This window comes from Streptomyces sp. NPDC012466 (genome assembly GCF_042955215.1).
In the GTDB taxonomy this organism is placed as follows: Bacteria; Actinomycetota; Actinomycetes; order Streptomycetales; family Streptomycetaceae; genus Streptomyces.
Genome location: NZ_JBIBEQ010000016.1, coordinates 57,672 through 111,953, shown reverse-complemented (window position 1 = coordinate 111,953; position 54,282 = coordinate 57,672). Strand labels below are relative to the sequence as shown.

The window sequence follows — 54,282 nt, the reverse complement described above, 5'->3', positions numbered from 1 at the left end:
CGAACCAACATGGGTATTGAGGGATCGTTGAACAATCCCCTACGGTGTTACGCACGGCGTCGCTTCCCCCACCGCCGCGCCGACCGCTTTCGCACGACACGGCTCACCCCAAGCACTCTCCTCCTCCCTCTGCGAGGTGCCCATGAGCACGACTCCTCCACCGCAGGCAAAGATCGACGACACCCGCGCCACGACCGCGGAACGCGCCCCGGACGACGGGGCGCTGGGCTGGCTGCGCGCCCTGGGCCCGCGCGGGCGCCGCGCGTTCGCCGGCGCCTTCGGCGGCTATGCCCTGGACTCGTACGACTACTTCACGCTGCCGCTGAGCATGGTCGCGCTGTCCGCGTACTTCGGCCTGACCAGCGGCCAGACCGGCCTCTTCACGACGGTCACGCTGGTGGTCTCCGCGATCGGCGGCGCCCTCGCGGGTGTGCTCGCGGACCGCGTCGGCCGGGTGAAGGCGCTGATGGTCACCGTGATCACGTACGCGGTGTTCACGGTCGCCTGTGGCTTCGCGCCCAACTACGAGACCCTTCTGGTCTTCCGCGCGCTCCAGGGCCTCGGTTTCGGCGGTGAGTGGGCGGTCGGCGCGATCCTGGTGGCCGAGTACGCGAGCGCCAAGCACCGGGGTCGCACGCTCGGCGCGATCCAGAGCTCGTGGGCCGTGGGCTGGGGCCTGGCCGTGATCGTCTACACCCTGGTCTTCTCGGTGGCCGGCGACGACCTGGCCTGGCGCATCATGTTCTGGACCGGGGCACTGCCCGCGCTGCTCGTCGTCTGGCTGCGGCGCAGTGTGCACGACGCGCCCGAGGCGGCCGCGGCGCGCGAACAGAGCGCGCACAAGGGCTCGTTCACGGCGATCTTCAAGCCGGGCCTGCTGCGGGTCACGATCTTCGCGGGGCTGCTGTCGACCGGTGTCCAGGGCGGCTACTACACGCTGGCCACCTGGGTGCCGACGTATCTGAAGACCGAGCGCGACCTCTCGGTCGTCGGCACCGGCGGCTATCTGACGTTCCTCATCTCGGGCGCCTTCATCGGCTACCTGACCGGCGGCTACCTCACCGACAAGCTGGGCCGGCGGCGCAACATCTGGCTGTTCGCCCTGCTGTCGGCGCTCTGCATCCTGGCGTACGCGAACATCCCGAGCGGCGCCAACACCCTGCTCCTGGTGCTCGGTTTCCCGCTCGGGTTCTGCATGTCGGCGATCTTCAGCGGCTTCGGGTCCTACCTGAGCGAGCTGTACCCGACGGCGGTGCGCGGCACGGGGCAGGGCTTCACGTACAACACCGGCCGCGCGGTGGGCGCCGTGTTCCCGACCATGGTCGGGTTCCTGGCCGACAGCTGGGGCGTCGGCGGCGCGCTGGTCTTCGGCGCGATCGGCTACGGCATCGCGGCCTTGGCGCTGCTCGGGCTGCCGGAGACGCGTGGGAAGGAGCTCGCGTGAACCGCACGAGCACAGAGGACCGCCCCCTGCTCCTCGTCGACGAGCACGCGCGCGCGTGGAGCCCCGCGACGGCCCGGGCCCGCTTCCGTGAAGGCCTGACGGGCCCCACGGCGGGGGTCGCGGCGGGCCACACCCAGGTCAACCTGATCTCGGTGCCCGCCGACTGGGCCTACGACATGCTGCTGTTCTGCCAGCGCAACCCCAAGCCCTGCCCGGTCCTGGACGTCACCGACGCCGGGTCCTGGACGACCGTGCTCGCCGACGGCGCGGACCTGCGCACGGACCTGCCGCGCTACCGGGTGTGGCGGGACGGCGAGCTCGTGGACGAGCCGACCGACGTGCGCGCGTACTGGCGGGACGACCTGGTGTCGTTCCTGATCGGGTGCAGCTTCACCTTCGAGTGGGCGCTGGGCGAGGCGGGCGTGCCCATCCGCCACGTCGAGCAGGGCCGCAACGTCCCGATGTACGTGACGAGCCGGCAGTGCCGTCCGGCGGGGCGGCTGCACGGGCCGCTGGTGGTGTCGATGCGGCCGGTGCCGCCCCCGCATCTGGCGGCGGCGATCCGGGAGAGCAGTCTGCTGCCGGCGGTGCACGGCAGCCCCGTGCACTGCGGTGACCCCGCCGGGCTCGGCATCGGCGATCTCGGCCGACCCGACTTCGGCGACCCGGTGGACGCCGAACCGGACGACATCCCGGTGTTCTGGGCGTGCGGGGTGACCCCGCAGGCGGCGGTCATGGCCTCGCGCCCGCCGTTCGCCCTCACGCACGCCCCGGGACAGATGTTCCTCACCGACGCCCGCGACGAGCAGTACCGCGTGGCCTGACAGGAGACACTGGATACATGGCCTGCATCGACCTGAACGCCGACCTCGGCGAGGGCTTCGGCCGCTGGCGGCTCACCGACGACGAACAGCTGCTGTCCGTCGTCACCAGCGCCAACGTGGCCTGCGGCTTCCACGCCGGGGACGCGGTCACCATGCGCCGGGTGTGCGAGCTGGCGGCCGAGCGCGGGGTCCGGATCGGCGCGCAGGTCTCCTACCGGGACCTGGCCGGCTTCGGGCGGCGCGCGATGGACGTGCCGCCCGCCGAGCTGGCGGCCGAGGTCGCCTACCAGATCGGCGCCCTGGAGGTGTTCGCACGCGCGGCGGGCGCCCGCGTGGCCTACGTCAAGCCGCACGGCGCGCTCTACAACCGGGTCGTGCGCGACACGGAGCAGGCCGCCGCGGTCGTCGACGGCGTGCTCCTCGCGGACGCCGCCCTGCCCGTCCTCGGCCTGCCCGGCTCGCGCCTGCTGGAGCTGGCCGGGAAGGCCGGACTGCCCGTCGTCACCGAGGCCTTCGCGGACCGGGCGTACACCGATGAGGGCACCCTGGTGCCGCGCGCCCGGGAAGGTGCCGTGATCACCGACCCGGACGCCGTGGTGGAACGCTCCCTGGGCCTGGCCCGCTCCGGCGAGGTCGTCTCCCGCTCGGGGACGCGCATCGAGGTACGCGCGCGTTCCCTGTGCCTGCACGGCGACACCCCGGGCGCGGTGGAGCTGGCGCGCCGGGTACGGGAACGGCTGGAGGCCTCGGGCGTCCGGGTGGAGGCCTTCGTATGAGGGTCCTGCCCGTCGGCGACGACGCCCTGCTCGTCGAGGTCTCCTCGGGCGACGAGGCCGAGGCCCTGCACGCGGAGCTGCTGCGACGCCGCGCGGAGGGCTCGCTCCCGGCCCGCGAGATCGTGCCCGCGGCCCGCACGGTCCTCATCGACGGCCTCGACGCCCCCGCCCGGCTGGCCGCCGAACTGACCGCCGCCGAGCTGCCGCCCCCTCCGTCACGCGCCCACGCGGTCGTCGAGATCCCGGTGCGCTACGACGGCCCGGACCTGGCCGACGTCGCCGCGCACTGGGGCGTGCCGGTGCCGGAGGTCGCCCGCATCCACGCGGACACCGAGTTCCGGGTCGCCTTCTGCGGCTTCGCACCCGGCTTCGGCTACCTCACCGGGCTGCCGCCGCGCTACGACGTCCCGCGCCGGGCCACCCCGCGGACGGCCGTCCCGGCGGGGTCGGTCGCCCTGGCGGGCCCGTACACGGGCGTGTACCCGCGAGCGTCGCCCGGCGGCTGGCAGCTGATCGGCGGCACGGACGTCGTGCTGTGGGACCACACGCGCGTGCCGGCGGCGCTGCTGTCGCCGGGTACGCGGGTGCGGTTCGTCCCCGAGGCGGGGTCATGACGGACCGTGCGCTCGCCGTGGTCCGGGCCGGGGCCCTGACCACCGTGCAGGACGCGGGCCGCCCGGGCCACGCCCACCTGGGTGTGCCTCGCTCCGGGGCGCTGGACCGGCCCGCCGCCGACCTCGTCAACCGGCTCGTCGGCAATCCGCCCGGTGCGGCCGTGCTGGAGACGACACTCGACGGCTGTGCCGTCCGCCCCCGTTCGACCGTCACCGTGGCGGTCGCGGGCGCGCCGTGCCGGGTCACCGTGGACGGGCGGCCCGCCGCCTGGTGCGCGCCGGTGCGCGTACCCGCCGGGGCGCTGCTGGACGTCGGACCCGCTGTCTCGGGCGTGCGCGCCTACGTAGGGGTCTCCGGTGGCATCGCGGTCGAGCCGGTGCTCGGCAGCCGGTCGACGGACCTGCTGTCGGGACTCGGCCCGCCCCCGCTCGCGGACGGCGCGGTGCTGCCCCTGGGCCGGCCGACGGGCGTCCACGCGGGCGTGGACGTCGCTCCGCAGCCGGCGCCGCCGGCCGAGCTGGTGCTGCGGGTGACACTCGGCCCGCGCGACGGCTGGTTCACGCCGGAAGCCGTACGCACCTTCGGCTCTCGCGCCTACCGGGTGTCCTCCGCGAGCAACCGCATCGGGCTGCGCACCGAGGGGCCGGCCCTGGAACGGGCCCGGCCGGGCGAACTCCCCAGCGAGGGCATGGTGCTGGGTGCCGTACAGGTCCCGCCGGACGGCCGGCCGGTGGTGTTCCTGGCCGACCACCCGACGACCGGGGGCTACCCGGTGATCGCCGTGGTCCGTGCCACCGACCTCCCTGCCGCCGCTCAGGCGTCCCCGGGGACGCCGGTCCGCTTCGTGGCCGTGCGCCGCCGCTGAAGCCGGTACACGCGCTCCCGGGACAGCCCGTCAGGCCACGTCCGCCTGCTCCGCGACCGGCAGGGCGGCGAGGGCGGCGGACACCGCGGCCGAGGCCCGCAGATCGAGCCGGGTGCTCGTGCCCCGGACGCGGTGCCGGAGCTCGACGGCGGCCAGGGTCAGGAGCTGGGGCCACAGGTCGGTGCACCTGCGGGCCACCCAGGTGGCGGGCAGCTGCCGCTCCGGCACGTCCCGGTCTGCGACCCGCTCACCGCGAGGCGGGTGCAGTCGACCGGCTCTTCGGTGAGTCCGTGCGCGAGCAGCGCGGCCCAGCCGCACCCCACCCGGTCACCGACGGGATCGCCCACGCCCTCGGTGAGCGAGTCGCCGAAGGCCGCGAACCGCAAGGGCCCCTCGAACCGCGGGGGTCTCATGCCACGCCACCGGGTGTGTGCGGCAGCGCCGGGCGCACTGGGACGGCCGCGTCGTGCGCGGCGAGGAACGCGTCGACCGCCGCGTTCCACCCGAAGCACTCCGCACGCGCGCGTGCCGCCTCGCGCCGGTCCGCCTCCAGGCGTTCCAGCAGGAGGTCCACGGCGTCCGCGAAGGCCTCGCCGTGGTCCGCCGCGACGGCTCCGGCGGAGCCGATCACCTCCGTCAGCGCGGACGACGCGCTCGCCACCACGGGCGTGCCGCAGGCCATGGCCTCCAGTGCGGCGAGCCCGAAGGTCTCGGCGGGCCCGGGTGCCAGGGCGAGGTCGGCGGACGCCTGGAGCGCCGCCAGCAGCCCGCGGTCGGAGACGTGCCCGAGGAAGGTGACCGGCAGGCCGCTCTCGCGCACCCGCTGTGCGAGCCGGGTGCGCAAGGGGCCGTCCCCGGCCACCACCAGCACGGCCCGGCGACCACGCCGCCGCAGCGCCTCCAAGGTGTCCAGCGCCGTGCCGGGCCGCTTCTCCACGGACAGCCGCGAGCACATCACGAGCAGCGTCTCGTCCTCGCGCGCGTGCCGGGCCCGTACCCCGGGGTCGCGCAGCGCCGGGTGCCGCTGCACCAGATCGACGCCGAGCGGGGCCCGGACGATGTTGCGGGCACCGATCCGCACGAACTCCCGCTCGGCGAACTCGGTGGTGCACACCACGCGCGAGTAGGTGTGGGCCGTACGGACGTTGAGGGCGTCGGCGGCACGCCGGGCGGCTCCCTCGGGCAGGCCCCAGGTGCGCAGCACCCCGTCGGCCGTCTCGTGCGAGACCATCACGGCCGGGACCCGGGCGCGCCGCGCCCATGCGCCGGTCCACCGCAGGGTCGTCCGGTCGGACACCTCCAGCCGGTCCGGCGCGATTTCCTCCAGGAGCCGGGCCACCCTCCGTTTGTCGGTGAGGACGCGGTAGCCGCCGGTGCCGGGCAGCAGCGGCCCGGGAAGGGTGATCACCCTTCCCTGCTCGGTCTCGCGGTCGCTCATCCGTTCGCCGGGGACCACGAGGACGGGTTCGTGTCCCGCCGCCTTGAAGCCCTTGCCGAGCTCGCGCAGCGCGGTGCGCAGACCGCCGGACGAGGGTGCGACGAAGTTGGCGAGCCGGACGATCCGCAGCAGCCGACGGCCGCTGTCGCCCGCACGGGAGGCGCTCATGCCGCCACCGCCGTCCGGCGCCCGGCGAGCACGTGCGCGTAGTGCCCGATCAGCTGGTCGCCGACGGCCGCCCAGGTGCGGCCCTCGACCATGGCGCGTCCGGCGGCGCCGAAGGCGGCCCGCGGTCCGGCGTCGGCGGCCAGGGACCGCACCGCGTCCCGTACGGCGGTCGCGTCGCGGGGCGGTACCAGCAGGCCGGTGCGCCCGTGGGCGACCAGGTCCAGCGGTCCGCCCGCGGCGGGCGCCACCACGGGCAGGCCGCTGGCCATGGCCTCCTGGACCGTCTGGCAGAAGGTCTCGAACGGGCCGGTGTGGGCGAAGACGTCGAACGAGGCGAAGATCCGGGCGAGGTCGTCGCCGGTGCGCCGGCCGAGGAAGACGGCGCCGGGCAGCGCCTGCTCCAGGCCGGGCCGGCTGGGGCCGTCCCCGACGATCACGATCCGGACGCCCTCCAGGCCGCAGGCACCGGCGAGGAGTTCGACGTGCTTCTCCGGGGCGAGCCGGCCAACATAGCCGACGATCACTTCGCCGTTCGGGGCGAGTTCGCGGCGCAGGACCTCGTCGCGCCGGCCGGGCCGGAACCGCCCGGTGTCCACGCCGCGCGGCCACAGCCGTGCGCGGGGGACCCCGTGGGTCTCCAGGTCGTGCAGGGCCGCGCTGGACGGGGCGAGGGTGAGGTCGGCGGCGCCGTGGACGGAGCGGATGCGCCGCCAGGCGGCGGCCTCTCCGGCCCCCATGTACGTACGGGCGTAGCCGGCCAGGTCCGTCTGGTAGACGGCGACGGCGGGGATGCCGAGGCGGGCGGCGGCGGCCATGCCGCGCACGCCGAGGACGAAGGGGCTGGCGAGGTGGACGACATCGGCACGGTGCTCGATGAGGGTGGCGGCCAGGCGGCGGCTGGGGAGGGCGACGCGGACCTGGGGGTAGCCGGGGAGCGGGAGGGAGGGGACGTGGACGACGGGGCACGGCGCGCCGGCGTCGGGCTTGTTGCCGGGTGCGGGGGCCGGGGCGACGACGACGGGGGCGTGACCGCGATCGACGAGGTGCCGGGCGGTCTGGAGCGCGCAGTGGGCCACGCCGTTCACATCGGGGGGAAAGGATTCGGTCACGATGACGACACGCATACCGGTGTTGTCGCCGTGCCGGACGTGGCCGCGTCAACGTGGATCTTTCCGCACGAGGAACGTCCCATGAGCGTTCTGAGGTGCACCCGCGCAGGTCAGGCCGTGTCCATGCCCTCCTGACCCGCGCGTCGTCCCGTGTTCACCCGGGAGGCGCGAATCCGCCCCGGCATCCCGTCGGGGAGGGGGGTCACACAGCGGTCTCCTCGGGACCGATGCGGCTGCGGACGGCCGTCTGCACCTCGGCCTCCTCGGCCGGGTCGGCGGCGAGCCGGCGCAGTCGCTCGACGACGCGGGTGTCTCCGGTCTCGGCGTGCCGGGCGGCGATCTCCCGGGTGGTCTCCTCGCAGTCCCACAGGCATTCGACGGCGAAGCCGGTGGCGAAGGAGGGGTCGGTGGCGGCGAGGGCCCGGGCGGCCCGGCCCCTCAGATGGGAGGAGGCCGTCTCGCGGTACACGTGCCGCAGGACGGGTGCGGCACAGGCGATGCCGAGCCGTCCGGTGCCGTCCACGAGGGTCCACAGGGTCGGCGCGTCGGGGCCTTCGCCCCGTACGGCCTCCCGTAGCGCCGCGAGGACCAGGTCGCGGTCCTGGACCCCGCCACGGCAGGCGAGGAGGCGTCCGGCTGCGGCGCCCAGCACGTCCGGCCGCCGGGCCCAGCCGCGCGCCCGGTCCACGGCCGCCAGCGAGCGCATGCGTTCGAAGGCGTCGACGGCGGCGTCCACGACGAGCGTCGAGCCGGTGGCCACGGCGCCCTCGATCAGATCGAGGACCTCGTGATCGTTGCCGTCGGCGAGGTACCTGAGGGCCGTGCACCGGGCTCCGTCGGTGCCGTCCTTCGCCGCCCGGACGATCTCGGCCCGGTCCTCGGGCCCTGCCACGGCGCTGAGACAGCGGGCGGCCGGCACGTGCAGGGCGGCACCCCGCTCGATGCCTTGCTGGGCCCACTCGAAGACGGCCTGCACGCTCCACCCCGGCCGGGGGCCGGACGGCCGCATCTGCCGCTGCCAGCGGTCGAAACTGCCGGTTTCGTGGGCGGCACGCACGCGCGTGGCGACGGATTCGCGCGGATCCTCGGCCCACAGGCGCCAGGGCCGGGGTTCGAAGGCGTCCCGGACGGTGGCGGCCAGTTCGGCGTCGCCCTCCGGATCGGCCGGGAACCGGGCGAGGACGGGTGCGGCGAGGGCGCGCAGCCCCGCGTCGTCGTCCCTGAGGGCCAGCTCGTCGAGGGCCCAGGCCCAGTTGGAGCCGTGGGCGGCGTACCTGCGCAGCAGTTCGAGCGCGTCCCGCCTGCCGTAGGAGGCGAGGTGCCCGAGGACGGCCAGGGCGAGCCCGGTGCGGGACTCGTCGGTGTCGAGGACGTCCTCGGCGCAGAAGAGATGGGCCTCGACCTCGTCCAGCTCGCCGTTCAGGTCGAGGTAGAGGCGGGCGTAGTAGAGGGAGCGGTTCTCCACCTGCCAGTCGTGGCGGGGATCGCGCAGCACACAGTGGTTCAGCGCCGCCAGCGCCTCGGGGCGCGGGGCGGTGAGCGCGTGCAGCGTGCCGTCGCCGCGGCCCCGCTGGAGCAGGCCGAGCAGCGTACCGCTGGGCGCTATGACCGGATCGAACATGGGAAACAGCCTCACATCAAGCGTCGACGCAACCGGGGACGTGTACTACCTGGCCGCGCGACAACACGTCGGAGTGTCCGCCGTTTCCTGCTTGCTGTAGACCATCTTCCTCTGCCTCTCGTCGGTGGCCCTTGCGGACCGCGTCACGGCCCGCGCGGTGCGGCAACCTCTGCCCGACCATCACGTCCGTGAACCACGTCGTCATGATGACTCGGCACTCTCGTTCGCCGCGACCGAAATTTCGGCGGCCTTGTACCGCCTCCCCCGTTTTCCTTGTCGTGCCTGGTCAGGCTGGTCGGCTCAGTGCTCGCCGAAGAGTTCGAGCAATTCGGTCCGACCGAACATCCGGGCGGTGTCGACCGCCGAGGGCGTGCCGGCGGACGGGTCGGCTCCGCCTTCCAGGAGGACCTTGATCACGTCCGTCTCGCCCTTGAAGACCGCTCCGGCGAGCGGGGTCTGGCCTCGGTCGTTGATCCGGTCGGCCTCGGCGCCGCGCTCCAGCAGGGCCCGCACCGCGTCGGAGTGGCCGTGATAGGCGGCGAGCATCACGAGCGAGTCGCCGCGGTCGTTGGTGAGGTTGGCCGGAACACCCGCGTCGACATACGCCACGAGGGCCTCGGTCTGTCCCCGCCGGGCCAGATCGAAGATCTTGGTCGCCAGCTCCACGACCTCGGGGTCGGGGACTTCGGTCATCGGCCGGACCGCCTCTCCACTACGCGTCTGTTCAGGGTGTACGCCTGCGAGGGCGCAGCCGTACGAGTGAATCGCCAGGGTACTGGCTCGCGCGGCACATGACCCGATGTGCCCGAGGTAAAGATCAGCACAGACCCGGACAAGCACAACAGCCCGGCTCCACCGGGCGCGGGGCCACTCCACCGCACGGGCGAAATCGCCCGAATTTCACCCAGTTGCACCTTTTATCGTATGGATACATCCTGTGAGCCTGGAAGTACTCATGGTGACTGTCCCCGCGAACCAGGAGAACTCAAATGATCCTCTCCATCTCAGGCGTGGTCCTGCTCGGCATCGTCGTCTTCATCTTCTTCCGCAAGGACGGACTGAAGGCGTCGCATGCCGTGGTCGCCATGCTGTTCGGCTTCTACCTGGCGAGCACGGCCATCGCCCCGAGCATCAAGGCGGGCGGCGAGAGCCTGGCGAGCCTCCTAGGCGGAATCAAGTTCTGACGGCCCCGTTCCCCGTACGCATCCCGCCCGTACGCACTCACTGGAGGCAGTAGTGGCCCGGCGCCCCCTCCCCCGCATTCTGAGCAACGGCAGCGCGCAGCTCGCCCGGAGCCGGGAGCTGGCCCGGACGGCCGCCGACAGCGCCACCGACGTCCTCCACCCGCTGATCACGATCACGCGGGGTCTGCGCCGGCTGGCATCGGCCGGACGGCGCAGATGGACCGAGACCCCCAAGGAGCGACGGGGGGCACTGCTCTTCCTGGTGGCCTCCGTGGTCCTGGTCGTGGCCCTGGTGCCGTACGGGCCGCTGCTCGCCGCCATCACCCTGATGGCGGCGGCGGCCTGGCAGGGCCGGGACCGGACCGCGGCGGCGTCCGACGGGCCCGACGAGTCGCAGAGCCAGCGGCTGAAGTCGCTGTACGAGGCGCTCGTGCCGTACTTCTCCGCCGCCGAGGACCCCGAGCCGCTGTACTCCCACGGCGGCGCGTGGGACAAGGCCTTCCCCACCTACGCGTTCGACGGCGGCGGCCGGATCTCGCAGCTGGTGGTGCGCTACCCGGCGTACTTCACCGACGGCGAGGCCGAGGCCCGCGCCCGCATCGAGCACCTCCTCGCGGCCAAGTCGGGCCGGGGCCGCGAATACCACTTCACGTGGGACGAGGAGGGCAACCAGTTGACGGTCGGCGTCCTCCTGCCGCTGCCCGTCGACATCACCGCCCAGCGTTTCGTCACCACCCCCGGCGAGACGGTCCTGGGCTTCACCGACCCCACCCGGGTCCAGCGCACCCTCCCCCTCACCCACGGGGAACGCCGCCGCGACGTGCCGCCGGTCGTCTGGCGCACGGGCCTGCGCTCCACCGAGCCGCACCTGCTGGCCCTCGGCCAGCCGGGCAGCGGCACCTCCACCCTGCTGCGGTCCATCGCCCTGCAGGCCCTGCAGCACGGCGACGTGGTGATCATCGACGGCGGCGGCACCGGCGAGTACGCCTGCCTCACCGGCCGGGACGGCGTTCTGGCCGTCGAGGCCGGGCTCGCCGGGGTCACGGCCAGCCTGGAGTGGGCGGCGACCGAAACGGAGCGCCGCCTCATCGCCGCCAACCGCGCCCACCAGGCGGGCCACCCGCCGCCCGACGACACCAAGCGCCCGCTGTGGATCCTCCTCGACCGCCCCACGGCGTTCACCGATCTGGCCGCCGCGGACGGCCGCAAGGATCCGCAGTCGCTCCTCCAGGTCCCCCTCCGGCACGGCCGCCCGGCGAACGTGACGGTGGTCGTGGCCGACCAGCTGGACAGCATGGACGCCCTCAGCGATCCGGTGCGCCAGCACACCCGCGCCCGTGTGGTCCTGGGCCCGGCGACGGCGGACCAGCTCGAGTCGGTGCTGGGCGCACCCCCGCACACCACCCCCATCGACCAGCTCCCGCCCGGCCGCGGCTACGCCCGCCTGGGCACCGGCCCGGTCCACCGCCTCCAGGTCCCCGCCACCCCGAACCCCTACGACGACGCGACGCCCGACGCCCTGTGCCAGGCGGTCCTGGACCTCCTCCCGCCCCGGACGACCCCGGCGGACGGGGAGACGATCCCGGAGCAGGACCAGTCGGCGGGCGAACCGGAGCAAGTACCGACGGCAGGGGAACCGGAGCCGGTGGCGACGGCCGGCGAACCGGAGCCGGTACCGGTGGCCGTCGGGCCCGTGGCGCCGGAAGCGGAACCCGGCCCGGTACCGGTCCTCGGTCAGGACCCGCTGCCGCGTCCGGCCCCGGTCCTGACGAAAACCTCGGAAGCGGATCGCTCGTAGCCCACCAGGCCGCGGGCGATCCGCCCCGCCCCAGGCCTGTCGTTCGGATCACGCCGCAGACGCGGGGTCCGGCACGCGCATCTGCCGCGTTGTCGTCGGCTGCCGACTCCCCCGAGCTCTCGACAAGCTCGGGCAGGGGGACCCCCCTCGCGTCGACGCCCTCCTCCACCGTGCAGCTGCACGCACCGGGCCCCGCTCACCGGCGCTGAACAGCGCAGGCCCTAGGCGACGAACGTGCGCGGCGCCTCCGCGCCTTGGACGGCGCCGCTCTCCACCAGTCCCGCGGCCGCGGCCAACCGCACGGCCGCCTCCTCGGCCACCGCACCCCCGACGGTGAACGGCAACCGCACATACCCCTCGAACGCCCCGTCCACCCCGAAGCGCGGCCCGGACGGCACCCGCACCCCCACGCGTTCCCCCGCCTCGGCCAGCCGCGAACCGGACAGCCCTCCCGTGCGCACCCAGAGCGTCAGCCCGCCCTGAGGCACCTCGAACTCCCAGTCGGGCAGTTCCCGCCGCACCGCGGTGACCAGCTCGTCCCGGTTCGCACGGGCCTGCTCCCGCCGTACCTCCACGGCCTGCTCCCAGCCCCCGGTCCCGAACAGCCAGTTCACCGCAAGCTGTTCCAGCACCGGCGTACCGAGGTCGGCATACGCCCGCGCGGCGACCAGACTGCGGATCACGTCCGGTGCGGCCCGCACCCACCCGATCCGCATACCCGCCCAGAAGGCCTTGCTCGCCGACCCCACCGTGATCACCGTGGAGCCGGCCGGGTCGAACGCGCACACCGGCCGCGGCATCCGTACCTCCGCGTCGAGCCACAGTTCGCTCATCGTCTCGTCGGCGATCAGCACGGTTCCCGCGGACCGTGCCGCGTCCACCAGCCGCCGCCGCTGGTCCTCGTCCGCGAGCGCCCCGGTCGGGTTGTGGAAGTCGGCGACGACGTAGGCGATGCGGGGCGCGGCGTCGCGCAGGACCTGCCGCCAGCGGTCCATGTCCCAGCCGGTGAGCCCCTCCGCCATGGCGACGGGCACGAGCCGGGCCCCGGCCTCCCGCATCAGCTGAAGGATGTTGGCGTACGAGGGCGACTCGACGGCGATGCGCTCGCCCCGACCCGCGAACAGATGGCAGATGGCGTCGATCGCGCCCATCGCCCCGGTCGTCACCATGATCTGCTCGGGCATGGTCGGGATGCCGCGCGCGGTGTACCGCTCGGCGATCATCGCCCGCAGCGCGGGCAGCCCTGCGGGATAGTCGCCGTGCGTGTGCGCGTAGGGCGGCAGTTCCTCCAGGGCGCCCTGGACGGCCCGGGTGAGCCAGGGCTCGGGAGCCGGCAGGGCGGCGCAGCCCAGGTCGATCATCGAGCCGAGGGCCTCCGGCGGCAGGGGCTCGAGCCCCCGCGCGGGCAGCGGGTTCCCGGCCGGCACGGCCGTCCAGCTGCCCGCGCCGCGCCGGGACTCCAGGAACCCCTCGCTGCGCAGCGCCTCGTAGGCGGCGGCGACCGTCGTACGGCTGACGGACAGGGAGAGCGCGAGTTCGCGTTCGGCGGGCAGCCGGGCGGCCACCGGGACCCGCCCTTCGAGCACCAGCAGGCGGATGCCGTCGGCGAGCGCGCGATAGGCCGGTGGCCGGCGCGTGCCGGGCCCCGCCGGTCGGTCCTGCTGGGAGCTGAGGAGCCGGGCGAGTTGCGCCGCCCCCACGGCCGAGGTCCACTCCGCCATCGAAATCAGTCCACCTTCCCCGGATTGGCCATGGATGGCCTCTCCATCCAAGCCACAGGGTGTCATGCAGCAGTCCACTACCACCACAGGGGGGCACATCATGTCCACGCGGGGGCGTCTCACCCGGCGGCTCGTCCAGCTCTACGCCGGTCTCGCGCTGTACGGAGCGAGCTCGGCGCTGCTCGTCCGTTCGGGGCTCGGGTTGGAGCCGTGGAACGTGCTGCACCAGGGCCTCGCCGAGCGGACCGGCCTGTCGATCGGCGTCGTGCTGACCCTGGTGGGCGCCGCGGTGCTGCTCGCGTGGATCCCGCTGCGCCAGCGGCCGGGCCTCGGCACGATCTCCAACGTGCTGGTCATCGGCATGGCGATGGACGCGACGCTGGTCCTGGTGCCCGACGCGCACGGTCTGGCGCCGCGCATCACGCTGCTGGTGGCGGGGATCGTCCTGAACGGCGCCGCGACCGGCCTGTACATCGCGGCCCGCTTCGGACCGGGCCCGCGCGACGGCCTCATGACCGGACTGCACCAGCTCACGGGCGTCTCGATCCGTCTGGTCCGCACGGGCATCGAGCTCACGGTCGTGGCGACCGGCTTCGCCCTGGGTGGCACCGTCGGGATCGGCACCCTTCTGTACGCCCTGGCGATCGGCCCGCTCGCGCAGGTCTTCCTGCGCGTGTTCGCCGTCCCCCCGGCATCCGGTGGCAGCACGGCCGTTGCCATCGCTCAACCCCGAGGGGCGATACTGCGTCCGTGACCCCGCGGATACGCCACCCCTACCTCGGCCATCCCGGCCCGATCGCCTTCGCCCACCGGGGCGGGGCCGCGGACGGCCTGGAGAACACCGTGCGGCAGTTCCGGTGTGCGGTGGAGGCCGGCTACCGGTACATCGAGACCGACGTCCACACCACCCGGGACGGCAAGCTCGTCGCCTTCCACGACGCGACGCTGGACCGGGTGACGGACGGGTCGGGCCGGATCGCCGACCTGCCGTGGCAGGAGGTGCGGCAGGCGCGCGTGGCGGGCGAGGAACCGCTCCCCCTCTTCGAGGAGCTCCTGGAGACCTTCCCCGACGTGCGCTGGAACGTGGACGTCAAGGCGGAGGCCGCCCTGCTGCCCTTCCTGGACCTGGTCGGGCGGACGGACTCCTGGGACCGGATCTGCCTCGGCTCGTTCTCCGAGGCCCGTGTGGTGCGTGCCCAGCGGCTGGCCGGCCCGCGCCTGGCCACGTCGTACGGCACGCGGGGTGTGCTCACTCTGCGGCTGCGCTCCTGGGGCTTGCCGGCGGCGGTGCGCCGCTCGGCGGTGGCCGCGCAGGTCCCCGAGATCCAGTCCGGCATCCAGGTCGTGGACGGGCGCTTCCTGCACGCCGCCCACGCGCGAGGGCTCCAGGTCCACGTGTGGACGGTCAACGACGCCGAGAGCATGCACCGGCTTCTGGACCTGGGCGTGGATGGCATCATGACCGATCACATCGACACGTTGCGCAAGGTCATGGAGGACCGCGGCGTCTGGGTCTGAGCCCCCGGGTCCGTCCCCTCTGCGCGTTCACGGGGAAGCGAGGGCACGGGTGGGCCACGACACCGTGCGGACACCACCGGCCGACGGGGCCGCGGAGCTGAGGCGCGAGCAACGCGGCTGGTACGTCTACGACTGGGCCTGCTCCGTCTACTCGACGAGCGTGCTCACCGTGTTCCTCGGCCCCTATCTGACCTCGGTCGCCAAGTCGGCGGCCGACGCCGACGGGTACGTCCACCCCCTCGGCGTACCGGTGCGGGCCGGGTCCTTCTTCGCCTACTCGGTGTCCTTGTCGGTGATCGTGGCCGTACTGGTGATGCCTCTGGTGGGTGCGGCCGCCGACCGCACCGGCCGCAAGAAGCCCCTCCTCGCGGCCGCCGCCTACACCGGCGCCACGGCGACGACGGCCATGTTCTTCCTGGACGGCGACCGCTACCTGCTCGGCGGCGTCCTCCTGATCGTGGCGAACGCCGCACAGTCGGTCGCGATGATGATCTACAACTCCTACCTGCCGCAGATCGCCCCGCCCGAGCAGCGGGACGCGGTCTCCTCCCGCGGCTGGGCCTTCGGCTACGCCGCCGGCTCGCTGGTTCTCGTGGCCAACCTGGTCCTCTACACCGGCCACGAAGGCTTCGGGCTCTCCGAGAGCGCGGCGGTCCGCATCTGCCTGGCGTCGGCCGGGCTGTGGTGGGGCGCGTTCGCCCTCGTCCCGCTGCGGCGGCTGCGCGATCGCAGGACCGCCGGCCGGGAGGCGGCCCTCCCCGGCTTCCGGCAGCTCGCGGCAACCGTCCGCGACATGCGCCGCCACCCGCTGACCCTGGCCTTCCTGCTCGCGTACCTGGTCTACAACGACGGCATCCAGACGGTGATCTCCCAGGCCTCGGTCTACGGCTCCGAGGAGCTCGGCCTCGGTCAGTCCACACTCATCGGCGCGGTCCTGCTGGTGCAGGTGCTGGCGGTGGCGGGCGCGCTGACCATGGGCCGGCTGGCCCGGGTGTACGGGGCCAAACGCACGATCCTCGGCTCGCTGGTCGCCTGGACGGTGACGCTGGCGGCCGGATACTTCCTGCCGGCCGGGGCGCCGGTGTGGTTCTTCGTCCTGGCGGCCGGGATCGGCCTGGTCCTCGGCGGCAGCCAGGCGCTGTCCCGGTCCCTGTTCTCCCATCTGATCCCGGCCGGCAAGGAGGCCGAATACTTCTCGGCGTACGAGGTGAGCGACCGCGGCATGAGCTGGCTGGGACCGCTGCTGTTCGGGGTCACCTACCAGCTGACCGGGAGCTACCGGGACGCGATCATCTCGCTGGTGGCGTTCTTCGTGCTCGGGTTCGGCCTGCTCGCACGGGTTCCGGTGCGGCGTGCGATCGCCGAAGCGGGGAACCCGGTTCCCGACAGGATTTAGCACTGAACACGAAAGGGCTGTAGTGTACGCGTTTGGCCTGCCAGGCGGACCGTTACTGCGCGTCAAAGATGCCGAAACGCTGGGTTACATCTGCTATCAGATGTGACAAACCGGGCGCTGGTGGGTACAACAAGGGCGGCTACGACGGCGACGCATGACCCGGAACGGGACTCGGAACGGGAATCTTTACCGCCGACCGGACGTTGACCGGATGACGACGACAGCGACACCTGTCCTGTGGGCGACAAGCCCGGGAGGCACGATTCATGAGTGAGCGAGCTCTTCGCGGCACGCGCCTCGTGGTGACCAGCTACGAGACGGACCGCGGCATCGACCTGGCCCCGCGCCAGGCCGTGGAGTACGCATGCGAGAAGGGGCACCGCTTCGAGATGCCCTTCTCGGTCGAGGCGGAGATCCCGCCGGAGTGGGAGTGCAAGGTCTGTGGGGCCCAGGCACTCCTCGTGGACGGCGATGTCCCTGAAGAAAAGAAGGGCAAGCCCGCGCGTACGCATTGGGACATGCTGATGGAGCGGCGTACCCGTGAGGAACTCGAAGAGGTCCTCGAGGAGCGCCTGGCGGTTCTGCGCTCCGGTGCGATGAACATCGCTGTTCATCCCCGCGACAGCCGCAAGTCGGCATAGTCCCTCCAGGGTCTGGCCGAAGTAACAGCGCATCAGAAGACCGCGGGCGCCGTACGAGATGTACGGCGCCCGCGGTCTTTCGCGTGCCCGGGCCCGATGCCGGACCGGCCGGCTGGGCCGGACGGCTCAGTGCGCCAGCGGCGGCCGCGGGGCGTCCCCCGGCTCGTCCTTGATGACCTCGCCCTGGACGACCTTGCCGTCGGGCTGGTGCATACGCGCCTGCTGGAACGCACCGCCCAGGGTGCCCGGGCGGGCCTCCCGGAGCTTGCGCTCGAAGGTGCGCTCGACGGAGCGGCTCACGGCCTTCTGGACCGGCGGCAGCAGCAGGAGCAGGCCCACCGCGTCCGACACCAGGCCCGGGATCATCAGGAGCAGGCCGCCCAGCATCATCAGGCCGTTGCCCTCGCTGCCCGGCCGGGCCGCCTCGGGCATCACACCGCTCTGCTGCTGTTGCAGCGCCTCGGAGAGCTTGCGGAAGGCCCGCCGGCCGGCCCGCTTGATGACGACGGAGCCGAGAACGAGACCCGCCAGCAGGACGAGGAAGACCACCAGCCCGCTGGTCGCCCCCGCGACCATCGTGAGCAGCCAGATCTCCAGCACCAGCCACACGGCGACTCCCAGCGGCAGGAACGTGCGCAGCCGCGAGCGCCGGGGCCGGGCAGGGGACAAGGGGGTCGGAGCGCCAGTCGTCATGCCTCCAGTGTGCCTGGCCCCGGCTCAGCGCGGCATAAGGCCACCATCAGCTGATTCTGTGAGCGGCCTCCCCGGGAATGGACCGGACGGCGCTACGGCTTCGACGGCTTTCCGGCGCGCCCCGTGACCTTGCCGACCCGCTCCCCCACGCCCCACGCCGTGACGCGCCACAGCGCCTCGACGAGGATGTCGCGGCTCATCTTGGAGTCGCCGAGTTCCCGCTCGACGAAGGTGATGGGCACCTCGATCACGTGGTAGCCGGCCTTGACCGCACGGCGGGCGAGATCCACCTGGAAGCAGTACCCCTGGGAGGCGACCTCGTCGAGGCCGAGGCCTTCCAGGGTCTCGCGGCGGAAGGCACGGTAGCCGCCGGTGATGTCGCGCAGCGGCAGATCGAGCGCCAGCCGGGAGTAGAGGCTGCCTCCCCGGGAGATCACCTCGCGGGACTTCGGCCAGTTCACCACCCGGCCGCCCGGCACCCAGCGCGATCCCAGCACCAGGTCGGCGCTCTTCAGGGCGGTGAGCAGACGGGGCAGTTCCTCGGGCTGGTGGGAACCGTCGGCGTCCATCTCGATCAGCACGCCGTAATCCCGCTCCAGGCCCCAGCGGAAACCCGCGAGGTAGGCGGCGCCCAGGCCTTCCTTGCCCTTGCGGTGCAGCACGTGGACGTGGTCGTCCTCGACGGCCAGCTCGTCGGCCAGCTTGCCCGTGCCGTCGGGGCTGTTGTCGTCGGCCACGAGCACGTGCGCCTCGGGGACGGCCTTGCGCACCCGGCCGACGATGCTCTTGATGTTCTCCGCCTCGTTGTAGGTCGGGATGATCACCAAGGCCGTGCCGAGCGGGCCGAACTTCCTCCCCTGGGCCCCTGCCGCGAGGGTTCCGTCGCCGTCGTTCACTACTGCCCCTTCATGTCCATACGCAGAGGTCCACCATAGTGGGCCCGGCCTGCGCCGACATGACAGGACGTTCGAATCGTGGTGTCGAATCCGCAAGACGCGCGTAAGAACGCGCTTCCGGGTGCGCGCGTACGACGGATGGGGGCCCGGCGCCCTTCGGGCCGGCCTGGGATCCGCCGGCTGCGGATCGACCGAAAGCCGTTGTCTACTGAGCGCCCGGGCCCCACCCGGGTCACACCTCCCCGACCGGCCGGAACGTTCCCTCGGCGCTGCGCCGGCCTGAGCCTGGCTCCCAGTGGCGGTGTGCCGGTGCGGCACACCGTCCCTGACCCGGCGGCGCCGCGGCGAGTGCTCGGACGTTCCCCGGTCGGGCGTCCGGTGGTGGACTCCGCCGAACCTACCGGCCCCCTCCGGCCGCCTGTCAACAGCCGTTCGACCTGCGCACCTTCGGGCAAGGCCCTGGTCAGCGCGGAGGATGCGCAGGTCGCACGCCGGGGGCGCGGCGCACGACTTCATGCGCGCCACCCCCGTACATCACTCGCCCGGCCGTACGAAGACCGTGCGTCCGCCCACCACGGTGCGCAGACAGACGGGCAGGTCGCGGCCCGGAGTGAGGTCGGGCAGACCGGGCGTGCCGGAACGGGGATCCGTCGACCAGCGCGCCACGCGGTCGTCCGGGGCCTGGACGACGAGTTCGCCGGTGCGCCAGACGGCGTAGTCGGCGGGGGTGCCCGGGACCAGAACGCCCGCGTCGTCCCGTCCGACGGCCCGCCAGCCGCCGCGCGTGTGCGCCGTGAACGCGGCGCGCACGGAGACGCGGTGCTCCGGTGTGCGGTGGAAGGCGGCGGCCCTGACCGTGCCCCACGGGTCGAGCGGGGTGACGGGACTGTCGGAGCCGAAGGCGAGCGGGACACCGGCGCGCAGCAGGGCCGCGAAGGGGTTGAGGGCGCGGGCCCGTTCGACGCCCAGGCGCTGCGCGTACATGCCCTCCTCGCCGCCCCACAGGGCGTCGAAGGCGGGCTGTACCGAAGCGGTGAGGCCGAGTTCGGCGAAGGCGGCGACACTCTCCGGGGTGAGCATCTCGGCGTGCTCGACGCGGTGGCGGGCGGCCCGGATCCGGGCGAGGCCGAGCTTCTCGGCGGCGGCGCGCACGCCCTCCACCACGGCGTCCACGGCCGCGTCGCCGATGGCGTGGAAACCGGCCTGCAGGCCCTCCTCGGTGCAGGCCACGACGTGCGCCGCGACCGCGGCGGCGTCCAGATACGCGATACCGGTGTCCCCGGTGTCGGCGTACGGCTGGTGCAGACAGGCCGTGTGGGAGCCGAGGGCGCCGTCGACGAACAGATCCCCCGCGGCTCCGGACGCGCCCAGCTCGCGGGCCTTGGCGACGTCCTGTTCGGCCCAGTAGCCGACGACGCGCGGTCCGGGTTCCGCCGCGGCGAGGCGCAACAGGCCGGTGAAGTCGTCCTCGGAGGAGATCTCGGGCCCGGCGCACTCGTGGACCGTGCCGATGCCGAGCGAGACGGCGTGCGCGAGGGCGGCACGCTGTGCCTCGGTGCGCTGCCGGGACGTCACGGCTGCGAACGCGGCGGCCCGCACGGCGTGATGGGCGCCGGCGGTGAGCGGACCGTCCTCGCGGGTGACCTCGGGAACCAGGTCGAGCAGGGCGGTGCTCACCACCGCCGAGTGGACGTCGATCCGGCTGAGGTAGAGGGGCCGGTGCCCGGCGGCCTCGTCGAGCTCGGCCCGCGCCGGGGGCCGGCCGCCGGGCCAGCGGGCGGCGTCCCAGCCGTGCCCGAGCAGCACACGGTCGTCCGGGCGGGCGGCGGCGAAGTCCCGTACGAGGGCGAGGGCGGCTTCGAGGGAGGGGGCGCCCGACAGATCGAGACCGGTCAGGGCGAGCCCGGTGGCAGTGGTGTGCACATGCGCGTCGGTGAACGCGGGGGTCACCAGGGCCCCGTCGAGGTCGACCACCTCGTCGACGCCGTCGGCAAAGGCGTCAGCGGCCCCCTCGGACCCCACCCACGCGACCTGTCCCCGCTCCACGACCATCGCGGTGGCGAAGGGATCGGCAGGGCTGTGCACCTCGCCACGGCGGAGCAGAACGGTCTTCGGCGGCACACTGGACTCACTCATGGAGCACAGTCTCACAGGCCGCCCTCGGCGCCCCGCAAAGGGGCGCGGGACGATGTCGAGGTGCGGCTCCGCCGCGAGGGCGCGATCAAGCGCACAGGCCCCGCAGCCGCAGCACCGACCGGTCAGATCCTGGGAGGCCGCGCCTCATAGGGCGTGGACAACACCACAGTCGTCCGGGTCGACACCCCGGCCAGCGACCGCAGCCGGGCCAGCAGTTCCTCCAGCTCGTGCGGTGTGGCGACCCGCACCTTGAGGATGTAGTTCTCGTCCCCCGCGACACTGTGGCACGCCTCGATCTCCGGCACGCCGGCCAGCCGGTCCGCGATGTCGTCGGGCGCGCTGGGATCGAACGGTTTCACCGAGATGAACGCCGTCATCGGCAGCCCCACGGCCTCCGGGTCGACGACCGCGGCATAGCCCCGGATGACACCCCGCTGCTCCAGCCGCCGCACCCGCTGATGCACGGCCGACGTGGACAGGCCCGTGGCCTTGCCCAGGTCGGTGTAGCTCATCCGCCCGTCCTTGACGAGCAGCTGCACGATCTGTCGGTCCAGCTCCTCCATGGCGCAAGAACCTACAGGGCGGTTGATCTCCTGGGATACCTGAGCAGCCCGGTCATGCCCGCTTCGTGATGTGGGCGGAAGCGGGCTGTCAGCCGTCCGGGGGACAAACACACCGCAGCGGACACCTGCGCGGGGCATGTGACGAACGCCACAGGCCTCGAACAGTCTCCGTAATGTTCTCGTGATTACCGCCCAGGGGGCGCGGGAAGTGCTTGCTGTGGTCGAGGCCGCAGTGCCTGATACGGCCCAGCCTTAGGGGGAGAACCCAATGCAGAGTCTTAAGCGCCCTGGTCGCACCGCACCCAAGCGGCAGCAGCTCGTCGTCGAGCCCGAGCCGGAGGGCGTCGAACCCGACACCTTCGACGACGAACTCGACGCCTACGACACGTTCGAGATGTTCCGGGTCGTCTGCCCGGACTGCGCGCAGCCCATCGCCCTGCTGGCGGACGAGGAGGTCCTGCCGGAGCACGCGATGTGCGCCTCGCCGTGGAACCCCTTCGGACTCACGGTCTGCGCCGGAACCGGCCGCAGGGCCGCGGACGCCCGCCCCGCGGACGAGTCCGTGGAACCTCAGGAGCAGGACACCGCCCTGCTGTTGACGCTCCCCCAGGGGCTCGACTGGCGGACCCAGCCCTTCTCGCACGTCGGCGGTCCGGGCTCGCGCCCCATCAGGGTCCCCGTCATGCGCCGCCACGCGGCCTGAGCGCGGGCCTTCTCCGCCCGCCCGCTCCACTCCCGTAGCTGCCCCGCGCCACGGCTCGCAGACCGCCGTGGTGCGGGATCAGTGCGCCCGGAGGCGGGCCGATCCGGGCGGGCACTGAACGCACGCCCGATTCCACCATCCGGTGACCTGTCCGGGCCCTGCCGCGTTGCCCTGGTATGACCCCCATCTCCTCAGCGACCGGGCGTCAGCGCCTCCTGTACGTCCCGCCGCCCGCAGAATCGGTTCGGCCGGCTCCGTCCCGCTATCAGGACCCGCCGATCTACCGCGACCTGATGCGGACCTGGGCCGAGGGCGGCCGCACCCTGCCGGGCCGGCACGACCCGGAGTGGATGCGGCTCGCCGCCCCCTGGCGGGGCCTCGACCAGTTCAGCGTCCCTCTGGACCCACGAGATGACGGGCGATGACCATCCGCTGGATCTGGTTGGTGCCCTCCACGATCTGCAGCACCTTGGCCTCGCGCATGTAGCGCTCGGCCGGGAAGTCGGCGGTGTAGCCGTAGCCGCCGAGGATCTGCACGGCGTCGGTGGTGACCCGCATCGCCGTGTCGGTGCAGTGCAGCTTGGCCATGGCGGCCTGCCGCGCGAAGGGCCGGCCCGCGTCCTTCAGCCGGGCCGCGGCGAGGTAGAGCGCGCGGCCGGCCTCGATCTGCGTCGCCATGTCGGCGAGCATGAACCGCAGCCCCTGGAAGTCGGCGATCGGCTTGCCGAACTGGCGCCTCTCGGTCGCGTAGGCCAGCGCCTCGTCGAGAGCCGCTTGCGCCACGCCGATGGCGCACGCCGAGATGCCGAGCCGCCCCGAGTCGAGCGAGGACAGGGCGATCGCGAAGCCCTGGCCCTCCTCGCCGATGCGCCGGTCGTCCGGGACGCGGACGCCGTCGAAGTGGACCTGCGCGGTGGGCGAGCCCTTCATGCCCATCTTCTTCTCCGGCACGGCGGCGCTCAGCCCCTCGGCGTCGCCGGGCACCAGGAACGCGCTGATCCCGCGCGGGCCCTCATCGCCGGTGCGCGCCATCACCGTGTAGAAGTCGGCGATCCCGCCGTGCGTGATCCAGGCCTTGGTGCCGGTGATCACCCAGCCGTCGCCGTCCCGCACGGCCTTGGTGCGCAGGGCGGCGGCGTCCGAGCCGGAGTGGGGTTCGGAGAGGCAGTAGGCGCCGAGCAGGCCGCCGCCGAGCATCGCGGGCAGGTGCTCGACCTGCTGCTCCTTGGTGCCGTAGGCGGCGAGCGCGTAGGAGGCCAGGGAGTGGACGCTGACGCCGAGACCGACGGTGAGACGGGCGGCGGCGAGCTCCTCCAGGACCTGGAGGTAGACCTCGTAGGGCTGGTCACCGCCGCCGTACTCGGAGTCGTACGGCAGGCCGAGCAGTCCTGAGCGGGAGAGCAGGGTGAACAGCTCGCGCGGGAAGCGGCCGGCATCCTCCTCCTCGGCCGCCTTCGGGGTGATCTCCTGCTGCGCGATGTCGCGCACGAGTGAGATCAGGTCCCGGGCCTCCTCCGTGGGCAGTTGTCGGTCCACCGGCTGCGGGGCGCGGTCGGGCATGGCGACGCTCTCCTCCCTGTCGGGCACTGGCGGGCGGGCCCATGGGTGGGGGGCGGCGCCGCCGGGTCGTTCTGGTGCCTGGCCGATGCTTGCAGTCCCGGGTCTCGGAAGCTGCTGACCAGCGGCTGTGCGCTGTGAGTATGCCCGATCGGAGGCATCTCGTCACCAGTTAACGACCGCTTACTTCAAGAAATGGCCGAGCGCATCCGGAGGGGCGGAATTGGTCCGCACCATTGACCCAACTGGTCTAGTCCTCCTACTGTTTCGCTCCACCGAATCACCGCGTTCATGCCAATGGGCGCGGCGTTCCCCTCTCCCCACGAGGAGACACCGGATGCACACCCCCCACCCCTCCCGCTTCCGGGCCATCGTGTCCGCGGCCTGTTGCGCCGTCCTCGGCGCCGGCCTGCTGGCCGGCGCGGGCACCTCCGCCTCCGCGGCGACCTCGGCTCAGAAGGCCGCCGCAGCCACGAAGGACGCTCCCGGCGCCAGAGCCGCGGGCTCCAAGGTCATCGGGTACTTCACCGAATGGGGCACCTACGACCGCAAGTACTACGTCAAGAACATCGAGACGTCCGGATCGGGCGGCAAGCTCACCCACATCAACTACGCCTTCGGCAACGTCACCGGCGGCAAGTGCGCCATGGGCGACGGGTACGCCGCCACCGACCGGGCCTACACCGCCGCCGAGTCCGTCGACGGCAAGGCCGACACCTGGGACCAGCCGCTGCGCGGCAACTTCAACCAGTTGCGCAAGCTGAAGCAGAAGCACCCGAACCTCAAGGTCCTGTGGTCCTTCGGCGGCTGGACCTGGTCGGCCGGCTTCGGCGAGGCCGCGAAGAACCCGGCCGCCTTCGCCCAGTCCTGCTACGACCTCGTCGAGAACTTCAAGTGGGCCGACGTCTTCGACGGCATCGACATCGACTGGGAGTACCCGAACGCCTGTGGCGCCACCTGCGACACCAGCGGCAAGGCGGCCTTCAAGAACCTGATGCAGGCCTTGCGCGCCAAGTTCGGCCCGCAAAACCTCGTCACCGCGGCGATCACCGCCGACGCCACCCCGGGCGGCAAGATCGACGCGGCGGACTACGCGGGCGCCGCCCCGTACGTCGACTGGTACAACCCGATGACGTACGACTTCTTCGGTGCCTGGGACGCCGCGGGTCCGACCGCTCCGCACTCGCCGCTGACCTCGTACTCCGGCATCCCCAAGGCGGACAACCACAGCGCGGCGACCATCGCGAAGCTCAAGGGCCTCGGCATCCCTGCCTCGAAACTGCTGCTCGGCATCGGCTTCTACGGCCGCGGCTGGACGGGCGTGACGCAGTCCGCCCCGGGCGGCACCGCGACCGGCCCGGCGGCGGGCACGTACGAGCAGGGCATCGAGGACTACAAGGTCCTCAGGACCACGTGCCCGGCGACGGGGACGGTGGCCGGCACGGCGTACGCCAAGTGCGGCACCAACTGGTGGAGTTACGACACCCCGGCCACCATCGGCACCAAGATGAACTACAAGAACCAGCAGGGCCTGGGCGGCACGTTCTTCTGGGAGCTGAGCGGCGACACGTCGAACGGTGAACTGATCAAGGCCATCAGGTAACGCCCGGAGCGAGGGGCGGAGGTCCGCTGCGGACCCTCCGCCCCTTCGTCATGCGCCCCGGCGGGCGGGCTGCGGGGCCGGGTAGGCCGGGTCGAGTTCCTCGATCGCGCGCAGAGCGCCGCCGAGGGTCTTCACCAACAGCTCGCACATGGTGGCGCGGGGCAGTTCGGGACGGTCGATCCATTCGAGCGTGGCACCCTCGACGCTGCACACCCAGGCCAGCAGCCCCATCCGCGCCAGCGCGGTGATGTCGACACGGCCGTACGCGCCCTCGGCGATGGTCGCCACCACCGCCTCGCGCACCCCGTCGCGGAGGGCGTGCACCTCGGTGTCGAAGCCGACGCCGCCGCTGACGATCGTGCGGTACGCGGCCTGGTTGTGCTCGGCGTAGCGCAGATAGCTGTCGACGGTGAGCTGGACCCGGTCGACCGGGGGCAGTTCGCGACCGCTCGCCGCCAGCGTGACCAGTTCGGTGACGGAGTCCTGGATGATGGCCAGGTAGTAGCCGCGCTTGGACTGGAAGTAGTAGTAGATCAGCCCCTTGGCGACGTGCGCCTGCCGGGCGATGTCGTCCATCGACAGGGCGTCGTAGGAGATGTCGGCGAACAACCTCCGCCCGATGGCGATGAGTTCGGCACGGCGCGCCATCGAGCGCTCGGTGCCGCGGGCCCTGGGGCGCGCGGCAGGCTGGGGACTGATGTTCAAGGTCGACCCTGGTCTCGACAGGCGGGGGCGGGACCTCCGCAGTATGGCAGGCGCCGACGCCGGGTCGTGGGTCAGGTCACAGCAGTCCGAGCTGGGTCACGAGCATCGCGACGACCACGACGAGGGTCCATCCCATGACGTGCTCGACGATCTTCGGGCCGTCTTCCTGAGGGCCGCCGGTGCGGACGCGGGTGGCGGTGGCGCAGTGTGCGGTCATGGCTTCTCGCAGGGTCGGTGGTGCGGACGGACTCCCCCCGAAGTCCTGTCCACCTTGCCACCGGGAGCGGCTTTTGCGGCCGAGAGCTTGGTCACACGCGGACGCCCACGGCCGTCAGGGCCTTGCGCTGAGCCGCGCTCGGGCGGGCCGGGAAGTACAGGTAACAGATCCCGCCGGTACCGGAGGCGACCTTGCCGGAGGCGTTGTACCGCTTCGTCCTGAGCCAGATGTTCTCCCACTCGCGCCTGCGGTAGACGCGTCGCACGGCCTCGTCGGTCGCGGAGAAGGGATCGTTGGCGATCACGTCGCCCTCGGCGGTGAAGCCGATGACCGTCATCAGGTGCCCGGCGGTGCCGTACCCGGCGCCGGTCAGCTCCTCCTTCAGGAACGACTGGGACGTTATGGCCGGGATGCCCGCGGCGATCAGCCTCTCCAGTTCGGTGAGCGAGCCGAGCCGGGTGACCACGCCCTGGAGGTCCTTGAACGTGGCCGCGTAGGCGGCGTTGAACGGCCAGTTGCCGCAGCCCCCGTACTGGTAGTCGTAGGTGAACCGGGCCGCGTGGCAGACCTGCGGATCGGTGTACGACGGGTCGACCCAGGCGAGTTGCTCCTCGGTGAGCCGGCCGCCCCAGTACTCGATGATCATCTGGGAGGACGTCGGGCTGCACCAGGCTTCGCCGCCGTTGTCGTACTCGGGATACCGGCCCTTGTGGATCTCCTGCGAATAGCGCGGGACGGCCAGTTCCTTCGCGAGGCCGGGCGCGGACGCCGGGACGGTGAACCGGTCGGGCACGTCGGAGCCCATGGCGCCGAGCCGCCAGACGGTGGGGGTGGCCTTGGTGCCGGGCTTGCGGTAGAGGGTCAGGCGCAGCCTGTACGAGGCCAGGCGCAGGCCGGTCGACGGGTCGTCGATCGCCAGGGTGTCGGTCCAGACCGTGCTCTTGCCGTCGCTCTGGTCGTCGACCGAGGTGCGCCGGATGTCCTGGTCGCCCGCCGCCCAGCGGCCCATCACGTACCAGGGGGTGCTGGTGCCGTCGGTGTAGGTGCCCCTGATCTCGGCCTGGATCCAGGTGCCGGCCGGGGTGCGCGCGTTCCAGGAGACGATCGCCTCGGTCGCGGGGACGGTGAGCCGGTGGACGGGCGAGGTCCAGGTGCCGTACTCCCACGCCGCGGTGGTGCCGGTGTGCGGGTCCGTGTAGTCGGCCGTTCCGACGGGCCCGGCGATCACCAGGCCCGGGCGGGTGCCCGCGACGGCCCGGGTGCCCTTGGGGGTGCCGCCGCGCCAGTCGCCGTAGGAGATCCAGGCCCGGTTGTCGACGGTGGGGGCCGGGACCGCCCGGGCGGGGTCCGCGGTGTCGGTCGTCATGGTGGCCTCGGGGTCGGCGGCCGCCGGACCCGCGCCCGCGGTGACGGCGGCGGCGACCGCGGCGGCCAGGACGGTTCTGCGGGAGGGCTGTTCGGCTCTGCGCATGGCGGGGACCCCCGGATGTCGGAGTCGGGCAGGGGCGGGGCAGGTCCGTGCACGGCCGGACGCATCCGTGCGTGCGCCACATATGAGCACAGCCCGCCCTGTCCTGCCAGCACTTCGACGCGCGCCACGCCCACCAATATTGGCGTCGACCAGTGGCGACCGCGCAGGACACCGTCGTTAGAGTGCTGCGCGAGATGAATCCGTCCTTCCGTCCCGCACCGGGCCCCGCCGTCCACGACCTGGCCATCCGGATCCGCCGCCTCTCCCCCTCCTGCGGCCCGGTCCGCCTCGTCGGCGTCGACGGGCACGCCGGATCCGGAAAGAGCACGTTCGCCGGGCGGTTGGCCACGGCGCTGGGCGGTGCGCCGGTGCTGCGCCTCGACGACATCGCCAGCCACGACGCGCTCTTCGACTGGACCGGGCGGCTGCTGGACCAGGTGATCGAGCCGCTCTCCCAGGGCCGGACCGCGCACTACACCCCCTACGACTGGCGGGACCGGCGCTTCGGCCCGCCGGTCCCGCTCCCGCCCGCTCCGGTGCTCCTCGTGGAGGGCGTCGGCGCGGGGCGCCGGGCGCTGCGCTCCCACCTGGCCCTGCTGCTGTGGATGGAGCTGCCGCGCGAGGAGGCCTGGGCGCGAGGACGGTCGCGGGACGGGGTGGAGCAGCGGGAATTCTGGGACGGCTGGGTCCCGGCGGAGCGCCGGCACTTCGCCGGTGATCCCTCGCGACCGTTCGCCGACCTTCTGGTGCGGCAGGGCGACGAGGGATACGAGGTGCTCCCGGGACCTGCCGGGACGGTGGGACCGGACCAGCCCCTCACGCACGGTGACGGACCGCCCGCAGTGTGCTGAACGTGTGAAGGGCCTTGTGGGACAACTCGTCGCAGTGCTTCAACTCGGCTTGACCGCCGGGCCGTACAGGTCTTACGTTCTCAATGTGCGGCATCGAAGCCGCCCGCAGACGCGAAGCCCCCGGTTGTTCCCCCGTGATCGGGGGCTTCGTTCTGCCCTCTTCCTGTCTTCCGGCCGCCGCGGGGGCGCCGACCACTCACCCTGGGTCACCGCGCGCGAGTCCGTCGCGTCCGCTCCCACCTCGCCGAACGGCCCGTGCGGCACCCTACGGGGGCGCCGCCCGCGACGGTACGATGCCCTCGTCGCGACCTGCGGACGGTTGCTTCGCGCACGGCAACTCCGGTCCGTGGCACAGCGGTTCGAGCAGGGCAGCCGGCTGGGGGACGGCTCGTTGGCATACCGACGGGGGCACGGTTCGTGGGGGACGTGATGGACTTCGGCACGCAGGGCCCTCAGGCCCCGGCCGACCTCGCCTGGCTGCGAGGCGTGGACGCCTACACCATGGGCGCCTATCCGCAGGCGGAGGAGGAGTTCCGCGCCGCCGTTCGCATGGACTCCGGGATGGCCGACGGCTGGCTCGGACTGCACGCGCTGCGCGTCGACACGACGACCGCGCTGCTGCGGATGTTCCAGCACCGCGACCGCTTCGGGGAGCAGCGCTCCCGCTACCGCCGCGCGCTCAACTCCTGGTACTGGCTGGGCTGGTGGGTGCAGCCCGTACTGGAGAGTCCCCGCGACCTGCTCCTCGCGCACGCCTCCCACTGGCTCGACGGCCGCCATGTCCCCGAGCTGGACCGGGCGCTCGCCGGGCTGCCGCCGGTGGACACCGACCACCAGGTCCGCTTCCTGCACTCCTGCCGCGCCTATCTGGTCAAGGACTGGGAACAGCTCGTCCGCCACACCGACCCGCTGCTCGACGATCCCATGCTCGGCATCGAGGCCGGCCTGTTCGGCGGCATGGCCAGGGTCCGCCTGGAGATGTACGGCCAGGCCGAACCACTGCTGGCCGCCGCACTGATGCGCTGCCGCAGCGAGCAGCCGCAGCGCAAGGAGCTGCGGTACTGGCTGGCCCGGGCCCACGAGGGCACCGGCCGCAGTGCCGCCGCGCTCCCCCTGTACCGGGCCGTGCACCGCGTCGACCCGGCCTTCATGGACACCTCCGCCCGGCTCGCCGCGATAGCCGAGGGCGACGGATACGACGACGTCACGGACCTCGCCGCGATCACGCTCACCGGCGCGGGCCAGGACGTCGTGGACGGGCCGGACGGGTTCGATCCGCTCTTCGGACTGGAGGGGCGCGACCTGAGGCTGCCCGACCCCGAGCCGGCGATCACTCCCCTGCCGCCGGTGACCGTCCCGCCGGTCCGCGAGAGGACCGGCCCGGCCTCCTCCCTGCCCGCCGGGCCGACCGACCCGGCCTTACTGGAGGAAGCACTCGCCGAGCTGGAGGGCATGGTGGGTCTGGAGCCGGTGAAACGCCAGGTCAAGGCGCTGTCGGCGCAGCTGAACATGGCCCGGCTGCGGGCCGGGCAGGGCCTTCCGGTCCAGCCGCCGAAACGGCACTTCGTCTTCTCCGGCCCCTCCGGTACCGGCAAGACCACCGTCGCCCGCATCCTCGGCCGTGTCTTCTACGCGCTCGGGCTGCTCGGCGGCGACCACCTCGTGGAGGCGCAGCGGGCCGATCTGGTGGGCGAGTACCTCGGGCAGACGGCGGTGAAGGCGAACGAGCTGATCGACTCGGCCCTCGGGGGCGTCCTCTTCGTCGACGAGGCCTACTCGCTGTCCAACTCGGGCTACGGCAAGGGGGACGCCTACGGTGACGAGGCCCTGCAGGTGCTGCTGAAGCGCGCGGAGGACAATCGCGACCACCTCGTGGTGATCCTGGCCGGCTACCCGGAGGGCATGGACCGCCTGCTGGCCGCGAACCCCGGGCTGTCGTCCCGTTTCACCACCCGCGTCGACTTCCCGTCGTACCGGCCCCTCGAACTCACCGAGATCGGCAAGGTACTGGCGGCGGAGAACGGTGACCTCTGGGACGAGGAGGCCCTCGACGAGCTGCGGTCCATCGCCGGGCACGTGGTGGACCAGGGGTGGATCGACGAGCTGGGGAACGGGCGGTTCCTGCGGACGCTGTACGAGAAGAGCTGCGCCTACCGGGACTTGCGGTTGTCCCTCTACCCCGGGGCGCTGGGGCGTGAGGATCTCGCGACGCTGCGGTTGCCGGATCTGATGCAGGCGTACGGGGAGGTGCTGTCCGGGCGGGGACCACAGGATCCGCCCGGACCATGAGGAAGCGGCGTGAGTGGGCCGCTCGCTAGGTGGCCAGGACCTCCTCCGACGCCCCACTGCTCCGGGGCTCGGTCAGCCTCACCTCGCGCACCTCACGATGCGCGGGGTCCCGCACCTCCCCCACCAGCAGCTCCAGCACGTCCTCCAGCGCGACCAGCCCGAGCACCTTCCCGGACCCGTCGGCCACCTGGGCCAGGTGGGTCGCCGCGCGCCGCATCACCGTCAGCGCGTCGTCCAGCGGCAGCTCGGAGCGCAGGGTCGTCATGGAACGCCACAGGTGCTGCGGGACGGCCCGGTCGGAGTCCTCCAGGTCGAGGACGTCCTTGACGTGCAAATAGCCCATGAACACGCCGTTGTCCGCGGCGACCGGGAAACGGGAGTAGCCGGTGCGGGCCGTGAGCTCGACGATGCGGCCGGGGGTGACCGACGGTCTGACCGTCACCAGGGACTCGCGCTTGAGCAGGACGTCCGTGACCGGGCGGGAGCCCAGCTCCAGGGCGTCCTCCAGGCGTTCGGCCTCCTCGGGGTCGAGCAGGCCCGCCTGGCCGGCGTCCTCCACCAGCCGGTTGAGCTGCTCGCTGGTGAAAACGGCCTCGACCTCGTCCTTGGGCTCCACGTGGAAGAGCCGCAGGATGCCCTGGGAGCAGGCGCCGAGGGCGGCGGTGATGGGCTTGCAGAAGCGGGCGAACCAGACCAGGCCGGGGCTCAGCCACAGCGCGGCCTTCTCCGGGGCCGCCATCGCCAGGTTCTTCGGGACCATCTCGCCGATGACGAGGTGGAAGAAGACCACGGCGGCGAGGGCGATGACGTAGGTGAGCGGATGGATCACGCCCTCGGGCAGGTGGATCCGCTCGAAGACCGGCTCCAGCAGGTGCGCGACGGTCGGTTCGGCGACCGCGCCGAGGGTCAGCGAGCAGATCGTGATGCCGAACTGGGCCGCCGCCATCATCTGCGGCAGCCGCTCCAGCCCGTAGAGGACCTGCCGGGAGCGGGCGGTGCCGAGCGGCTCGATCTGGCTGCGGCGTACGGAGACCAGCGCGAACTCGGCGCCGACGAAGAAGCCGTTGGCGAGCACGAGCAGCGCCGCGAAGAGAAGCTGGAGCACGCTCATCGGACGGCCTCCGCCATGGAGACCACGGGGGCGGTCCGCACCAGCCGGACCCGTTCCGCGCGGTAGTGGCCGACCTGGCGCACGGACAGCCGCCAGCCGGGCAGCTCCGCCTTGTCCCCGACGGCCGGGATACGGCCCAGCAGGTCGGCGATCAGGCCCGCGACGGTCTCGTACGGGCCTTCGGGCACGTCCAGGCCTATGCGCTGCAGGATGTCGACCCGGCAGCTGCCGTCGACGTCCCAGGCGGGCCTGCCGTCCTCCGGCGGCGCGGCGGCCAGCTCGGGCAGGTCGTGTCCGTCGTGCTCGTCGCGGACCTCGCCGACGAGTTCCTCGACGATGTCCTCCAGCGTGACGACACCGGCGGTGCCGCCGTACTCGTCGACGACGACCGCGATGGGCTGCTCGCTGCGCAGGCGGGCGAGGAGCGGCTGCACGGGCAGCGTCTCGGGGACGAGCAGCGCCGGGCGGGCGATGCGGCCGACGGGGGTGCGCAGCCGGTCCTGGACGGGCACGGCCAGGGCGTCCTTGAGGTGGACCATGCCGACGACCTCGTCGATCCTCTCCCGGTAGACGGGGAAGCGGGACAGGCCGGTGGCCCGGGTCAGGTTGACCACGTCCTCGGCGGTGGCCGAGGACTGCAGGGCGCTGACCTTCACGCGCGGCGTCATCACGTGCTGCGCGGTCAGCTCGCCCAGCGACAGGGTCCGGACGAACAGATCGGCCGTGTCCTGTTCCAGGGCTCCGGCCCGGGCGGAGTGGCGGGCCAGGGAGACGAGTTCACCGGGGGTGCGGGCGGAGGCCAGTTCCTCGGTGGGTTCGACGCCCAGGGCGCGCACGAGCCGGTTCGCGACGGCGTTGAGGCCGGCGATGACCGGCCGGAACAGCCGGGCGAAGACATGCTGCGGGCCCGCGACGAAGCGCGCGACCTGCAACGGCCTGGACACCGCCCAGTTCTTGGGCAGGAGCTCGCCGATCACCATCTGCACGGCGGAGGCCAGCAGCATGCCGACCACGACCGTGACACCGGAGACGGCTCCCGCGGGGACGCCGACCGCGGTGAACGGGCCGTGCAGCAGCTCGGCGAGCGCCGGTTCGGCGAGCATGCCGACGACGAGCGAGGTGATGGTGATGCCGAGCTGGGTGCCGGAGAGCTGGAAGGACAGTTCCTTGAGCGATTCCACGACACGGTGGGCGCGCCGGTCACCCTCGGCGGCGGCCTTCTCGGCCTCCGGGCGCTCGACCGTCACGAGTCCGAACTCGGCCGCCACGAAGAATCCGTTGGCGAGAATCAGCAGGAACGCGGCTGCCAGGAGCAGCAGGGGGGTGGTCATGATGCCGCCGCCTCCGCACGGTCGCGTACCTCGGCAACGAGGTCCGCGCTATGTCGGCAGGGGGCGGCGCAGGTACTGCAGGACGATCCGTCCATCGCCGGAGGGGGTCACTCCTCGGTTAGCAGGGGCCTCTGCGCACCGGTCGGGGCAACAGAGGCGGAGGCGCATCCATCACGCCTCCGCCAACAGATTAATCAAGACACGGCCCGGTGCGGCAGTGGCGGCCGCCGGGAGGATGCCCGGCGTCAGTCCCGAGGCCCGTCGGGGCCCGCCGCGGAACGGGCCTCGGCGAGCGCCCGCAGGGCCCGGGCGTCGGCGATCGCGCGCTGCTTGGCCAGGCCCGGCTGGATGCCCAGAGCAGGCAGGCTGGTGCCGTCGCTGAGGTTGAGGAAGACCCAGGGGTCGCCGGGCCGGAGGGTCACCTGGAGGATCTCGGCCCAGTCCAGCCGGCGCTTGTTCGTGAGATTGACGACAGTGACGCCGTCCTCGTCGGCGACGACCTTGGGCCGCGCCAGGAGGAGCAGTACGGCGTCCAGCAGGAGCGCCGTGAAGACGAAGCTGACGCGCTCGCCGGGGCTGAGCTGCTTCAGCAGCATCGCGACCGCCGTGATCACCACGAAGACGGCGACGGCTGCGGTGAGCAGCACCACGCGGGTGCTGCCCGGCCGGAAGGTGACGGGCAGGGTGGGCAGATCGGACATCGGTGCGCGCCCCTCAGAGACGGCAGGCGTGGATGGCCGTGGTCAGGATGGCCCGGGCGCCGATGTCGTACAGGTCGTCCATGATCCGCTGGGCTTCCTTGGCCGGAACCATCGCGCGGACGGCGACCCAGCCCTCGTTGTGCAGCGGGGAGACCGTCGGGGACTCCAGGCCCGGCGTGAGGGCCACGGCCTTCTCCAGCTGCTCGACACGGCAGTCGTAGTCCATCATCACGTACGTCCGGGCGACCAGGACGCCCTGGAGGCGGCGCAGGAACTGCTGCACCTTGGGGTCGTCGGGCTCCGCGCCGGTGCGGCGGATCACGACGGCCTCGGACTGCATGATCGGCTCGCCGGCGACCTCCAGGCCCGCGTTGCGCAGGGAGGTGCCGGTCTCGACGACGTCGGCGATGACCTGGGCGACGCCGAGCTGGATGGCGGTCTCGACGGCGCCGTCGAGGTGGACGACGGAGGCGTCGATGCCGTGCTCGGCGAGGTGCGCCGCGACGATGCCCTCGTAGGAGGTGGCGATCGTCTTGCCCGCCAGGTCCGCCAGGCCGCCGATCGTGCCGGGCTTGGTGGCGTAGCGGAAGGTGGAGCGGGCGAAGCCGAGGGCGAGGATCTCCTCGGCTTCGGCGCCGGAGTCGATGAGCAGGTCCCGGCCGGTGAGGCCGATGTCCAGCTGACCGGAGGCCACGTAGATCGCGATGTCGCGGGGGCGGAGGTAGAAGAACTCGACCTCGTTCACCGGGTCGACGATCCGCAGTTCCTTGGACTCCCGGCGCTGCTGGTAGCCGGCCTCATGCAGCATCTCCGCCGCAGGGCCTGACAGGGAACCCTTGTTGGGGACGGCGATGCGCAGCATGAGGTCGGCTTCCTTTGCGTGGGTGTCGTACGGGGACGGGTGCGGCTTACAGGTGGGCGTAGACGTCGTCGAGGGAGATGCCGCGGGCGACCATCATCACCTGGACGTGGTACAGCAGCTGCGAGATCTCCTCGGCGGCCGCCTCCTTGCCCTCGTACTCGGCGGCCATCCACACCTCGGCGGCCTCTTCGACGACCTTCTTGCCGATGGCGTGGACGCCCTTCCCGACCAGTTCTGCGGTGCGGGAAGTGGCGGGGTCGCCCTGGGCGGCCTTGTGCTGGAGCTCGGTGAAGAGCTCCTCGAACGTCTTCTTGGACATGGTGTCGCTCAGCCTATGCCACACACGGCTTTCGTCAGCGCCAGGGTTCGGATACTGAGCGGAGGGTGGCCGCGGTCGCGACCGCGGCCGTCACCGCCTCGTGCCCCTTGTCCTCGTGGGAGCCCTCGATTCCGGCGCGGTCCAGGGCCTGCTCCTCGGTGTCGCAGGTCAGCACGCCGAAGCCGACGGGGACGCCGGTGTCGACGGAGACCTGGGTGAGGCCCTGGGTCACGCCCTGGCACACGTACTCGAAGTGGGGGGTTCCGCCGCGGATGACGACGCCGAGGGCGACGATCGCGTCGTAACCGCGGCCCGCGAGGACCTTGGCGACGACCGGGAGCTCCCAGCTGCCGGGGACCCTCAGCAGGGTCGGCTCGTCGATGCCCAGGTCGTGCAGGGCGCGCAGGGCGCCGTCGACCAGGCCGTTCATCACCTTCTCGTGCCACTGTGCCGCGATGACGGCGACCCGGAGGTCACCCACATTGCGTACGGACAGCTCCGGTGCACCCTTGCCGCTCACGTCTCTCCCTCTGTGCTTTCTTACTGGTTGCCGCAGGCCGGCACGGTCGTCGTGTCCAGCCAGGGCAGGTCGTGGCCCATCCGGTCCCGCTTGGTGCGCAGGTAGCGGAGGTTGTGCTCGCCGGCGCTCACGGGCATCGGCACGCGCGCCCTGACCGCGATGCCGTGCCGCACGAGCGCGTCGGTCTTGTCGGGGTTGTTGGTCAGCAGCCGGACACCGCGCACGCCGAGGTCGGCGAGGATCTGGGCGCCCGCCGCGTAGTCGCGGGCGTCGGCGGGCAGGCCGAGTTCGAGGTTGGCGTCGAGGGTGTCGCGGCCGCGCTCCTGCAGTTCGTAGGCGCGCAGCTTGGACATCAGGCCGATGCCGCGGCCCTCGTGTCCGCGCAGGTAGACCACCACGCCCCGGCCCTCGGCCTGGATGCGGGCCAGGGAGGCGTCCAGCTGGGGTCCGCAGTCGCAACGGGCGGAGCCGAAGACGTCGCCGGTGAGGCATTCGGAGTGGACCCGGACGAGGACGTCCTGGCCGTCGCCGATCTCGCCGTGCACCAGGGCGACGTGCTCGACGCCGTCGACGATGGAGCGGTAGCCGTAGGCCGTGAAGGTGCCGTGGGCGGTGGGCAGTTGGGTCCTGGCCTCGCGGCGGACGGTGGGCTCGCTGCTGCGGCGGTAGGCGATCAGATCCTCGATGGAGATGATCGTCAGGCCGTGCTTGCGGGCGAAGGGGATCAGCTCGGGCAGGCGCAGCATGGTGCCGTCCTCGCCGGCGATCTCGACGATCGCGCCGGCCGGGCGCAGGCCCGCGAGGCGGGCGAGGTCGACCGCGGCCTCGGTGTGGCCGTTGCGGGTCAGGACGCCTCCGGGGCGGGCGCGCAGCGGGAAGATGTGGCCGGGGCGGACGAATTCGTCGGGTCCGCTGACGCCGTCGGCGAGCAGCCGGAGGGTGGTGGCGCGGTCGGAGGCGGAGATGCCGGTGCTCACGCCGTGGGCGGCGGAGGCGTCGACGGAGACCGTGAACGCGGTCTTCATCGACTCGGTGTTGTCCTCGACCATCTGCGGGAGGTTCAGCCGGTCCAGTTCCTCGCCCTCCATGGGGGCGCAGATCAGGCCGCGGCACTCGCTCATCATGAAGGCGACGATCTCGGGGGTGGCCTTCTCGGCGGCGATGACGAGGTCGCCCTCGTTCTCCCGGTCCTCGTCGTCGACGACCACGACGGGGCGGCCGGCCGCGATGTCGGCGATGGCCTGCTCGACGGGGTCGAGGGCGAAGGTCTCGACGTCGTCGGAGCTGTACAGGGCGGTGGTCGAGGGGGTGGCGCGAAGCGCCTCGTTCAGGGTGGTGGCGGGTGACGGGCGGGCAGTCATGCCGGCGCTCCTTCCAGGGTGGGCCGCGCGGCCTGACGCGAGCGCAGCCACCAGTCGCGCAGGCCCCACAGGACGAGCGCGCCGTAGATGACGTAGACGAAGCCGGAGAAGGCGTAGCCGTTGGCGAAGTTGAGGGGCACGCCGACGAGGTCGACGAGCAGCCAGGCGAACCAGAACTCGACCATGCCGCGGGCCTGGGCGTACATGGCGACGACGGTGCCGACGAAGATGTAGGCGTCCGGCCAGGGGTCCCAGGAGAGGGTGGGGTACGCGGTGAAGAGCAGCGCCACCGCGACCGTGCCGGCGGCGGCCGCCGCGGCCATCGCCGCGCGCTCGCGCCAGGTGGCGAACCGGACGGCGATGTGGCCGTCCTCGCCCTGCCCCGTGCCGCGCTGCCACTGCCACCAGCCGTACAGGGCGACGACCATGACGACCGCCTGCTTGCCGGCGCTGCCGGTGAGGTGGCCGAAGAAGGCGCCGAAGAGGATGAGGCCGGCCAGGAACTGCACGGGCCAGGTCCAGATGGAGCGCCGCCAGCCGAGGGCGAGGGCGGCCAGGCCGAAGAGGTTGCCGACCATGTCGGACCAGAGGATGTGCTGGCCGAAGAGGGCGAACGCCTCGGAGTTCAGCGTGTTCACCGGGCCGCCCCCTGCGCGCGGTCGCCGAGCATCCGCTCGACGTACTTGGCGATGACGTCCACCTCGAGGTTGACCGGGTCGCCGGGCTGCTTGTGGCCGAGCGTGGTCAGGGCGAGGGTGGTGGGGATGAGGCTCACGGTGAAGTGGTCGGAGCCGGCGTCGACGACGGTGAGGCTGATGCCGTCGACGGTGATGGAGCCCTTTTCGACCACGTACCGGGTGAGGTCGGCGGGGAGGGAGATCTTCACGATCTCCCAGTTCTCGGAGGGCTCGCGCTCCAGGATGTGGCCGGTGCCGTCCACGTGGCCCTGCACGATGTGCCCGCCGAGGCGTTCGCCGACGGCCATGGGGCGTTCGAGGTTGACGCGGGAGCCGGCCTTCAGGGCGCCGAGGCTGGAGCGGTTCAGGGTCTCGGCCATGACGTCGGCGGTGAACTCGTCACCCTCGTGCTCGACGACCGTGAGGCAGACGCCGTTGACGGCGATGGAGTCGCCGTGTTTCGCGCCTTCGGTGACGACGGGGCCGCGCAGCCGGAAGCGACAGGCGTCGTCGAGGTTCTCGACGGCGGTGACCTCGCCCAGCTCTTCGACGATTCCGGTGAACACTTCCCGGGTCCTCCTGCCTCTTCGGGCACGGACTCCGGGGCTGTCGATGACGACAGAAAGTACGAGCAGGACACCGGGGACGACGCCGGACGGAGTCCGCCACGGGGACGGACTTCTGGGCGGCGCGCACGGATGCCCGCTCGCCGCGCACTGCCTCCCATCCGGACTTTAACCGTCGGTCCAGGAATTTCACCTGGTCAACCGGCCGCTGGAGGCGACCGGGTCGCGGACTGTAACCGCCGGTTCGGACTTTCACCGACCCCGGAGTGCGCTGCTACTGATACAGGGCCAGTGTGCCACGCCTGATCGACGTTCAAAGAGGAGAAGTGTGTGGGCTGCCTCACAGACCGTGTCGCACCCCTTCCCGAGCGCGACCGGCCCTCAACATCCGTTCCGGGCCGGTCCCTTGAGGCCGCCATTGGTACACACCTATTGACGATGTGGTCTAGTCCTTTCTAGGGTCGGCCTCAGGGTCGACCGACCCCCCACCGACCGGCCCGGCGGCGGTGACGACGGCCCTTGCCCGCCGTCGGGCCTTCCCACGCCGCGCGCCCGGCGTTCTGGCAGGGTGAGTCGTATGACCACGACGACCGCCGACGAGTTCGAGATCCACCGGCGCCGGATGTTCTCGCTCGCCTACCGGCTGCTGGGCTCCGCCGAGGAGGCCGAGGACGCGGTCCAGGACGCGTACCTGCGCTTCAGCGGAGCCGACCGGGCCGGGATCGTGCAGCCGGCGGCCTGGCTCGCCAAGGTGGTCACAAACCTCTGCCTGAACCGGTTGACCTCCGCGCGGGCCCGCCGCGAGCAGTACGTCGGGACCTGGCTGCCCGAGCCGGTGGTCACCCAGGACGGCACGCTCGGGCCGCTGGAGTCGGCCGAGCAGCGGGATGCCGTGTCGATGGCGATGCTGGTGCTGCTGGAGCGGCTGACGCCGACCGAGCGGGCGGTGTACGTGCTGCGGGAGGCGTTCGGGTACGGGCATCGGGAGATCGCCGGGGTGCTGGATCTGAGCGAGGCGAACTGCCGTCAGCTGTACCGGAGGGCCGCGCAGCGGGTGGGGGAGCCGCAGGCCCGGTTCGAGCCCGCGTCCAAGCAGCAGGAGGAGCTGGTCGCGTCGTTCATCACCGCGGCCCGTGAGGGTGATCTGGCCGGGCTGGAGAAGCTGCTCGCGGCCGAGGCGACCTGGTGGAGCGACGGCGGCGGAAAGGTCACCGCGGCGCGTTGGCCGATCGAGGGCGGTCAGAGGATCGCCCAGTTCCTGGCGGGCGGGGGACCGAAGTTCGCGGCGGGCCTGGACTTCACGCCGGTGGAGGTCAACGGAGCCACCGGGCTGGCCACCTGGGCCGGCGACACCCTGGTGGGGCTGGCGGCGTTCGAGGTGCGCGACGGGCTGGTCACGGCGGTGCGGGCCGTCGTCAACCCGGAGAAGCTGGCGTTCGCGCGGCGTCAGCTCATCCGGGCGTAGGACCGCCGGGCGCGTCTGTCACATTCCGCGGGGGGTGTTCGGTCCTAGCCGGCGTGGGGCGCTCCGTCCGGGAGCGCCGGCGTCCGAAGGGACTGAACCGCATGACCACGATCCTGGTGACCGGCGGTACCGGAACGCTCGGCCGGCTCGTCGCCGAGCGGCTGCGCGCGGACGGGCACGAGGTGCGGGTGCTCAGCCGGCACAGCGAGCCGTACGCGGTCGATCTGCGCAAGGGCGGTGCCGGGCTGGAGGTGGCGGTCGCCGGTGTGGACACGATCGTGCACTGCGCGTCGTCGCAGAAGGGCGACGAGGAGGCGGCGGCGAACCTGATCAGGGCGGCACGCGGGGCACGTGTGCCCCACTTCGTGTACATCTCCATCGTCGGCGTCGACCGGGTGCCGTTCCGCTATTACAAGAGCAAGCTCGCGGTGGAGAGGCTCGTCGAGGAGTCGGGGCTCGGCTGGACCGTGCTGCGGGCCACCCAGTTCCACGACCTGCTGGTCATGCTGTTCCAGGGGCTGTCGAAGCTGCCGGTGCTGTTCCTGCCGGCCGGCCTTCGGGACCAGCCGGTCGAGGTCGCCGAGGTCGCGGACCGGCTGGCCGAGCTGGCGGCGGGTGCGCCGGCGGGGCGGGTCGAGGACATGGGCGGGCCCGAGGTGCGGACGTTCGAGTCGCTGGCCCGCGCGTATCTGAAGGCGACCGGGCGACGGCGGGCGGTGGTGCACGTGCCGCTGTGGGGGGCGGCATACCGGGGCTTCCGCAGTGGGGGGCATCTGACGCCGGACCGGGCCGTGGGCACCGGGTCCTTCGAGGAGTACCTGGCGAGGCGCTTCGGGAGCGACCGGGTGCGGGCGGGGAGCCGGCGGGGCGGAGAGGGTCGGTCCGGGGCCTAGGGCAGGGCGGGCGGCGGCGGCCGAGGGGCAGGGCGGGGAGCAGCGGCCAAGGGCGTCGGCACCAGGACGCGACGGCCAGGGCGTCACGCCCTATCAGCCCGGGAACGGCTGTGGCAGCCGCTCCCCCGGCGGGAACAGTTCCTCCTGGGCGCGGTCCCGAGCCGTGAGCAGCGCACCTCGCAGGACCGCGCCGCCGCCCAGGGTGGCCGTCCGTACCTCCGTCGGCAGCGGTGTCATCCGGGCGATGCGGTCCTGCACGCGTGCGGCGAGCTCCTCGCCGCCGGCCTGACCGACCTCACCCCCGAGCACCACGCACCCGGGGTCCAGGATCGCGACGACCGAGGCGACTCCGACGGCCAGGCGATCGGCGAGGGCGTCGAGGAAACGGCCGGCGGGGCCGGCGGGCGAGTGCTCCTCGGGGGGCCCGGCCGCCGCTCCCGCCTCCCGGACCTGAGCCACCGCCCCCCGCACCACCCCGACCGCCGCCCGCACGCCCCCGGCCTGCGACGCCTCCTGTCCCGGCTCGACCGGCACCCCGCACTCGGCAGCGAGTTCCATGACCGCAGCCGACGAGGCCAGGGAATGGAAGCCCCCCTCGCAGTCCGTCGAGGACGGCAGCGCGGTCGTGCCGGGGACGGGGAGGAAGCCGATCTCGCCGGTGCCGCCGGAGGCCCCGCGACGGAGGGCGCCGTCGAGGACCACGGCCGCTCCCGTTCCGTGGCCCAGCCACAGCAGGACGAACGTGTCCCGGTCCCGGGCCGCCCCGTCGCGCTGTTCCGCCAGCGCCGCGAGGTTCGTCTCGTTCTCGACGCTGACGCGGGCCTCGGGCAGGTGCTCCTGGAGGGTGGCGACAAGGCGGCGGTGCCACTCCGGCAGTCCGGAGGAGTCGCGCAGCTCGCCGCTGGAGGGGTCGATCAGGCCGGGCGCCCCGATCCCCACGGTGTGCAGGCGGTCGGCCCCGGCCTCCTTCACCACACGCTCGACCAGCGTGACCGCCTGTTCCACGGCGGGGCCCGTTCCCATGTCTCCGGCGATCGGCACCGACGCCTCGGCCAGTACCCGCCCCACCAGGTCCGCGACGGCCACTGCGACACCCTCGGTGCGAACGTCGAGGGCGGCCAGGTGCGCCCGGTCGGCGACGATGCCGTACACCTTCGCGTTGGGGCCGCGCCGCTGCTCCCCCGCCTCGCCGACCACCGCGATCAGACCCGCGGCGGTGAGGCGTTCGACGAGGTCGGCGACGGTCGGCCGGGACAGACCGGTCAGCTGCTTCAACTGCCCTGCCGTCAACGGGCCTTCCTGCTGGAGCAGGCGCAGGGCGAGCCGGTCGTTGATGGCCCGGGCGGTGCTCGGGGATGCGGGCATGCCGGGATCCTTCCAGATCGGCGGAGCCGTCGACCGCGGCCCGCCGGGAGACCCTCTTATTATCAGGCAGGGTTCCTGATAGTTTACGCCCGCACCAGAGGCGAGTACGGCAGAGACCTGGAGGGGGACCGCAGAATGGGCAACGTGGTCGACGAACAGCGCGAGGTGAAGCGGTCCCGGTACGCCGTGGCCGCCGTCTTCGCCGTGCACGGCGCCGTGACCGGCTCGTTCGCCACCCGCGTGCCGTGGATCCAGGATCACGCGGGCGTGAGCGCGGGCCAGTTGGGGATCGCGCTGGCCTTCCCCGCGCTCGGCGCGTCCGTGGCCATGCCGCTCGCCGGCAGCATCAGCCACCGCTTCGGCGCCCGCAACGCGCTGCGCGGACTGATCGCCCTGTGGACGCTGTCCCTGGTTCTTCCCTCCCTCGCCCCGAACCTGCTGACGCTCTGCCTGGCCCTGTTCACGTACGGCGCCACGGCGGGCATGGCGGACGTGGCGATGAACGCGCTGGGGGTGGAGGTCGAGAACCGCCTCGGCCGGTCGATCATGTCCGGGCTGCACGGCATGTGGAGCGCGGGCGCCCTGGTCGGCTCGGCGGCCGGCACGCTCGCCGCGCACCTCGGTTCGGACGCCCGGCTGCACCACGTCCTGGCCGCCGCGGTCCTCACCGTCGTCGGCGTGCTGTCCTGCCAGTGGGTGCTCGACCTGCAGCCCGCCGAGGACGAGGAGCCGCCGCCGCGGTTCGCGCTGCCGCCCCGCTCGGCGCTGCTCATCGGCGCGATCGGGTTCTGCGCGGTGTTCGCGGAGGGCGCGAGCCTGGACTGGTCGGCGGTCTATCTGCGCGAGCAGCTGGAGACCTCGGCCGGGCTCGCCGCGGCGTGCACGACGGGCTTCACGCTCACCATGGCCGTCGCGCGGCTCGCCGGCGACAAGGTCGTCGACCGCTTCGGTGCGGTGCGGACCGTGCGGACGAGCGGCGTGTTCGCCGTCCTGGGCGGGCTGCTGATCGTCGTGGCGGACCATCCGGCGGTGGCCATGAGCGGGTTCGCGCTGATGGGTCTCGGCATCGCCGTCGTCGTACCGCTGTGCTTCGCTGCGGCCGGCCGCAGCGGCGCCAACCCGAGCCTGGCCATCGCGGGCGTCGCGACCATCACGTACACCTCGGGGCTGATCGCGCCGAGCGCGATCGGCATGCTGGCCCAGGCGACCAGCCTGATGGTGTCGTTCTGCCTGGTGACGGCGCTGTCGTGCGGCCTGGTGGCGTTCGCGGGGGTGCTGCGCCCCGGCGAGCGGACGCAGATCGGGCGGCCGGACGCGGCGGTTCCGGACCCGCGGCCCTGAGCCGGCGCCGGACTGAAACGGGCCCGGCGCCGCCCCGGTCACCAGCACTCCCGGCGCACCCCGACAATGGTCCGGACACTCGCACGCACGACGAAAGCGAAACCGCACCATGGATCTCGGCGTCCGCTGGAAACTGCACGGCGACGGACGCACCCCGGCGCCCGGCGCGGTGGTCCGCCCCGACGAGCGGCTCTCCTGGCCGCGCACGGCCGGGCTCGGTGCCCAGCACGTCGTGGCCATGTTCGGGGCGTCCTTCGTGGCCCCGGTCCTGATGGGCCTGGACCCGAACCTCGCGATCATGATGTCGGGCGTCGCGACCGTCGTGTTCCTGCTCGCCACCCGCGGCAGCGTGCCCAGTTATCTGGGCTGCTCGCTCTCCTTCGTCGGCGTGGCGGCGGTCATCCGGGCGCAGGGCGGCAGCAGCGCGACCGTCACCGGCGCGGTGTTCGTCGTCGGGGGCGCGCTGTTCCTGGTGGGGCTCGCCGTGCGGCGGTTCGGGGCGCGGATCATCCACGCCGCGATGCCGCCGATCGTGACCGGCGCGGTGGTGATGCTGATCGGCTTCAACCTCGCGCCGGTGACGGCTTCGACGTACTGGCCGCAGGACCAGTGGACGGCCCTGCTGGTGATGCTGTTCACCGGTCTGGCGGTCGTCTGCCTGCGGGGCTTCTGGTCCCGGATCGCGATCTTCCTGGGGCTCGTCTTCGGGTACGGCATCTCCTGGGTCTTCGACCTCGTCTTCGGCAAGATCCACTCGGTGGACGCGAGCGGCAAGCTGACCGACCACTGGCGGCTCGACCTCTCCGGCGTGGGCCGGGCCGACTGGATCGGGCTGCCGGACCTGCACGCCCCGTCCTTCGAGTGGTCGGCGATCCTGGTCGCCCTGCCGGTCGTCATCGCGCTGGTCGCGGAGAACGCCGGGCACGTGAAGGCGGTCGGCGAGATGACCGGCGACTCGCTGGACGACAAGCTCGGCACGGCGATCGCGGCCGACGGCGTCGGCTCGATGCTGTCCACCGCGGTCGGCGGCCCGCCCAACACCACGTACTCCGAGAACATCGGCGTGATGGCCGCGACCCGCGTGTATTCGACGGCCGCCTACTGGGCCGCCGCCGGCTTCGCCCTGCTGTTCGGCATCTGCCCCAAGTTCGGCGCGGTCGTGGCGGCGATCCCGGGCGGCGTGCTCGGTGGCATCACCGTCATCCTCTACGGCATGATCGGCCTGCTCGGCGCCCAGATCTGGCTCAACGCCAAGGTGGATCTGCGCAGTCCGCTGAACCTGGTCCCCGCGGCCGCGGGCATCATCATCGGCGTGGGCAACGTCTCCATGAAGTTCACGGACACGTTCTCGCTGAGCGGCATCGCGCTGGGCACGGTGGTCGTCATCACCGGCTACCACGCCCTGCGGGCCTTCGCCCCGGCCCACTTGAAGACGCAGACGCCCCTGCTGGACGAGGGCACCTCCTCCTACGACGACGCCAAGTCGTAGGCGTAGGACGCCGTGAACGTCCCGGGCCTGCCCTTGCAGCCGTCCGACTCCCCCGGCAGTTTGATCCACAGGTAGGCGTCGATCCGGGCCTCGCCGGTGCTGAGGGTGGGTGCCCGGCCGAGTTTGCGGCCCGCCGGGTCGCACCACCGGCCGTCGGTCGGGGCGCCGTTGCCGTTGCGGCTGGTGTCGATGACGGCGCCGAGGCTCCCCGGGCCGCCGAGAGCGTCGAGGACCCGCCGGTCGTAGGCGACCTCGTCGGCGGTGGTGTGGAAGTTGGAGACGTTGCTGAAGATCCCGTCGGAGGAGGCGGGCGAGGCGGCACCGGCCTGTCTGAGCCAGGCCGCCTGCGTGCCGGGCGCGTTCCAGCCCGAGTGTCCCGCGTCGAAGTACACGCGGGCCCGGGGATTGGCCGCCTTCAGGACCCGGCCGGCCCGGGCCAGTGAAGCGAAGCGGTCCGCGCGGTCACCGGTGGAGAGGCACGCGGTCTGGGCGACCGAGTCCGGCTCCAGGACGACGATGACCTCGCCGGAGCCCAGCCCCGCGGCGAACCGGTCGATCCAGGCGTCGTATTCGTCCAGGTCGGGCGCCCCGCCCTGGGAGTAACCGCCGCAGTCCCGGCCGGGAATGGCGTACGGCACGACGACGGGCACCCGGCCCTGCACGGCCGCGCCCGAGGTCACCGCGGCCACCCGGGCGGTGACGGTCTCGGGCGAGTAGTCGGCGAACCAGACCGCCGCCGGCTGCTCGGCGATACGGGACGCGATGACCGCGTGCCGGGGGTCGCCGGCGTGGGAGCGGACCCACTCGAGCACTTGGGAGTCGGGGTGGCGGTACAGCCGCCCGGCCACGCGGGTGGTGGTGCGCTCCCGCTTCTTCTCGGTCCTCGGCGGGGTGGAGCTCCGCGTGCGGCGCGCGGACGGCGACGGCGAGGGGGAAGCGGACTCGGCCGTGGCCGACGCGGACGTCGGCGGCACGGCCGGCAGGGGCGCCGGGCGGGGCGGGGCCGACACCTCGGGGGGCCCGGCCTCGTCCGAGGCCCGCCCGTGGTCGAACGCGGCGAGGACCCCGGCGACCGCGCCGGCCGCGATCACGAGCGAGGCCGCCACGACCATCGCGCCGCGTCGGGCGGCGCGCCTGCGCTCGGCCCTGCGGGCGGCCAGGCGCTGCGCGCGCGAGCCTGACACGGTGCTGCTCCCCCTCCCCCTGCGGCGGGCGGTGTTCCCCCGTTTCGGGGAAGCCCCGGGCCCGCCGGTACGTCCGCCAGCCTAGAGCTGCGACTCTGCCCGCATGCCGCGATGCGAACAAGTCCCCCCAGCCGTGGACACTCCGGTCGACGCCGTCATCTCCCGGATGCGCGCCCTCGACGCGGCCCTGCATCCCCGGGACGGGGTGGCGGTCTTCAACCGCGTCTACCTCGCCGTGACGGAGGCGGTGGACCGGTACCTCGACACCGGGCGGTTCGCGGACGCCCACGCCGCGATCACGCTGGACGTACGGTTCGCGCAGCGGTACCTGGCGGCCGTCGAGACGGTGGCGGGCGAGCGGCGCCCGCCCGCCTGCTGGCGCCCGCTGTTCCAGTTCCGCCGCCATCCCGGGGTACGGCCGTTGCAGTTCGCGCTGGCGGGTATCAACGCGCACATCGGGCACGATCTCGCGCTGGCCGTCGTGGACACCTGCCGTACGCTCCGCTGCGCACCCGTCGATCTGGAGGACGAGTTCGACATGGTGGGTGATCTCCTCGTCTCGCTGGAGGAGCGCATCCGCGAAGATCTGATGCCGGGCCCCGACCTCTTCCGGATCGCCGACCCGCTGACCCACCTGCTCGGCTCCTGGAGCCTGGACCGCGCCCGGGACGCCGCGTGGACGGCGGCCCGGGCCCTGTGGGCCCTTCGCGAACTCCCCGATGTCGCCGAGGAGTTCACCGAACGCCTGGACACGGCGGTGGGCTTCGCGGGGCGCATGCTGCTCACCCCCCTGGCCGAGCCGGGCTTCCGGCCCTAGTCCTCCGGCAGTTCGACGGGCGCGATCTCGTCGTAGACGTCGCCCGGACCCGGGTTGGTCGGGTCGGTCGTGCCGCCGAGGTGGTGCATGACGCCCCAGACCGCGTTGAGGGCGGTCTGGATGGCGCCCTCGGCCCAGCCGGCCGTCCAGGAGATGTCGTCGCCGGCGAGGAAGATGCCGCGCTTGTCCTCGGGCAGCCGGTCCTGCATGAAGTGCGTGAACAGGCGCCGCTGGTAGCGGTAGTGGCCGGGAAGGTTGGCCTTGAACGCGCCCATGAAGTAGGGCTCGTTCTCCCAGGAGACGGTCACCGGGTTGCCGATGATGTGCTTGCGGATGTCGACCTTGGGATAGATCTCGCCGAGCGACTTCAGCATGACCTCCATCCGCTCGTTCGCGGACAGCGGCAGCCACTTCAGGCTGTCGTCGCACCAGGTGTAGGAGAGGCAGATGACGGCGGGCTTGTCCGGGCCGTCGTCGAGCAGGTAGGTACCGCGCGTCATACGGTCGGTGAGCGTCATCGACATGACGTCCCGGCCGGTCTCCTCGTCCTTGTCCAGCCAGAAGGGACGGTCGACCGGCACGAAGAGCTTGGAGCTCTCCATGTAGTGGGTGCGCTCGATGGCGGTCCAGTGGTCGATCGGGAAGAGCGAGTCGTCGCAGGCGATCTTCGACAGCAGCATCCAGGACTGGGCGGTGAAGATCGCCGCCTGGAAGGTGCGGATGTCGCCGCGGGCGTCGGTCACCGTGATGCGGTTGCCGGCGGTGCGGTGCAGCCGGGTCACGGCCGGGAGGGGCTCGCCGCCCTCGTGCAGGCTCGCGAGCGAGGTGCCGAGCGGCCAGTGGACGATCTTCTGCGGCTCGCGCTCCCACAGGCGCAGCGGCAGCTGCTGGGAGCCGCCGACGATGCCGCGGTGGTGGTCGTCCGCCTCGGTGTAGACGACGCGCAGGATCTCCAGGATGGAGTTCGGGAAGTCGGTGTCCCAGCCGCCCGTGCCGAAGCCGACCTGGCCGAAGATCTCGCGGTGCCGGAAGGACTTGAACGCCTCGGAGTCGCAGAGGAAACCGTAGAAGGTCTGGTTGTCGAGCTTCTCGACGAGCCGGGACCAGATCTCGCGGATGCGCGGCACGTCCCGCTCGCGCAGGGCGCGGTTCATGTCGGAGAAGTCGGCGCCCTCCTCCAGGCAGCGGTTCCATGCCTCGGCGACGTCCCGGTAGACCTGGGGCAGGTCGCCGATGGTCTCGGCGTAGTGCGACTCGCCCTTGAGGTCGACGACGGTCGAGGGGGTCGCCTCGGCCAGGGGGTTGGGGAACGGCCGCGTCTGCAGGCCGACGAGGTCGATGTAGTGCTGGAGGGCCGTGGAGGACGGCGGGAAGCGCATCGCGCCCATCTCGGCGGTGAGGGACTCGTCGCACCCGTCGAAGCCCACGGTGCGCAGCCGGCCGCCGATCTGGTCGGCCTCGTACACGACCGGCTTGAGGCCCATCTTCATGAGCTCGTACGCGGCGACGATGCCGGACAGGCCGCCGCCGATGACCGCGACCTCCGTGCCGTGCCGTGTCGCGGGTATCTGCCCGAGGCCCGCCGGGTGGGCGAGGAAGTCGTCGTAGGCGTACGGGAAGTCCGGGCCGAACATGGTGATCGGCGGCTGCTGCGCGTCAGCGTGCTCGACGGCGTTGGGCACGGTGGACGTCATGGGGTGCGGACTCCTTGCACAGATACGAACGGGCGGTTCAGGGGAGGTGTCAGACGAGCGGGCCGTACAGGCCGGGCCGCCGGTCGTGCAGATACGGGTTGTTCGCGCGCGACGCGGCGAGGAAGGCCGGGTCGATGTCGGCGAGTACGAGTTCCTCGCCGCGTCCGGCGCGGGTGCGGGCGATCCCGTCGGGCCCGGCGAGCGTGGACAGCCCCACGAACTCGAACTCGCCTTCCTGGCCGGCCCGGTTGACGTACGCGACGTACATCTGGTTCTCGAAGGCGCGCACCGGGATCATCGACTCGGCGACGAACTGGAACGGGTGCATCTGCGCGGTCGGGACGACCAGCAGGTCGGTGCCGGCGAGGGCGTGGGCGCGGACGTTCTCCGGGAACTCCACGTCGTAGCAGATCAGGATGCCGACCCGGAGGCCGTCGATCTCGGCCTGGACGACCGGCTGGTCGCCGGGCGTGAAGTGGTCGCGCTCGAAGCAGCCGAAGAGGTGCGTCTTGCGGTGGTTGGCGAGACGGGTGCCGTCGGCGGAGATCAGCTGGGCGGAGTTGAACACGGTGTCGCCGGCCCGCTCGGGGTAGCCGTAGGCGATCGCCAGGCCGTGGTGCGCCGCGATCTCGGCGATGGCGTCCGCGCAGTCGCCGTCGGCGGGCTCGGCGAGCCGGCCGATCTCGTCGCCGATCGCGTACCCGGTGAGGAACAGCTCGGACGTGACCAACAGTCCGGCGCCCGCGGCGGCGGCACGGCCGGCGGCCTCGTCGAGGACCTTGAGGTTCTCGACGGTGGAGCCGGGCCGGCCGGAGCTCTGGAGCAGGGCGGTGCGCATGCGTGTTCCTCACCGGGCGGAAGGGTGGTTGGTGGGGCCACATAGAGGGGCCACATAGACGGTACGGGCGGCTGACCAGGGCGGACAAGAAGGAGCCGTTGCGCGCCGGTGAACGGTTCGTTGCGTGCGCGCCGGGCCGCGCGGCGATTCGTTGCGCGCCTCGGGTAGGACCCTGCTCCTCCTGGGAGTGCAGCCGTGTGCGGCCTCCCCCCGCCGTGCGGCGGAGGCGGGGTCCCGCCCCGGGCGCGATGTCCCCTGCGCGCCGGGCCGGGAGAGTAAGGGCTGTCCACTCGACCTGCGGAAAGGAACGTCATGAAGCGCCGTACGAAGATCGTTGTGCTCGGCTCCGCGTTGCTGCTCACGGCCGGGGCGGCCTCGGCCGCGACCGCGTCGGACGCACCTCGGCAGCGGGAGGCCGCAGCGCTCACCGGCACCGCCAAGCTCCACCGCTCGGCAGGGGACGACATCACGTTCTCGTTCGACGCGCATCTGGCGGCGAGGGACACCGCCGACCCGATGAAGGCCACCGGCACCTTCGAGTTCAGCCACTATCTGAACGGCGAGGGCGCCCGGGCGAGGGCGAAGGTCGACTGCCTGGTGACCGGCGGCAAGGTGGCCGTCGTCTCCGGCGTCATCACCGAGTCCGACCTCCCGGGCGCCGAGGGCAAGCGGGTCGGTGTCACCGTGCACGACCTCGGCCGGCACGACCGGCTGGGCTACAGCTGGGCGTCCACGGGCAGCCCCGTCGAGACGAAGGAGCTGCCCACGTGTGTGAGCTCCGCCCCCTTCGAGAAGGTCGAGAAGGGGACGGGCGACTTCACGGTCGTGCCGTGGCAGCCCGAGCTCTAGCCAGCGCCAGGGCCGTCAGCAGGTAGGGAATCGCCAGTACCGCGAAGACGGTGCCGTGCGCCAGCTCCGTCCCGAGCAGCGCGTACACGCCGAACGTGGCGACCGTGGCCAGCTCGGTGCCCAGGCTCGCCACGGAGGTGAGTGTGGCCCGGCGGGACTCGTCGATGCGGTGCTGGAGACGGACGTCGGCGAGCACCTCAGCCAGCTGGAATCCCGCGAAGGCGAGGCTCACGAGGGCGACACCGGCCAGGGAACGGGCCACGGCTCCCACCGCCAGGGCGAGGGCGGCACCCGCGAGCAGCATGGCGAGCCCGGTCGTGCCGAGGCGTTCGGCCGGTCCGGTCAGCAGGCTGCCGAGGGTGACGCCCGCCCAGATCAGCATGATCAGGTAGGGCACCGCGGCCTCGGCGACGCCGAGGTCCCGGACCAGCAGGGGGGTGTACTCGTCGAGCGCGCCCCACACCGCGGCGACAGCCGGGATCAGCAGCAGGGCGCCGCGCACCGCACGGTCCCCGCGGACCTCGGCGAGTCCGGCGCGCAGGGTCGCCGACCAGCTGTCGCCGGCGCCCTCCGGCCGCGCCCGGTGCTCCGGGAACCGGGTCGCGGTGAGGGCGGTCAGCACACAGGCCACGACGCTGGCGGCACCGACCGCCCCGTAGCCGCCCCGGGCGAAGACGGGCCCCGCGAGGCCGAGGGAGGCCACGGTGCCCAGCAGGCGTGCGGCCCGGGCCCGGCCCATGACCCGCGCGTACCGGCCGGCGGCATCGAGCCGGTCCAGTTCGTCGTAGACCAGCGCTTCCAGCGCGCCGGAGCCGAGGGCCCCGCCCGCGCCCCACAGGACGAAGCCGGCCGCGAAGGCCCCGTACGACGGGAGGACCACCCACAGCGCGAAGCCGGCGGCAGTCAGCAGCGGGCCGATCCACAGCAGCCTGCGACGCGACACGGCGTCGGCCCAGGCGCCGGAGGGGACCTCCAGCACCACGCCGGTGACCGACCACAGGGCGAACAGGGAGGAGATCTGCCAGAGCGACATGCCGGTGTCGGCGAACAGCAGCGCGTACACCGGGTAGAGCAGGACGAAGTCGTCGAGGAACGCGTATCCGTACAGCGTGGTCGTCAGCCGCCGGACACCGGTGGCGGGCACGCGGGCGGGTGAGAGTGTCATGAGGCCTTCCCGGGGAGACGGATCGGACGCCGGAGGTACGGCGGCCGAGGCGGTCCTCGGGAGGCACGGCTGGTGGATCAATGTCGCCAGGTCATGGCACCGATGCTAGGCCCGGCATGCGGATCGGGCCACGGACTTACGTGGGCGACCCGGAGGAGAAGCGGCGCAGCAGCGGCGAGAGCACGAGTACGGACTTGGTCCGCTCGACGAACGGCTCCCCGGCGATCCGCTCCAGGACCCGCTCGAAGTGGCGCATGTCGGAGGCGAAGACCTGGGCGATCGCGTCCGCGTCCCCGGTGACGGTGGACGCGGCCACGACCTCCTGGTAGCGCTCCAGGCCCCGCTGGATGGTCTCCGGGGAGGTGTTCCCCCGGCAGTAGATCTCGACGAACCCCTCGGTCTCCCAGCCGAGGGCGCCCGGGTCCACCCGCACCGTGAAACCGGTGATGGCCCCGGTGGCCCGGAGCCGGTCCACGCGCCGCTTGACGGCGGGCGCGGACAGGCCGACGAGTTGGCCGATGTCGGCGTAGGAGCGGCGGGCGTCCTCGGCGAGGGCGTGCACGATGCGTTCGTCGAGATCGTTCAGCACAGTGGGTTGATCACTTTTCGGATGGCGCGAGTCGGGAACGGCGGTAGCCGTACACGAAGTAGAACACGAGCCCGGCGGCCATCCAGACACCGAAGACCACCCAGGTCACGGTCGACAGGCTGCCCATCATCCAGAGGCAGAAGGCGAGGCCCAGCGCGGGCAGGACCGGGGAGAGCGGCACCCGGAAGGTGCGGGGCATGTCCGGCTTGGTGCGGCGCAGCACCACGACGGCCACGTTGACGAGCGCGAAGGCGAACAGGGTGCCGATGCTGGTGGCGTCGGCGAGCTGCCCGAGGGGGATCGCGGCGGCCAGGACACCGCAGAACAGGGAGACGATCAGGGTGTTGGCGCGGGGCGCGCCGGTCTTCGGGTGGACCTTGGCGAACACCTTCGGCACGAGACCGTCGCGGGACATGGCGAACAGGATGCGGGTCTGGCCGTACAGCACGGTCAGCACCACGCTCGCGATGGCGATGACGGCGCAGAACGCCAGCAGCGTGCCCCAGAAGGTCTGGCCGGTGACCTCGCGCATGATCTGGGCGAGGGCGGCCTCGGAGTCGGTGAAGTTCTTCCAGGGCTTGGCGCCGACCGCAACGGCCGCCACGAGGACGTACAGCGCGGTGACGATGACCAGCGACAGCATGATCGCCCGGGGCAGGTCGCGCTGGGCGTCCTTGGCCTCCTCGCCGGCGGTGGAGGCGGCGTCGAAGCCGATGTAGGAGAAGAACAGCGTGGCGCCGGCCGCGCTGACGCCGGCCATGCCGAGCGGCATGAAGTTCTCGTAGTTGCCGGAGCGGAAGCCCTGGACGCCGATGGCGCAGAACAGCACCAGCGCGGCGATCTTCACGACGACCATGACGGTGTTGGCGCGGGCGGACTCGCGGGCGCCGCCCAGCAGGAACGCCATGGCGAGCAGCACGACGATCAGCGCCGGGAGGTTGAACACGCCGCCGTCGCCGGGCGGGGCGGACAGGGCGGCCGGGATGGTGACGCCGATGGTCCCGTCGAGCAGTTCGTTGAGGTACTCGCCCCAGCCGACGGCGACGGCGGCGACCGACACGCCGTACTCCAGGACCAGGCACCAGCCGCATATCCAGGCGACCAGCTCACCCATCGTTGCGTACGCATACGAGTACGAGGAGCCCGCGACGGGGATGGTGCCCGCGAGTTCGGCGTAGGACAGGGCCGAGAACAGGGCGGTGAGGCCGGCGATGACGAAGGAGAGGGTGACGGCCGGGCCCGCCTTGGGGACGGCCTCGCCGAGGACGACGAAGATGCCGGTGCCGAGGGTGGCACCGATGCTGATCATGGTCAGCTGCCACAGCCCGAGGGTGCGGCGCAGTGCCCCTCCCTCGCCCTGGCCACCCTCGGCGACCAGGCGTTCCACGGGCTTGCGCCGTATGAGGCGCGTGCCGATGCCGGGGGGCGCGGAAGCGGCTGTCCGGCCTGGGTTCTGCGGGGGTGCGCCTTGGTCGAGCACGCGCTGGCTCCTTTTCGCTGCCGGTCAGGGCGGCAGGGACCGGGGGCGCCCTTGAGCAGGGACCCACCGAGCGGAGTCCCCGCCACGCCACGTACGAGGCGACAGCCTACGAGCAACGACGTTGCTGTCGAAATGCAGCAACCTTGCGCATACCCGCAAGATCATTGCGTTCCCGTGGACTCGGTGGGTGTTCGTTGCAGGACGGCTGTGGAGTGTTGCACCGGAGCGGTCGGAGCGCCTTGACCAGGAACAGGCAGGGATCGGCCGGCTCCTGCCTCACGCCGACGGAGTCCAGGTGGGCCCAGCGATCGACGCAGGCCGCGGTGGGCACGTATCCGAGCCGGGCGTAGAGCGCCGCCGCGAGGGGGTTGTCGTCCCCGACGCCGAGGCCCATCACCACGATCGGCGCTCGCGCGCCAGCCGTTCGGCGGTGTGCACCAGGGCGGTGCCGACGCCCTGGGAGCGGAGCGACGCGGGCCGGACGAAGAGGCCGTCTCCGGGCACCCCGGCTGCGCGGCCCGTACCTCGGCCGCCTCGCACGCGGTCCAGCGGACCTCCGCGTGGCCCACGTGCCTGCCCTCCAGCCACGGGATCAGGTGGGTGCTGTCCCCGGCCCGCTGCCGCGCGAAGCGGGCGGCGCGGCTGCCGTCGGCACTGTGCGACGGCATGCAGCGCTCCAGCGCCTCGACGTCCTCGCCTGTGCACTCGGCGATCTCCATGCGCCGACGGTAGAGCCGGGGCATGCGACACGGCCCCCGAATCCGCGCGGGGCGGTTCGACGGGGGCCGTTCGAAGGGACGTCGGGACCGTCAGTTCCAGCTGGCGTGCAGCGGCTTGCCCTCGGCGTAGCCGGCGGCGCTCTG

General features: G+C 72.5%; 52 protein-coding genes, 1 pseudogene and 1 riboswitch (1 of these 54 cut by a window edge). Of the genes and pseudogenes, 22 read left to right on the top strand and 31 right to left on the bottom strand.

Going from position 1 to position 54,282, the window contains the following annotated elements:
- Window positions 1-142: 142 nt before the first annotated feature.
- The 5 genes from ACFY9E_RS38490 to ACFY9E_RS38470 are packed head-to-tail and all read left to right on the top strand — an operon-like array spanning window position 143 to window position 4,524.
- Window positions 143-1,444 (top strand): MFS transporter, encoded by a 1,302-nt coding sequence (locus tag ACFY9E_RS38490; RefSeq protein WP_390992939.1) that lies wholly within the window; start codon window positions 143-145, stop codon window positions 1,442-1,444.
- Window positions 1,441-2,268, top strand: coding sequence for a putative hydro-lyase (locus ACFY9E_RS38485; protein WP_390992936.1), 828 nt, complete (start codon window positions 1,441-1,443; stop codon window positions 2,266-2,268). Before ACFY9E_RS38490 ends, ACFY9E_RS38485 begins: the two co-directional genes overlap by 4 nt.
- A 17-nt stretch (window positions 2,269-2,285) precedes the next feature.
- Window positions 2,286-3,044, top strand: a complete 759-nt coding sequence (locus ACFY9E_RS38480) for a 5-oxoprolinase subunit PxpA (RefSeq protein ID WP_390992933.1) — start codon at window positions 2,286-2,288, stop codon at window positions 3,042-3,044.
- Entirely contained in the window at window positions 3,041-3,658 is a 618-nt protein-coding gene (locus ACFY9E_RS38475) for a carboxyltransferase domain-containing protein (protein WP_390992930.1), read from the top strand. Before ACFY9E_RS38480 ends, ACFY9E_RS38475 begins: the two co-directional genes overlap by 4 nt.
- The gene (locus ACFY9E_RS38470) at window positions 3,655-4,524 is read left to right on the top strand and encodes a 5-oxoprolinase/urea amidolyase family protein (RefSeq protein WP_390992927.1); all 870 of its coding nucleotides are present in this window, start codon (window positions 3,655-3,657) and stop codon (window positions 4,522-4,524) included. Before ACFY9E_RS38475 ends, ACFY9E_RS38470 begins: the two co-directional genes overlap by 4 nt.
- A 30-nt stretch (window positions 4,525-4,554) precedes the next feature.
- Here the strand turns inward: ACFY9E_RS38470 and ACFY9E_RS38465 are convergent.
- The 5 genes and pseudogenes from ACFY9E_RS38465 to ACFY9E_RS38445 all read right to left on the bottom strand — a co-directional run.
- A pseudogene (locus tag ACFY9E_RS38465) lies at window positions 4,555-4,725 on the bottom strand (SGNH/GDSL hydrolase family protein); the annotation flags it as partial.
- Window positions 4,726-4,933: 208 nt separating this feature from the next.
- A complete protein-coding gene (locus ACFY9E_RS38460) occupies window positions 4,934-6,130 on the bottom strand; it encodes a glycosyltransferase (protein WP_390992924.1) in 1,197 nt (398 codons plus the stop codon).
- Window positions 6,127-7,254: a glycosyltransferase gene (locus ACFY9E_RS38455; protein WP_390992921.1), complete on the bottom strand. Its 1,128-nt coding sequence runs from the start codon at window positions 7,252-7,254 to the stop codon at window positions 6,127-6,129. The genes ACFY9E_RS38460 and ACFY9E_RS38455 overlap by 4 nt, the downstream gene beginning before the upstream one ends.
- 187 nt (window positions 7,255-7,441) lie before the next feature.
- Entirely contained in the window at window positions 7,442-8,860 is a 1,419-nt protein-coding gene (locus ACFY9E_RS38450) for a HEAT repeat domain-containing protein (protein WP_390992918.1), read from the bottom strand.
- A gap of 300 nt (window positions 8,861-9,160) precedes the next feature.
- Complete coding sequence (locus tag ACFY9E_RS38445; protein WP_390992915.1) at window positions 9,161-9,553, bottom strand: ankyrin repeat domain-containing protein; 393 nt, start codon at window positions 9,551-9,553, stop codon at window positions 9,161-9,163.
- A gap of 296 nt (window positions 9,554-9,849) precedes the next feature.
- On the opposite strand from ACFY9E_RS38445, the gene ACFY9E_RS38440 reads away from it, so the two are divergent.
- Entirely contained in the window at window positions 9,850-10,044 is a 195-nt protein-coding gene (locus ACFY9E_RS38440) for a hypothetical protein (RefSeq protein ID WP_030843336.1), read from the top strand.
- Window positions 10,045-10,096: 52 nt separating this feature from the next.
- The gene (locus ACFY9E_RS38435; protein ID WP_390992912.1) at window positions 10,097-11,842 is read left to right on the top strand and encodes a hypothetical protein; all 1,746 of its coding nucleotides are present in this window, start codon (window positions 10,097-10,099) and stop codon (window positions 11,840-11,842) included.
- A 221-nt stretch (window positions 11,843-12,063) separates the two neighbouring features.
- Here ACFY9E_RS38435 and ACFY9E_RS38430 read toward each other — a convergent pair whose 3' ends face one another.
- Window positions 12,064-13,563, bottom strand: a complete 1,500-nt coding sequence (locus tag ACFY9E_RS38430) for an aminotransferase class I/II-fold pyridoxal phosphate-dependent enzyme (RefSeq protein WP_390992909.1) — start codon at window positions 13,561-13,563, stop codon at window positions 12,064-12,066.
- 100 nt (window positions 13,564-13,663) lie between these two features.
- On the opposite strand from ACFY9E_RS38430, the gene ACFY9E_RS38425 reads away from it, so the two are divergent.
- From ACFY9E_RS38425 to ACFY9E_RS38410, 4 genes are all read left to right on the top strand, one after another.
- Window positions 13,664-14,317 carry a YitT family protein gene (locus ACFY9E_RS38425; RefSeq protein ID WP_390992906.1) on the top strand — a complete coding sequence of 218 codons (654 nt, stop codon included), beginning with the start codon at window positions 13,664-13,666 and terminating at the stop codon, window positions 14,315-14,317.
- Complete coding sequence (locus tag ACFY9E_RS38420; protein WP_390992903.1) at window positions 14,314-15,081, top strand: glycerophosphodiester phosphodiesterase family protein; 768 nt, start codon at window positions 14,314-14,316, stop codon at window positions 15,079-15,081. Before ACFY9E_RS38425 ends, ACFY9E_RS38420 begins: the two co-directional genes overlap by 4 nt.
- 49 nt (window positions 15,082-15,130) lie before the next feature.
- Complete coding sequence (locus tag ACFY9E_RS38415; RefSeq protein ID WP_390992900.1) at window positions 15,131-16,477, top strand: MFS transporter; 1,347 nt, start codon at window positions 15,131-15,133, stop codon at window positions 16,475-16,477.
- Between the two features lie 266 nt (window positions 16,478-16,743).
- Window positions 16,744-17,118, top strand: a complete 375-nt coding sequence (locus ACFY9E_RS38410) for an RNA polymerase-binding protein RbpA (RefSeq protein WP_030247095.1) — start codon at window positions 16,744-16,746, stop codon at window positions 17,116-17,118.
- 126 nt (window positions 17,119-17,244) lie between these two features.
- On the opposite strand, the gene fxsA is transcribed toward ACFY9E_RS38410, so the two are convergent.
- The 4 genes from fxsA to ACFY9E_RS38390 all read right to left on the bottom strand — a co-directional run bounded on the left by fxsA (window position 17,245) and on the right by ACFY9E_RS38390 (window position 21,406).
- A complete protein-coding gene (fxsA, locus tag ACFY9E_RS38405; RefSeq protein WP_390992896.1) occupies window positions 17,245-17,811 on the bottom strand; it encodes an FxsA family membrane protein in 567 nt (188 codons plus the stop codon).
- A gap of 92 nt (window positions 17,812-17,903) precedes the next feature.
- Window positions 17,904-18,707 carry a glycosyltransferase gene (locus ACFY9E_RS38400; RefSeq protein ID WP_390992893.1) on the bottom strand — a complete coding sequence of 268 codons (804 nt, stop codon included), beginning with the start codon at window positions 18,705-18,707 and terminating at the stop codon, window positions 17,904-17,906.
- A 534-nt stretch (window positions 18,708-19,241) separates the two neighbouring features.
- Complete coding sequence (locus tag ACFY9E_RS38395; RefSeq protein WP_390992890.1) at window positions 19,242-20,843, bottom strand: amidohydrolase family protein; 1,602 nt, start codon at window positions 20,841-20,843, stop codon at window positions 19,242-19,244.
- 122 nt (window positions 20,844-20,965) lie between these two features.
- Window positions 20,966-21,406 carry an Lrp/AsnC family transcriptional regulator gene (locus ACFY9E_RS38390; protein WP_004002750.1) on the bottom strand — a complete coding sequence of 147 codons (441 nt, stop codon included), beginning with the start codon at window positions 21,404-21,406 and terminating at the stop codon, window positions 20,966-20,968.
- A gap of 268 nt (window positions 21,407-21,674) precedes the next feature.
- On the opposite strand from ACFY9E_RS38390, the gene ACFY9E_RS38385 reads away from it, so the two are divergent.
- Both ACFY9E_RS38385 and ACFY9E_RS38380 read left to right on the top strand, forming a co-directional pair.
- A complete protein-coding gene (locus ACFY9E_RS38385) occupies window positions 21,675-22,109 on the top strand; it encodes a hypothetical protein (RefSeq protein WP_390992887.1) in 435 nt (144 codons plus the stop codon).
- 176 nt (window positions 22,110-22,285) lie between these two features.
- Window positions 22,286-22,534: a hypothetical protein gene (locus ACFY9E_RS38380; protein WP_390992884.1), complete on the top strand. Its 249-nt coding sequence runs from the start codon at window positions 22,286-22,288 to the stop codon at window positions 22,532-22,534.
- On the opposite strand, the gene ACFY9E_RS38375 is transcribed toward ACFY9E_RS38380, so the two are convergent.
- Complete coding sequence (locus ACFY9E_RS38375) at window positions 22,497-23,669, bottom strand: acyl-CoA dehydrogenase family protein (RefSeq protein ID WP_390992882.1); 1,173 nt, start codon at window positions 23,667-23,669, stop codon at window positions 22,497-22,499. The two genes, ACFY9E_RS38380 and ACFY9E_RS38375, sit on opposite strands and share 38 nt — an antisense overlap.
- A 334-nt stretch (window positions 23,670-24,003) precedes the next feature.
- Between ACFY9E_RS38375 and ACFY9E_RS38370 the strand changes: the two genes are divergently transcribed.
- Window positions 24,004-25,269 (top strand): glycosyl hydrolase family 18 protein, encoded by a 1,266-nt coding sequence (locus tag ACFY9E_RS38370; protein WP_390992879.1) that lies wholly within the window; start codon window positions 24,004-24,006, stop codon window positions 25,267-25,269.
- A 48-nt stretch (window positions 25,270-25,317) separates the two neighbouring features.
- Here ACFY9E_RS38370 and ACFY9E_RS38365 read toward each other — a convergent pair whose 3' ends face one another.
- The 3 genes from ACFY9E_RS38365 to ACFY9E_RS38355 all read right to left on the bottom strand — a co-directional run bounded on the left by ACFY9E_RS38365 (window position 25,318) and on the right by ACFY9E_RS38355 (window position 27,662).
- The gene (locus tag ACFY9E_RS38365) at window positions 25,318-25,974 is read right to left on the bottom strand and encodes a TetR family transcriptional regulator (RefSeq protein WP_390992877.1); all 657 of its coding nucleotides are present in this window, start codon (window positions 25,972-25,974) and stop codon (window positions 25,318-25,320) included.
- Between the two features lie 76 nt (window positions 25,975-26,050).
- Window positions 26,051-26,191, bottom strand: a complete 141-nt coding sequence (locus tag ACFY9E_RS38360; RefSeq protein WP_390992874.1) for an SCO1431 family membrane protein — start codon at window positions 26,189-26,191, stop codon at window positions 26,051-26,053.
- A gap of 91 nt (window positions 26,192-26,282) precedes the next feature.
- Window positions 26,283-27,662: a C39 family peptidase gene (locus ACFY9E_RS38355; protein ID WP_390992872.1), complete on the bottom strand. Its 1,380-nt coding sequence runs from the start codon at window positions 27,660-27,662 to the stop codon at window positions 26,283-26,285.
- 194 nt (window positions 27,663-27,856) lie between these two features.
- Between ACFY9E_RS38355 and ACFY9E_RS38350 the strand changes: the two genes are divergently transcribed.
- Entirely contained in the window at window positions 27,857-28,513 is a 657-nt protein-coding gene (locus tag ACFY9E_RS38350) for a uridine kinase (protein WP_390992990.1), read from the top strand.
- Window positions 28,514-28,942: 429 nt separating this feature from the next.
- Window positions 28,943-30,802: an AAA family ATPase gene (locus tag ACFY9E_RS38345; RefSeq protein WP_390992987.1), complete on the top strand. Its 1,860-nt coding sequence runs from the start codon at window positions 28,943-28,945 to the stop codon at window positions 30,800-30,802.
- Between the two features lie 25 nt (window positions 30,803-30,827).
- Here the strand turns inward: ACFY9E_RS38345 and ACFY9E_RS38340 are convergent, their stop codons facing one another.
- The 9 genes from ACFY9E_RS38340 to ACFY9E_RS38300 all read right to left on the bottom strand — a co-directional run bounded on the left by ACFY9E_RS38340 (window position 30,828) and on the right by ACFY9E_RS38300 (window position 38,250).
- Window positions 30,828-31,913, bottom strand: coding sequence for a CNNM domain-containing protein (locus ACFY9E_RS38340; protein ID WP_390992870.1), 1,086 nt, complete (start codon window positions 31,911-31,913; stop codon window positions 30,828-30,830).
- Window positions 31,910-33,244 carry a CNNM domain-containing protein gene (locus ACFY9E_RS38335; RefSeq protein WP_390992867.1) on the bottom strand — a complete coding sequence of 445 codons (1,335 nt, stop codon included), beginning with the start codon at window positions 33,242-33,244 and terminating at the stop codon, window positions 31,910-31,912. Before ACFY9E_RS38335 ends, ACFY9E_RS38340 begins: the two co-directional genes overlap by 4 nt.
- Window positions 33,245-33,489: 245 nt before the next feature.
- Window positions 33,490-33,945 (bottom strand): PH domain-containing protein, encoded by a 456-nt coding sequence (locus ACFY9E_RS38330; protein WP_390992864.1) that lies wholly within the window; start codon window positions 33,943-33,945, stop codon window positions 33,490-33,492.
- Window positions 33,946-33,958: 13 nt separating this feature from the next.
- Window positions 33,959-34,807: an ATP phosphoribosyltransferase gene (gene hisG, locus ACFY9E_RS38325; protein ID WP_390992861.1), complete on the bottom strand. Its 849-nt coding sequence runs from the start codon at window positions 34,805-34,807 to the stop codon at window positions 33,959-33,961.
- 46 nt (window positions 34,808-34,853) lie between these two features.
- The gene (locus ACFY9E_RS38320; protein ID WP_019983911.1) at window positions 34,854-35,126 is read right to left on the bottom strand and encodes a phosphoribosyl-ATP diphosphatase; all 273 of its coding nucleotides are present in this window, start codon (window positions 35,124-35,126) and stop codon (window positions 34,854-34,856) included.
- A 34-nt stretch (window positions 35,127-35,160) separates the two neighbouring features.
- On the bottom strand, window positions 35,161-35,646 hold the full coding sequence (ribH, locus tag ACFY9E_RS38315; protein WP_283972528.1) for a 6,7-dimethyl-8-ribityllumazine synthase: 486 nt from the start codon (window positions 35,644-35,646) through the stop codon (window positions 35,161-35,163).
- Between the two features lie 20 nt (window positions 35,647-35,666).
- Window positions 35,667-37,007 (bottom strand): bifunctional 3,4-dihydroxy-2-butanone-4-phosphate synthase/GTP cyclohydrolase II, encoded by a 1,341-nt coding sequence (locus tag ACFY9E_RS38310; protein ID WP_390992857.1) that lies wholly within the window; start codon window positions 37,005-37,007, stop codon window positions 35,667-35,669.
- Window positions 37,004-37,645, bottom strand: coding sequence for a nicotinamide mononucleotide transporter (locus ACFY9E_RS38305; protein ID WP_390992855.1), 642 nt, complete (start codon window positions 37,643-37,645; stop codon window positions 37,004-37,006). The genes ACFY9E_RS38310 and ACFY9E_RS38305 overlap by 4 nt, the downstream gene beginning before the upstream one ends.
- On the bottom strand, window positions 37,642-38,250 hold the full coding sequence (locus ACFY9E_RS38300) for a riboflavin synthase (RefSeq protein WP_390992852.1): 609 nt from the start codon (window positions 38,248-38,250) through the stop codon (window positions 37,642-37,644). The genes ACFY9E_RS38305 and ACFY9E_RS38300 overlap by 4 nt, the downstream gene beginning before the upstream one ends.
- Window positions 38,251-38,393: 143 nt before the next feature.
- Window positions 38,394-38,524, bottom strand: a riboswitch (FMN riboswitch).
- Between the two features lie 303 nt (window positions 38,525-38,827).
- On the opposite strand from ACFY9E_RS38300, the gene ACFY9E_RS38295 reads away from it, so the two are divergent.
- Both ACFY9E_RS38295 and ACFY9E_RS38290 read left to right on the top strand, forming a co-directional pair.
- A complete protein-coding gene (locus ACFY9E_RS38295) occupies window positions 38,828-39,715 on the top strand; it encodes an RNA polymerase sigma-70 factor (protein ID WP_390992849.1) in 888 nt (295 codons plus the stop codon).
- Window positions 39,716-39,816: 101 nt separating this feature from the next.
- Window positions 39,817-40,608 carry an NAD(P)H-binding protein gene (locus ACFY9E_RS38290; RefSeq protein WP_390992846.1) on the top strand — a complete coding sequence of 264 codons (792 nt, stop codon included), beginning with the start codon at window positions 39,817-39,819 and terminating at the stop codon, window positions 40,606-40,608.
- A gap of 93 nt (window positions 40,609-40,701) precedes the next feature.
- Here the strand turns inward: ACFY9E_RS38290 and ACFY9E_RS38285 are convergent, their stop codons facing one another.
- The gene (locus ACFY9E_RS38285) at window positions 40,702-41,973 is read right to left on the bottom strand and encodes an ROK family protein (RefSeq protein WP_390992843.1); all 1,272 of its coding nucleotides are present in this window, start codon (window positions 41,971-41,973) and stop codon (window positions 40,702-40,704) included.
- 135 nt (window positions 41,974-42,108) lie between these two features.
- On the opposite strand from ACFY9E_RS38285, the gene ACFY9E_RS38280 reads away from it, so the two are divergent.
- Both ACFY9E_RS38280 and ACFY9E_RS38275 read left to right on the top strand, forming a co-directional pair.
- Complete coding sequence (locus ACFY9E_RS38280) at window positions 42,109-43,314, top strand: MFS transporter (protein WP_390992840.1); 1,206 nt, start codon at window positions 42,109-42,111, stop codon at window positions 43,312-43,314.
- Between the two features lie 109 nt (window positions 43,315-43,423).
- The gene (locus ACFY9E_RS38275) at window positions 43,424-44,803 is read left to right on the top strand and encodes a solute carrier family 23 protein (protein ID WP_390992837.1); all 1,380 of its coding nucleotides are present in this window, start codon (window positions 43,424-43,426) and stop codon (window positions 44,801-44,803) included.
- Here the strand turns inward: ACFY9E_RS38275 and ACFY9E_RS38270 are convergent.
- Window positions 44,782-45,915, bottom strand: a complete 1,134-nt coding sequence (locus ACFY9E_RS38270; RefSeq protein WP_390992984.1) for a glycoside hydrolase family 6 protein — start codon at window positions 45,913-45,915, stop codon at window positions 44,782-44,784. The genes ACFY9E_RS38275 and ACFY9E_RS38270 overlap by 22 nt on opposite strands.
- Window positions 45,916-46,090: 175 nt before the next feature.
- Here ACFY9E_RS38270 and ACFY9E_RS38265 point away from each other — a divergent pair, with 175 nt between their 5' ends.
- Complete coding sequence (locus ACFY9E_RS38265) at window positions 46,091-46,804, top strand: DUF5995 family protein (RefSeq protein WP_390992834.1); 714 nt, start codon at window positions 46,091-46,093, stop codon at window positions 46,802-46,804.
- On the opposite strand, the gene ACFY9E_RS38260 is transcribed toward ACFY9E_RS38265, so the two are convergent.
- Window positions 46,801-48,498: an FAD-dependent oxidoreductase gene (locus tag ACFY9E_RS38260; RefSeq protein WP_390992831.1), complete on the bottom strand. Its 1,698-nt coding sequence runs from the start codon at window positions 48,496-48,498 to the stop codon at window positions 46,801-46,803. The two genes, ACFY9E_RS38265 and ACFY9E_RS38260, sit on opposite strands and share 4 nt — an antisense overlap.
- A 49-nt stretch (window positions 48,499-48,547) precedes the next feature.
- Window positions 48,548-49,336, bottom strand: coding sequence for a nitrilase-related carbon-nitrogen hydrolase (locus ACFY9E_RS38255; RefSeq protein ID WP_390992828.1), 789 nt, complete (start codon window positions 49,334-49,336; stop codon window positions 48,548-48,550).
- Between the two features lie 312 nt (window positions 49,337-49,648).
- Between ACFY9E_RS38255 and ACFY9E_RS38250 the strand changes: the two genes are divergently transcribed.
- Window positions 49,649-50,185, top strand: coding sequence for a Repetin (locus tag ACFY9E_RS38250; protein ID WP_390992826.1), 537 nt, complete (start codon window positions 49,649-49,651; stop codon window positions 50,183-50,185).
- Here ACFY9E_RS38250 and ACFY9E_RS38245 read toward each other — a convergent pair.
- The 4 genes from ACFY9E_RS38245 to ACFY9E_RS38230 all read right to left on the bottom strand — a co-directional run.
- Window positions 50,154-51,350, bottom strand: coding sequence for an MFS transporter (locus ACFY9E_RS38245; protein WP_390992823.1), 1,197 nt, complete (start codon window positions 51,348-51,350; stop codon window positions 50,154-50,156). The genes ACFY9E_RS38250 and ACFY9E_RS38245 overlap by 32 nt on opposite strands.
- Window positions 51,351-51,486: 136 nt before the next feature.
- Window positions 51,487-51,939, bottom strand: a complete 453-nt coding sequence (locus ACFY9E_RS38240) for an Lrp/AsnC family transcriptional regulator (protein WP_053668336.1) — start codon at window positions 51,937-51,939, stop codon at window positions 51,487-51,489.
- 10 nt (window positions 51,940-51,949) lie between these two features.
- Window positions 51,950-53,419, bottom strand: a complete 1,470-nt coding sequence (locus tag ACFY9E_RS38235) for an amino acid transporter (protein ID WP_390992819.1) — start codon at window positions 53,417-53,419, stop codon at window positions 51,950-51,952.
- A gap of 809 nt (window positions 53,420-54,228) precedes the next feature.
- Window positions 54,229-54,282: the final stretch of a GuaB1 family IMP dehydrogenase-related protein gene (locus ACFY9E_RS38230; RefSeq protein WP_390992816.1), read on the bottom strand. The gene runs 1,389 nt beyond the window's last position; 54 of the gene's 1,443 nt are visible here — the last part of the coding sequence; its start codon lies off the right edge, out of view; the stop codon is at window positions 54,229-54,231.

What these genes read in the sequence shown, in the direction of transcription:
- ACFY9E_RS38490 (WP_390992939.1), top strand. Translation starts at nt 143, where the DNA reads ATGAGCACGACTCCTCCACCGCAGGCAAAGATCGACGACACCCGCGCC.
- ACFY9E_RS38480 (WP_390992933.1), top strand. Translation starts at nt 2,286, where the DNA reads ATGGCCTGCATCGACCTGAACGCCGACCTCGGCGAGGGCTTCGGCCGC.
- ACFY9E_RS38475 (WP_390992930.1), top strand. Translation starts at nt 3,041, where the DNA reads ATGAGGGTCCTGCCCGTCGGCGACGACGCCCTGCTCGTCGAGGTCTCC.
- ACFY9E_RS38470 (WP_390992927.1), top strand. Translation starts at nt 3,655, where the DNA reads ATGACGGACCGTGCGCTCGCCGTGGTCCGGGCCGGGGCCCTGACCACC.
- ACFY9E_RS38460 (WP_390992924.1), bottom strand. Translation starts at nt 6,130, where the DNA reads ATGAGCGCCTCCCGTGCGGGCGACAGCGGCCGTCGGCTGCTGCGGATC.
- ACFY9E_RS38455 (WP_390992921.1), bottom strand. Translation starts at nt 7,254, where the DNA reads ATGCGTGTCGTCATCGTGACCGAATCCTTTCCCCCCGATGTGAACGGC.
- ACFY9E_RS38450 (WP_390992918.1), bottom strand. Translation starts at nt 8,860, where the DNA reads ATGTTCGATCCGGTCATAGCGCCCAGCGGTACGCTGCTCGGCCTGCTC.
- ACFY9E_RS38445 (WP_390992915.1), bottom strand. Translation starts at nt 9,553, where the DNA reads ATGACCGAAGTCCCCGACCCCGAGGTCGTGGAGCTGGCGACCAAGATC.
- ACFY9E_RS38440 (WP_030843336.1), top strand. Translation starts at nt 9,850, where the DNA reads ATGATCCTCTCCATCTCAGGCGTGGTCCTGCTCGGCATCGTCGTCTTC.
- ACFY9E_RS38430 (WP_390992909.1), bottom strand. Translation starts at nt 13,563, where the DNA reads ATGGCGGAGTGGACCTCGGCCGTGGGGGCGGCGCAACTCGCCCGGCTC.
- ACFY9E_RS38425 (WP_390992906.1), top strand. Translation starts at nt 13,664, where the DNA reads ATGTCCACGCGGGGGCGTCTCACCCGGCGGCTCGTCCAGCTCTACGCC.
- ACFY9E_RS38410 (WP_030247095.1), top strand. Translation starts at nt 16,744, where the DNA reads ATGAGTGAGCGAGCTCTTCGCGGCACGCGCCTCGTGGTGACCAGCTAC.
- fxsA (WP_390992896.1), bottom strand. Translation starts at nt 17,811, where the DNA reads ATGACGACTGGCGCTCCGACCCCCTTGTCCCCTGCCCGGCCCCGGCGC.
- ACFY9E_RS38395 (WP_390992890.1), bottom strand. Translation starts at nt 20,843, where the DNA reads ATGAGTGAGTCCAGTGTGCCGCCGAAGACCGTTCTGCTCCGCCGTGGC.
- ACFY9E_RS38390 (WP_004002750.1), bottom strand. Translation starts at nt 21,406, where the DNA reads ATGGAGGAGCTGGACCGACAGATCGTGCAGCTGCTCGTCAAGGACGGG.
- ACFY9E_RS38385 (WP_390992887.1), top strand. Translation starts at nt 21,675, where the DNA reads ATGCAGAGTCTTAAGCGCCCTGGTCGCACCGCACCCAAGCGGCAGCAG.
- ACFY9E_RS38380 (WP_390992884.1), top strand. Translation starts at nt 22,286, where the DNA reads ATGACCCCCATCTCCTCAGCGACCGGGCGTCAGCGCCTCCTGTACGTC.
- ACFY9E_RS38375 (WP_390992882.1), bottom strand. Translation starts at nt 23,669, where the DNA reads ATGCCCGACCGCGCCCCGCAGCCGGTGGACCGACAACTGCCCACGGAG.
- ACFY9E_RS38370 (WP_390992879.1), top strand. Translation starts at nt 24,004, where the DNA reads ATGCACACCCCCCACCCCTCCCGCTTCCGGGCCATCGTGTCCGCGGCC.
- ACFY9E_RS38360 (WP_390992874.1), bottom strand. Translation starts at nt 26,191, where the DNA reads ATGACCGCACACTGCGCCACCGCCACCCGCGTCCGCACCGGCGGCCCT.
- ACFY9E_RS38355 (WP_390992872.1), bottom strand. Translation starts at nt 27,662, where the DNA reads ATGCGCAGAGCCGAACAGCCCTCCCGCAGAACCGTCCTGGCCGCCGCG.
- ACFY9E_RS38350 (WP_390992990.1), top strand. Translation starts at nt 27,857, where the DNA reads ATGAATCCGTCCTTCCGTCCCGCACCGGGCCCCGCCGTCCACGACCTG.
- ACFY9E_RS38345 (WP_390992987.1), top strand. Translation starts at nt 28,943, where the DNA reads ATGGACTTCGGCACGCAGGGCCCTCAGGCCCCGGCCGACCTCGCCTGG.
- ACFY9E_RS38340 (WP_390992870.1), bottom strand. Translation starts at nt 31,913, where the DNA reads ATGAGCGTGCTCCAGCTTCTCTTCGCGGCGCTGCTCGTGCTCGCCAAC.
- ACFY9E_RS38335 (WP_390992867.1), bottom strand. Translation starts at nt 33,244, where the DNA reads ATGACCACCCCCCTGCTGCTCCTGGCAGCCGCGTTCCTGCTGATTCTC.
- ACFY9E_RS38330 (WP_390992864.1), bottom strand. Translation starts at nt 33,945, where the DNA reads ATGTCCGATCTGCCCACCCTGCCCGTCACCTTCCGGCCGGGCAGCACC.
- hisG (WP_390992861.1), bottom strand. Translation starts at nt 34,807, where the DNA reads ATGCTGCGCATCGCCGTCCCCAACAAGGGTTCCCTGTCAGGCCCTGCG.
- ACFY9E_RS38320 (WP_019983911.1), bottom strand. Translation starts at nt 35,126, where the DNA reads ATGTCCAAGAAGACGTTCGAGGAGCTCTTCACCGAGCTCCAGCACAAG.
- ACFY9E_RS38310 (WP_390992857.1), bottom strand. Translation starts at nt 37,007, where the DNA reads ATGACTGCCCGCCCGTCACCCGCCACCACCCTGAACGAGGCGCTTCGC.
- ACFY9E_RS38295 (WP_390992849.1), top strand. Translation starts at nt 38,828, where the DNA reads ATGACCACGACGACCGCCGACGAGTTCGAGATCCACCGGCGCCGGATG.
- ACFY9E_RS38290 (WP_390992846.1), top strand. Translation starts at nt 39,817, where the DNA reads ATGACCACGATCCTGGTGACCGGCGGTACCGGAACGCTCGGCCGGCTC.
- ACFY9E_RS38285 (WP_390992843.1), bottom strand. Translation starts at nt 41,973, where the DNA reads ATGCCCGCATCCCCGAGCACCGCCCGGGCCATCAACGACCGGCTCGCC.
- ACFY9E_RS38280 (WP_390992840.1), top strand. Translation starts at nt 42,109, where the DNA reads ATGGGCAACGTGGTCGACGAACAGCGCGAGGTGAAGCGGTCCCGGTAC.
- ACFY9E_RS38275 (WP_390992837.1), top strand. Translation starts at nt 43,424, where the DNA reads ATGGATCTCGGCGTCCGCTGGAAACTGCACGGCGACGGACGCACCCCG.
- ACFY9E_RS38270 (WP_390992984.1), bottom strand. Translation starts at nt 45,915, where the DNA reads ATGGTCGTGGCGGCCTCGCTCGTGATCGCGGCCGGCGCGGTCGCCGGG.
- ACFY9E_RS38265 (WP_390992834.1), top strand. Translation starts at nt 46,091, where the DNA reads ATGCCGCGATGCGAACAAGTCCCCCCAGCCGTGGACACTCCGGTCGAC.
- ACFY9E_RS38260 (WP_390992831.1), bottom strand. Translation starts at nt 48,498, where the DNA reads ATGACGTCCACCGTGCCCAACGCCGTCGAGCACGCTGACGCGCAGCAG.
- ACFY9E_RS38255 (WP_390992828.1), bottom strand. Translation starts at nt 49,336, where the DNA reads ATGCGCACCGCCCTGCTCCAGAGCTCCGGCCGGCCCGGCTCCACCGTC.
- ACFY9E_RS38250 (WP_390992826.1), top strand. Translation starts at nt 49,649, where the DNA reads ATGAAGCGCCGTACGAAGATCGTTGTGCTCGGCTCCGCGTTGCTGCTC.
- ACFY9E_RS38245 (WP_390992823.1), bottom strand. Translation starts at nt 51,350, where the DNA reads ATGACACTCTCACCCGCCCGCGTGCCCGCCACCGGTGTCCGGCGGCTG.